We start from the raw sequence: 41,388 nt of genomic DNA, 5'->3' as shown, positions 1-41,388 counted from the left end.
AGCCCCTGGATGCCTTGCCGGAGCTTGCGGATCGCTTCGATGATGTCCTCGCGCTCGGAGACGATTGCCTCCAGGCGGTCGGACAATACCTTTTGTTCTTCTTCGGCGCGCAGATTGACTGCGCCGAGCCGCTCGCGCTCGATCTTGAGGCGCTCCAGCGTCCTTTCGATCTCGCCGGGATCGGGCATCGGGCCATCGGCTTCGAGACCGGTGTGGCGAATGACCAGATGCGGCGGCGTATTCAGCACTTCCTGGATGCGCGCCTCGACCTCGCGACGGCGCTCGTCGGCGGCAGTCAGGCGTTCTTCGGCACGGGCCCTCGCCTCGCGCGCTTCGGCGAGCCCCTGGATCGCGACAGTCGCAGCCTTGTCGAGCACCGCCTGCTTATTTTCCGCATCCTGAAGTCGGTCGGACACTTCCTTGCGCAGAGCCTCGGCTTGCGTCAGTTGCGACATCAGCGCCCGGCGGCGGGCATCGAGTTCGTCGGGCGCCTCAGCCAGCAGCTCGCGCTCGGCAGCAGCCTCCTCGCGCCGTTCGGCTAGCGCATCGATCTGCTCGGCGGCACTTTCAGCGCGCAGCACCCAGCTCTGGCGCTCGGCAGCGATGGCCGTCAGCCGCCGCGTTCTCGCCTCTGCTTCGCGATTGAGGCCGTCATGCACGGCTCGCGCGTCAGCGACCGCTGACCTATCACGAGCGACCGCGCCGGAAAGCTGCTCAAGCCGCACTTGGAGATCGGCGAGATCAGGCGCCGAGCCAAGCATGTCCTCGGCTTCGACGTAGCCGGCCTGCGCCTCCTCATGCGCATCGGCGACACGAGCGCGCGCTTCGTCCAGGGCCGCGCGGCGGCTGGTCAGCTCGCCGGCAGCCTTTTCGGCCTGGGCAAGCGCGTCGCGCGCCGCACCGACCTGATGCTGCGCGTTGCGCCAAGCCTGGCGCGCCTGCCGTTCGGCTTCGGTGTTTTCGCGCACGGTATTTTCAGCGCGCGCCAAACCTTCTTCAGCAGCTCGAACCAGGAGCGTCGCCTCGACCGCCTCGGCATCGAGTTCGGCCAGGCGATTCTTCTGGGCAAGGCGCTGCGCAGCAGCCGTCGGTGCGTCGGCACTTGCGGTCAGCCCATCCCAGCGCCACAACCCGCCTTCGCGGCTGACCAGACGCTGGCCGGGCGCGAGCAGCGGCTGAAGCCGTGCCGCATCAGCGGCATCGATGACGCCAATCTGGGCCAGGCGGCGCGCCAGCTGGTGCGGCGCACGTACCACCTCAGCGAGGCTACGCACGCCATCGGGCAGCTTCGGGTCGCTTGCGGCTGGCTTGGTAACGCCCCAGTGGACGGGAGCGGCGCGGTCGAGAGCTGCTTCAAGGTCGTCGCCAAGTGCCGCACCTAGGGCCGTCTCGAAGCCGCGCTCGACGCCGATCTGTTCCAGCACGGCCGGAAAAAGATCGCCCGAAGCGGCGTTGATGATCTTGGCCAGCGTGCGCGCCTCGGTCTCGATGCCCGCGAGTTCGGCCTTGGCCTCCTGCAACGGCGCACGAGATGAAGCCTCCGCCTGCCGTGCCTCAATGACAGCGCGCTCGGCCTCGGTGGCGGCGAACTCKGCCTCTTCGAGCGCCTCTTGGGCGGCCTCGGCCTGCATCTGCTTTTCCGCCGGGTCGGCGAGCGCTGAAATGCGCGCGGCGATTTCGCCGGCCTCGCGATCAAGCTCGGTTAGCTGGCGGGCAAAACGGTCGCGGCGATCGGCGGCATCACGCATGGCGCGTTCGGCCTGGGTGCGACCGGCAGCGGCCTCGGCGCGCTCGGCTGTAGCGCGACCAAGCTCGGCCTCGGTCAGCGCCAGCGTCGCCATCGCCTCTTCGAAGGCCGCGCGGGTATGCGTCTCGCGATCAGTGGCGCCGGCATTTTCGTCGTTGAGCGCCTTCTCCTCGGCATCGAGGCGCGACAGGATCGCGGCATTGTCGCCGATCATGCGCTGCTCCCGGACGATGTCGGCGTCGAGCTGCTGCAGGCGCCGGTCGAGTTCGCTCTGGCGTGAGTTGATGCGGCCCGCCTCTTCCTCAAGCTGGGAGCGGGCAATGGAAAGGCGCTGGAAGGTCGCAGCGGCAGCAGCCGCGGCATCTCGCATCTCGGGCAGCTTGTGGGCGCCGATGGCCTGATCCCTGGCGGCCGCCATCTGGGCGGCGGCGCGGTCGCCGACAAGAGCGGTGGCGGTGGCAAGGGCCGACTGGGCCTCGCCTTCCTGAACTTTGGCCAGCGTCCAGCGCAGATGCAGCAGCGTAGCTTCCGCCTTGCGAATATCGGCCGACAGGTTCTTGAAGCGCGAAGCCTGGCGCGCCTGGCGCTTCAGGCTTTCAATCTGGCTTTCGAGCTCCCCAACGACATCGTCGAGGCGTTCGAGGTTCTGCTCGGCGGCGCGCAGGCGAAGCTCGGCCTCGTGGCGGCGCGTATGCAGGCCTGAAATGCCGGCCGCCTCCTCAAGCAGCGCGCGKCGCGCCTGGGGTTTTGCCTGGATCAGCTCACCGATGCGGCCCTGCCCCACCATCGAGGGCGAGCGCGCGCCGGTCGACTGGTCGGCGAACAGCAGTTGCACATCCTTGGCGCGGGCTTCCTTGCCATTGATGCGATAGATGGAGCCGGCCTCGCGCTCGATGCGGCGCGACACCTGCAATTCGTCGGCGTCGTTGAAAGAAGCTGGCGCGGTACGGTCGGTGTTGTCGAGAAACAGCGTCACTTCGGCGGTGTTGCGTGCCGGCCGCGTGCCGGAGCCCGAGAAGATGACATCGTCCATGCCCGAAGCGCGCATGTTCTTGTATGAGCTTTCGCCCATCACCCAGCGCAACGCTTCGACCAGATTGGACTTGCCGCAGCCATTCGGCCCGACGATGCCGGTGAGGCCGCGTTCGATGACGAACTCGCCGGGCTCGACGAATGATTTGAAACCGAGGAGGYGGAGGCGCGAAAACTTCATTCGCGCCGTTCCGCACGGAAGGGTGCACCGAAGCTGCGTTGCCTCGGCGCCATGACCCTATCAGAGCATGCCGTCGATAACCGCCGACATTTCTTCAATCGTCATTGCCCCTTTGTAGACATTCCCGTTGATGAAGAAGGTCGGGGTCGAGTCGACCTTGAAATCCTTCTCGCCGCGGGCGCGCACTGCCCTGATATCGTCCAGAAGCTTCTGGTCAGTCAAGCAGGCCTCGAACGACTCCTGTGTAAAGCCGGCGAGCTTGGAAATCTGCAGCAGCGCATCCTTGGGCGTCTGCGAAGCCGCCCAATTCTGCTGCTGCTTGAACAGCACGTCGACCATCGGGAAGTAGTTATCCTTCGAGCAGCGCGCAAGCATGAAGCCTGCTTCGGCCAGCGGATCGAAGGGGAACTCGCGGTAGATCAGCCGCACCTTGCCAGTGTCGATGTATTTGGTCTTGAGCGCCGGCAACGTCGTCTCGTGGAAATGCGCGCAGTGCGGGCAGGTCATCGAAGCATATTCAACGATGGTGACCGGCGCATCGGCCTTGCCCAGCGACATGTCAGGCAGGCTTCCGGCTTCGAGCAGCTTGGCCATGTCGACCGAGCCCTGCGAGACGGGAGCCTTAACAGCAGGTGCTGCCGGCGCAGCTGGCGTTGCTGCTGGAGTCGCCGGTTCGGCAGGCTTGGCGGGCGTTGCTGCGTTGGCCTGCTCGCCGGAGTCGCTGCAAGCGGAAAGCAACGCTGCTGCCGATACGGCTGCGAGCCCGGTAAGTGCGGTCCTGCGAGAAATGGAACGGAGCATACGAATCACCTGACGATGGTTGGATTTTGCGATGTTCAGATACGTGAAAGCGATAGTTGGCGCGAATTAAGGCATGGCTGTCCCCAAACCAATCGCCATTATCCGCACGTGCGATCACAAATACGCGAGAAAGACGGCAAATTCTACTTTCGGCTGCCCAGGATGCTCGCCCCAAGCTTTTCCAGCGAAGCCTTCAGGCCCTCGTCTTCTATGTACTGGACCGTTCCCGCCAGCTTGCCCTGCTCGGCCTCGGTGAGCTTGCGCAGGCGCGGGCGAGCCTTGGCCGCTGCCGAAGAGACCGGCTTCTGCACGATGCGAATGCGGCCGATGGCGTTGAAGCCGAGATAGGAATTGACCCGGCCGATGATCTCGCCGGTCTCGTGCTGGAGGTGAAGCGCTGCCGGTCCCGAGCAGGCAACGATCAGCACCGCCGGCTCGAACGGGTCGTCCTCATGCATGCGCCGCGGCCATTGGATCTTTTCGGGCCTTGTGTTGTGGGCCAGGCGCGGGCCGACGATCTCCTCCCATGACTGGACGAGGCCTACCGAGATGCCGGTGCGCTTGCGCAGGACCGGATCGAGGATGGCATTTGCCAGATCGCTGACCGGAACGGGATTGCCCGTCCACCTTTTCCCTGCCATGTCGTTCTCCAGAAATGACCCTGTCGACACGCAACGCCGAAGGCAGTCCACCCCATCAATGGCATCCCGAACCGATCCCCGCAAGCACGCCACTGATGTGGACGGCACCATCGCCACCTTGTTGCTCGACTGGTATGACGTTCATCATCGCGAGTTGCCCTGGCGCACGGCCCCAAGCGACCTGAAGCGTGGCATCAAACCCGACCCATACCGTGTCTGGCTCTCCGAAATCATGCTCCAGCAGACCACCGTCGAGGCGGTGAAGCCCTATTTTCGGGCATTTCTGGACAAATGGCCCGATGTCGGTGCTCTCGCCACTGCCGAAACTGAAGACGTCATGAAAGCCTGGGCCGGGCTTGGTTATTACTCCCGCGCCCGCAATCTCAAGGTCTGCGCCGAAACGGTGGCGCTTATGCATGACGGACGCTTCCCCGACAGCGAAGATGGTCTGCGCACCTTGCCCGGCATCGGGCCCTATACGGCCGCAGCAATCGCCTCCATCGCCTTCAACCGGCCTGCGGCGGTTGTCGACGGCAATGTCGAGCGCGTGGTCACGCGGCTGTTTTCAATCGCAACGCCCCTGCCCCAGGCCAAGGTCGAAATCCGTGCCCGTGTCGAACGCATGCTGGCCACCGCGCGACCTGGCGATTTCGCCCAGGCGATGATGGATCTCGGCGCCACCATCTGCGCGCCACGCCGCCCGCGCTGCATACTGTGCCCACTTCGGTCCGATTGCAGCGCGGTCGTCTCAGGCGATCCCGAGTTCTACCCGGTCAAACCGGCCAAGGCGGAACGGCCGCAGCGACGCGGTGCGGCCTTCGTCGCTGTCAGGAGTGACGGTGCAGTGCTTTTGCGCAAGCGTCCGGGCAAGGGTCTGCTCGGCGGCATGACCGAGGTACCGACCACCGATTGGACCTCGCGCGTCGATGGCGCAACTGGCGCTGACAGCGCGCCTTTTGCCGCGAACTGGCAGCGCGCGGGCACCATCACCCACGTCTTCACCCATTTCGCCCTCGATCTCGACGTCTTTCGCGCCGAAGCGGCCTCGGATCAGGCGCCAGACGGCCACTTCTGGTCGGCAGCCGCCGACCTCGCTGGGGAAGCCTTGCCAAGCGTCATGAAAAAAGTCATCGAAGCTGCCATACCGGGTGCTACGAAACGAGGACGCTAGCGAAGCCATGAGCGAAATCCGCCACATCGTCTACGACATCGRCAAGGTTCTGATCCACTACGACCCCGACCTGCCTTTCAGCCGCATCATCCCCGATCCGGTCGAGCGCCGCTGGTTCTTCGACAATGTCTGCACCAGCGAGTGGAACATCGAACAGGATCGCGGCCGTACCTGGGAAGAGGCTGAAGCGCTGCTGATCGCCGATTTTCCCGAGTATGAAAACAGCATCCGCGCCTTCCGCCTGCACTGGCACGACATGGTGCCGCATGCCTATGACGACTCCGTTGCCTTGATGGAAGGGTTGGTCGACGCCGGCCACGACGTCACCATGCTGACGAACTGGGCATCCGACACGTTTCGTGAGGCGCGCGGTCGCTTTCCCTTCCTCGAACGGCCGCGTGGCGTGACGGTTTCCGGCGACATCGGCCTGATCAAGCCCGACCGCCGCATCTACGACCGCCACGTAGCGTCCTTCGATCTCGACCCGAAGGCTTCGCTGTTCATCGACGACAGCCAGAAGAATGTTGATGGCGCCATCAATGCCGGCTGGCAGGCAGTGCTGTTCACAAATGCGAAGACGCTCGAGGCGGACCTCGAGCGTCTCGGGATCGGACGGTGACTGGAAACCCGCCGATCTGCAAAATCCGGAGCGCCTAGGCTCCCGGAATTCGAGCTTTTACTGCAGGATCTGGAAAGCTTCTGCAGGGCCAGAACTGGCTGGCCATGGTGCCTGCGCAGCCGCGCCGGATGCCCTTCGAGGCCCGGCGCGACGCTTGATCGATCAGGCCCCAGCCTTTTCCATGCCGACGCGCACGATGCGGCGCAATTCGTCGATCTGGGTCAGGCCGCCGGCACGCTCATAGTGCCAGAAGGTCCAGCCGTTGCAGGCGTCCAACCCTTGAACCGCAGCACCGACGCGATGGATCGAGCCGGCGGTGTCGCCGATCGACAGCGTACCGTCGGCCCGAACATTCGCCGCCCAGCGCCTCTTGGCGTCGTAGAGCGTGGTGCCCGGCGTCAGCAGTCCCATGTCGAGGAGGCTGCCGAACGCGACACGCGGTTCCGCGCGCTTGCCGGTCAAGACGGTTAGCGTCGGGCCATCGAGCGTCCGCACCGAGGCGATGCGCTCCTGGGCCGCGTCGATGTAAGCCTGTTCGCGCTCGATGCCGACGAAGTGGCGGCCGAGGCGTTTTGCGACTGCACCGGTCGTGCCGGAACCGAAGAACGGGTCAAGCACGACGTCACCCGGCTGGGTCGAAGCCATCATGATGCGAGCCAGCAGCGCCTCCGGCTTCTGCGTCGGATGCAGCTTGTTGCCGTCGTCGTCTTTCAGCCGCTCGCCGCCGGTGCAGATCGGAAACAGCCAGTCCGAGCGCATCTGAATGTCGTCATTCGAGGCCTTCAGCGCGTCGTAGTTAAAGGTGTAATTCTTGCCCTTCTGGTCACGCGAGGCCCAGATCATCGTCTCATGGGCGTTCTGGAAGCGGCGGCCGCGGAAATTCGGCATCGGGTTGGTCTTGCGCCACACGATGTCATTGAGCATCCAGAAGCCGAGATCCTGCATGATCGCGCCGACGCGGAAGATGTTGTGGTACGAGCCGATGACCCAGATGGTGCCGTTCGGCTTGAGCACGCGGCGGGCAGCCAAAAGCCAGGCGCGGGTGAAGGCGTCGTAGGCGGCGAAGCTTTCGAACTGGTCCCAATGATCGTCGACCGCGTCGACCTTCGACTGATCCGGGCGATGCAGGTCGCCGTCGAGTTGAAGGTTGTAGGGCGGGTCAGCAAAGATGACGTCGACCGAGGCCGTCGGAAGCTTGTCGAGTGCGGCGATGCAGTCGCCCTTGATAATGGTATCGAGCCATTCAGAGCGCTGTGGCGTGCGGGAAAGTTGGCTAAGAGGACGCACTGCTGACATTCTGACACCCGGCTGACGCGTTACTGTTTACTCGCTGTTATGGTTACCGATCAGCGTAAATAATTGGTGAAGCCGCCGCCCGAATTTGCGGATCGGGCCAGAATGGTGTAATCGCCGCGCCTTGAACTTTTCCGCCCGCGCCCCGGCGCCGACCCCATTTTCCGGACCGTCATGACCCAGCCAGACCTAGTGATATTCGATTGCGACGGCGTGCTCGTCGATTCCGAAATCATCGCCGCCCGCATCGAGGCAGAGCTTCTGACCTCAGCCGGCTTCGAGATCACCGCTGAGGAGATCGCCGAGAGCTATGCCGGCCTGACCTTCAAGGACATCCTGCTCAGGATCGAGGAGAAGTCGGCGATCCCGTTCCAGGCTTCCCTGATCAGCCAGGCCGAGGATCTGGTCGACCGCCGTCTCAAGAACGAAGTCCGCGCCATCGACGGCGTGCACGAAGCAGTGGCTTCTGTTACAGCCCCGCGCTGCATCTGCTCCAATTCGACGAGCGAGCGCATCGAGATGATGCTTGAGCGCACCCGCATCCTGCCGCTGTTCAAGGGCCGCATCTTTTCGGCACTGGAAACGCCGAGCAAGAAGCCGAAGCCTTCGCCCGACGTCTTCCTGCATGCGGCAAAAACCTACGGCGTCGATCCGGCCAAGACTTTCGTCATCGAGGATTCGGTGCACGGCATATCAGGCGCGGTTTCAGCCGGCATGCGCGTCATTGGCTTCACCGGCGGCGGACACAGCTATCCAGGTCATGCCGACATGCTGACGGAGGCTGGTGCTGAAACGGTGATTCGCCGCTGGGCCGACCTTGGCGGCGTGCTTGAGGCTCTCAGCATGTGGTCGGAAAACGCCTGACCGTTTTCCGACTAACCAGGCCTGTGCCAGATCCGATCGACAAAATCGGCGATCAGGGGCGCGATCTCCGGCAAATTCTCTTCAAGCGCGAAGTGCCCGGTGTCGAACAGATGCAGCTCCGCTTCGGGTACGTCGCGGAGATAGGCATGGGCACCCGGCTCGGGGAAGAAGGGGTCGTGCCGGCCCCATAGAATCAGCGTCGATGGCTGATGTTGCCGGAGCCAGGCCTGCCATTCGCCATAGCGTGCGACGTTGCTGTGGTAGTCCAAGGCCAGATCGATCTGCGGCCGCTTGCGGCCGGGCAGGTCGAGGAAATGCTGGTCAAGCGTCCAGCCATCGGGTGCCAGCAATTCGGGCCTGCCAACGCCAATCTCATACTGGAAGCGCGTGCCCGCAAGGGTAAGCAAGTCCCGGATCGTCTGCTCGGTATTCGGCTGGTCAGGCCGCAACGCAATGAAGTCGCGCGCGCCGTCCGACAAACCCTCCTCATAGGCATTGCCATTCTGGACAATCAGGCCGGCGAACCATTCGGGATGCCGTGTCGCCAGGCGAAAGCCAACCGGTGCGCCAAAATCGAACAGATAGGCCACGAAGCGGTTCAGCCCCAATCCTTTGACAAACCCTTCCATCGTGTCGGCGAGCTGGTCGAAGCTGTAGACGAATGTTCCGCCCGCGCTTGCCGGCTGCGGCATGTCGCTATGGCCAAACCCCGGATAATCCGGCGCGATCACCCGGTAACTGTTGCCGATGGCATCGATCAGCCGGCGAAACTGATGCGAAGCCGAGGGAAAGCCGTGGAGCAGCAAGATCACGGGCGCATTCGCGCCGCCATCGGCCGGTATCGACTCGCGATAGAATATCCTGACACCACCGACGTTAAGATGGCGATGGATCACGCGGGGAAATGCCAGGGCTGTCATTTCACATGCCTTTCGTCTAGAATTATGCATTAGCAACATCCGCCAAGTCGACTAATGTGTCAATGATGATTTTAGGAGTTAGCATGAGTGCAGATTTCACAGCGCTGACCGGCGAACTGCTTGGGCTGGATCTGGTCAACACGCGCGCCCGCAGCGGTGCGGACAGCATCGACCACCTGGCGACGCCGGACGGCTTGCGGGCGTGGATCGCGCTGGAAGCGGAGCGGCTGCAGGGCTTTGGCGGAGAAGCGCTGGTGGCGGTCTCGCAAGCCGATCTTGCCCTCATCCACGCAGTACGCGAATGCGCAACCAAGGCGATCGACCATGTCCGCCACGGCAAGGCGCCGCCAGACTCAAGCCTGCACGGGCTCAACCAGGCGCTGAGGGCAGCGCCGTTGCATCTTGAGCTTCAGTGGAACGGATCGTCGATGGCAGTACGGCCCAAGCGCAGCGGTTCGGTTATCGCCGATCTCGCTGCCTGCCTGGCGGAAGCAGTGGCGCAAGTGCTTGCCGATCCTGCAGTCGCCAGCATCCGCAAATGCGAAGCCGAGGACTGCACGATGCTGTTTTTGCCGGCAAGCAGCCGCCGGCGCTGGTGCGCGGCGGCGCGTTGCGGCAATCGCATCCGCGTCGCGCGCTACTACCAGCGCCACAAGGACAGCTGACCCGTTTGGTTCAGCGTTACTGCTTGGCGGACTTCTTGGCCGGGGCGTCGTCAAAGCCCGCGAAGATCTGAATGTCGCGCGCGGTCGGGATCGGAATCACGACATTCGGTACCGTGAAGACGAACTGGGTGGCCGTCGACGGGTCTGTGACCTGCACGACGTTCTTGTGAAGCTGCGAGTAAAGCACCTCGGTGCCGCGGGTCACAGCAATGCGGATCGGCATGTTGACCGTGCCCGCGCCACCGGCCGGACCGACCACCACCTTGCCGGCAACCCCCACCTTGATGGTCATCTGACCATCGGCGCGCGTGCAACTGCGGGTGACGTCGGTGATCGCTGATTGATTTACCAGCTTGGCCGGGTCGTCCTGGCCACCCTTGGCGTAGCTGTTGAAGAAGGCCGTGCCGTCACGCAATGTGACACCAGGGCAATAAGCGAGCAACTCGCTGGCCAGAATCTTGCCCTCATCGGCGGCAACCTGCTTGGGATCCTTCGGGGCGGGGCTAAAAAGGCCGCCGCTGCCGCCAGATTGGCAACCTGCGACGGCAAACATAAAGCCGGCGGTCGCCAAAGCCGTCAGAAAACGGCCGTCGATCAAACGAAACACCATGAACTGCACTTCCCTCTCGCAAAGCAGTCGTTCTATATCAACCGCGCGGCAAAAATGCGACTGATAGAGCGCAGTTTTCCCGTCCTGCCGCAGGCAGCAGGTCGCATCGCCTTGGAACGGATAGCTATGCACTATGTGAGCACCCGCGGGGAAGCTCCCGCGCTCGGATTTTCTGACGCTGTACTTGCCGGCCTTGCCCGCGATGGCGGYCTTTACCTTCCAGCCGTATGGCCGCATTTCAGCGCAGCCGAGATTCGCGCCATGCGCGGCCTGAGCTACGCCGATCTGGCGATCAGGCTTTTGATCCCGTTTCTCGGCGGCGAAATCAAGCATGACGTCTTCGAGCGTCTGGTGCGCGAGGCCTATGGCACCTTCCGCCATGACGCGGTGTGCCCGCTGGTGCAGACCGGCGCCAACAGCTTCGTGCTCGAACTGTTCCATGGCCCCACCCTCGCCTTCAAGGACGTCGCCATGCAGTTGCTGGCGCGGCTGATGGACCATGTGCTTGCCGAACGCGGCCAGCACGCGACCATTGTCGGCGCGACCTCGGGCGATACCGGCGGCGCTGCGATCGACGCCTTTGCCGGACGTGAACGCACCGACATCTTCATCCTGTTCCCGCACGGACGCGTCTCGCCGGTGCAGCAGCGTCAGATGACGACGTCGACGGCGGCAAATGTCCACGCGCTGTCGATCGAGGGAAACTTCGACGATTGCCAGGGTCTGGTCAAAGACATGTTCAACGACCACGGCTTCCGCGACCGGGTGCAGCTGTCTGGCGTGAACTCGATCAACTGGGCCCGCATCATGGCCCAGATCGTCTATTATTTCTCCTCAGCCATTTCGCTCGGCGCACCCGACAGGCCGGTCTCCTTCACTGTGCCGACCGGCAATTTCGGCGACATCTTCGCTGGTTATGCTGCAAAGAAAATGGGCCTGCCGATCGACCAGCTGGTCATCGCCACCAACGACAACGACATCCTCGCCCGCACGTTGAAGAGCGGCGAATATCGCCAGACCGGGGTCGTGGCCACCACCTCGCCGTCGATGGACATCCAGGTGTCATCGAACTTCGAACGCCTGCTGTTTGAGGCCTCCGACCGCGACGCGGCGCTCGTGCGCCGCTACATGGCGGGCCTCAAGCAGTCGGGCGCCTTCACCATCGAGGCGAAGTCGCTCGCCGGCATCCGCGCTGAATTCCAGGCCGGCCGCGCCGACATGGACGAAACCGCAGCGACGATCCGCTCGACGCTCGACAAGAGCGGCTATCTGCTCGACCCGCACACCGCAACCGCCGTGCATGTCGCAGCCAGCCAGCCCAAAAGCGACATGCCGATGGTGGTGCTCGCCACTGCTCATCCGGCCAAATTCCCGGCTGCCGTGAAGGCTGCCTGCGGCATCGAGCCCAACCTGCCAAAATGGCTGTCGGGGTTGATGGAACGTAAGGAAAAGTTCACGGTACTTCCATCAGAGATAAAAATGGTGGAAGATTACATTAGCCGCCGCACACGAGCGGCGGGTTAGGGAGTATGCGTAATATGGGTGTTGAGGTAAGCCGTCTGTCGAACGGCCTGACAGTAGCCACTGAAACACTTCCAAGCGTAGAGACTGTAGCTCTCGGCACATGGGTCAAGTCCGGCGCGCGTAATGAGCGCGACGACGAGCACGGCATGGCCCACCTGCTTGAGCACATGGCGTTCAAGGGCACCAAGAACCGCACCGCCTTTGAGATCGCATCGCAGATCGAGAATGTCGGCGGCGAGATCAACGCCGCAACGTCAGTAGAAACGACGTCCTTTTATGCCCGCGTCCTGGCCGACGACGTGCCACTGGCAGTCGACATCCTGTCCGACATCCTCCAGGATTCCGAGTTCGATCCGAACGAGCTTGAGCGCGAACAGCACGTGATCCTGCAGGAAATCGGCGCCGCCCACGACACGCCCGACGACATCGTCTTTGACCGCTTCACCGAAACCGCCTTCCGTCACCAGACAATCGGCCGCTCGATCCTGGGCACGCCCGAGACGGTGAAATCCTTCACCTCGGCGCAGCTTCACGATTTCATGCAGCGTCAGTACGGCGCCGAGCGCATGGTCATAGTCGCTGCCGGCGACGTCAAGCATGACGATTTCGTCCGCCACGTCGAAAAGCGACTCGGCAATTTTCGCCCCAAGGCCGAAAGCGCCATTCCGCAATATGCGCAATATGTCGGCGGCGACTTCCGCGAAGACCGCGACCTCATGGACGCGCAGATCGTGCTCGGCTTCGAAGGCCGCGCCTATCATGTCCGCGACTTCTACGCCTCGCAGGTTCTCTCGATGATTCTCGGCGGCGGTATGTCGTCGCGGCTGTTCCAGGAAGTGCGCGAGAAGCGCGGCCTGTGCTACTCGGTTTATGCATTCCACTGGGGCTTTTCCGACACCGGCATTTTTGGCATCCATGCCGCGACCGGCCAGAGTGACATCGCCGAACTGATCCCGGTGATCATCAACGAACTGCAGCGGACCGGCGAAAGCATCCTGCTCGAAGAGCTTGATCGCGCCCGCGCGCAGTATCGCGCCGGCCTCATCATGTCGGCCGAAAGCTGCTCCAGCCGCGCCTCGCAGATCGCACGCCAGCTTCTTCTGTTCGGCCGCCCGATCGCCAAGGAAGAGCTGATGGAACGCCTGGCGGCCCTTACCGTCGAGCGCCTGACCGACTTGTCGTCGCGCCTGTTTTCGACCCGCCCGACGATTGCGGCGGTCGGACCTGTCGGCACGCTGGCGCCCTACGAATCAATCCTGGACACGCTGCCGGGCGTACAGGCGACCACCCGCAAGCTCGCCGTCTGAGCAGACTTTGCGCATATGTTTTCGCTCTCGCTTTTTCGCCGCGAAACTCCGGCACTAAAAGGCGAACGCGTCAGCCTGCGCATGCCGACTTGGCGCGATTATCACGAATGGATGGCCCTGCGCGCCGAAAGCCGCGCGTTCCTCGAACCGTGGGAGCCGCGCTGGGCACCGGACGAGCTTGATCGCTCGGCCTGGCGTGTCCGGATTTCGCGCTACCAGGACGAATATATCCAGGGCACGGCGGCGGCCTTTTTCATCTACGAAAATTCGACCATGAAACTCGTCGGCGGCATCACGCTTGGCAACATCCGCTACGGCGTCGCCCAGACCGGCCACATCGGCTACTGGATCGGCGAACGTTATGCTGGTCAGGGCTTCATGGTCGACGCTCTCAGGCTTGTGGTGCGACATGCCTTCGATACGCTTCGGTTGCACCGGATCGAGGCTGCCTGTATCCCCGACAATGCACGTTCCGTACGCGTGCTTGAAAAAGCCGGATTCCGGCGCGAAGGACTTTTGCGATCCTATCTCAGGATCAACAGCGAATGGCATGACCACTATCTCTACGCCCTGATTGCGGACGATCCGCAAGCTGTCACCATGAAGGCTTGAACTTGTCGAAGCATTTCCTGCTGGCGCCCTTGTTTGCGCTCATTGTTTCCATGATCGCCAGCGTCTGCGCGGTGTCGCAGGCATGGGCCGTGGAGCCGATCAAGATCTCTCGTGACGACGTCGCGCTCAACCTTTCGGGTGCCGTCGAGATCTACCGCAACCAGGGTGAAAACTTTCAGGTTTCGACAGCACCGGGCGTCGACGGCATCGTTCGCCGCATCGAGGTGGAGGCCAACGACAAGCGCTCAACCGGTGACTGGGCGGTGTTTGCGCTTGCCAACACCACCGACCAGGTGATCGACCGGCTGATCGTTGCGCCGCATTTCCGTCTCGTCGGCTCCGGCCTGATCTGGCCCGACCTCGGCTCCAGCCGCATTGCCGCCATCACGCCCAGCGAAGGCTTCGCGCTCGACCGCCAGGCAAGCCCCGACGCCGACGTGTTCCTGGTCACGCTCAATCCGAACTCGGTAGTGACCTTCATCGCCGAGCTCTCCTCGCCCAAGCTGCCGCAGGTCTATCTGTGGGAACCTGAAGCCTACAAGGACACGGTCAATTCCTACACGCTGTTTCGCGGCATCGTCATCGGCATTGCCGGCCTTCTGGCACTGTTCCTGACCATCCTGTTCGTGGTCAAGGGGACCTCGATGTTCCCGGCCACCGCAGCGCTCGCCTGGGCGGTGCTTGCCTACATCTGCGTCGATTTCGGCTTCCTCAACAAGGTCATAGAGGTCTCGCCCGGCAACGAGCAGATATGGCGAGCGGGCACGGAGGTGGCGCTCGCCGGTACCTTCGTCGTCTTCCTGTTTGCCTATCTCAACCTCAACCGATGGCACGGCCATTTCAGCTATGGCGCCTTCGTCTGGGTCATCGGCCTGCTTTTGATCGCCGGTGTCGCCATTATCGATCCAGCGGTTGCCGCCGGCATCGCACGCATTTCCTTCGCTGCCACCGCCATCACCGGACTCGGGCTCATAGTTTACCTCAGCATCCGTGGTTATGACCGCGCCATTATGCTGGTGCCCAGTTGGGCGATGGTGCTGATCTGGCTCAGCGGCTCGTGGATGGCGATCACTGGCGTTTTGGACAACGACATCGTCCAGCCAGCACTCGGCGGCGGCCTGATCCTCATCATCCTGCTTATCGGCTTTACCGTCATGCAGCATGCTTTCGCCGGCGGCGGCGCCCATCAGGGCCTATTCAGCGACATGGAACGCCAGGCGCTGGCGATCTCCGGCTCAGGCGACATCGTCTGGGACTGGGACGTGCTGCGCGACCGCGTCGTGACCCGCCCCGATGTCTCGCTACAGCTAGGGCTCGCGCCCAACAGCCTGGGCGGTGCGGCGCGCAACTGGCTGCCGGTGCTGCATTCCGACGACCGCGACACCTTCCGCACCACGCTCGACGTGGTGCTGGAGCATCGCCGCGGCCGCGTTGCGCAAAGTTTTCGCCTGCGCGGCGCCGACGGTCACTATCACTGGTTCTCGCTCAAGGCGCGGCCGGTGATCGGTTCGGACGGCGAAGTGATCCGCTGCGTCGGCACGCTGGTCGACGTCACTGAGCAGAAGAAATCCGAAGAACGCCTGCTGCACGATGCCGTGCACGACAATTTGACCGGCCTGCCCAACCGCGAACTGTTCATGAACCGGCTGGAGGCAATCATCTCGATTGCCCGCACCGAAGAGAAGGTACGTCCGTCGGTCTTCGTCATCGACATAGACCGCTTCAAGCTGGTCAATGACGGGCTTGGCATTTCGGCCGGCGACACCATCCTTTTGACCATCGCGCGCCGCCTGCACCGGTTGCTCAAGCCCAAGGACTCGCTGTCGCGCTTCGCCGGCGACCAGTTCGCACTGATGCTCCTGTCCGAACAGGACCCTTCGCGCATCGCCGTAGTCGCCGACGCGATCAAGCAGGCGATCAAGGCGCCGATCACTTTCGCCAAGCGCGAGATCGTGCTCACCGCGTCTGTAGGCCTCATCACCTGGACCACGGCCCAGGCCTCGGCCGAAGACATGGTCAAGGATGCCGAACTCGCCATGCATCAGGCCAAGCGTTTCGGCGGCGACCGCATCGAGCCGTTCCGCCCGGCTTTCCGCACCGTTGGCACCGACCGGCTGCAGCTTGAATCGGACCTCCGCCGCGCCATCGAGCGCAAGGAATTCACGCTTGCCTACCAGCCGATCGTACGGCTCGAGGATGGCAGCGTCGCCGGCTTCGAGGCCCTGCTACGCTGGGATCACCCGCGCCGCGGCATGATCCCGCCGGGCGACTTCATTCCAGTCGCCGAAGGTTGCGGCTTGATTGTCCAGCTTGGCTTGTTTGCCATGCAGCGCGCCGCCGACGACCTCGCCGATTGGCAAAAGCAGATCAGCGACGCGCCGCTTTCGGTGTCGGTCAATCTGTCGAGCCGCCAGCTCATCCGCCGCGACCTCGTCAGCGACGTCCGCTCGGTCATCGCCAGGGCCAATCTCAAGCCGCGCTGCTTCCGCCTCGAACTCACCGAATCGCTCGTCATGGACAATCCCGAGCAGACCAATCACGTCCTGACCAAGCTCAAGCAGCTCGGCATCGGCCTGTCGCTCGACGATTTCGGTACCGGTTATTCGTCGCTGTCCTACCTGACGCGCTTCCCCTTCGACACGATCAAGATCGACAAGAGCTTTGTCGACGACACCTCGCCCAAGCGTGCGGTGCTGATCAAATCGATGGTCAACATGGCGCATGAACTGGGGATGTCGGTGGTCGCCGAAGGCATCTCCGATGAGAGCGATGCGCTCGAACTGCGCCAGATGGGCTGCGAATATGTGCAGAGCTTCATGTTCGGCGCGCCTATTCCCGGCGACCAGGCCCTGAAGATGCTGAAAGAGCAGTACCCGCTTGCTCAGGCGTGACCGGCTGCACTGCTGAGCCGCGCAAGGTCGATGCCGAGCGTGGCGAGGATGCGGTCGTATTTGCGGTCGATGTCGGTGTCGAACAAAAGCTCCGGCGTCGCCGGACAGGTCAGCCAGCCGTTCTCGGCGATCTCGCTTTCAAGCTGGCCGGCACCCCAGCCGGAGTAGCCAAGCGCCATCAGCGCATGGCGCGGCCCGCGCCCTGCGGAAATCGCTCGCAAGATGTCGACCGTTGCGGTCAGGCAGATCTCTTCCGAGACCGGCAGCGAGGACTCGACCTTGTAGTCGTCGGTATGCAGCACGAAGCCGCGGCTGCGATCGACAGGCCCGCCATTGCGCACGATGAAATCCTTGGCCTTCATCGGCAGCCGGATCGCCTCGTGCTCGTCGAGTATGCCGAGTTGAACCAGCAGGTCGGGAAACAGAAGTGGCTGGACCTGGTTGATGATCAGGCCCATCGCGCCCTCGTCGCTGTGGGCACAAATGTAGATGACGGCACGCGAGAACCTGTCGTCCTTCATCCCCGGCATGGCGATGAGGAACTGGTCGTCGAGAAAACCGTGCTGTGAAGCACCCTTTTTCTGGCGTAAGAGGTCCATAGCAAGAACCTAACGCGTTTCCCGGCTTCTTGAAAGATGGCGATAGGGTCGCGGCGTTCATCTTTTCAAAGGCAACGTCACGCAAATATGATGCGATGTGTTGGCGCTCCCTGTTGCGGACGCTGCGGGAGCCTATCAAATCAGCGCCATGAAAATTGCATTAGGTTCCACTATCTGCCTGGGCTCGGCCTTGCTTGCCGCTGCCCCTGCCCACGCGTCGTCGTCGGCCTGGTTCGAGGCCGAAGGCGGGCGTTTCCGCCTCGTCACGTCGGGCGCTCCCGACGCCTCGGGCAAGCTCCAGGGCGTGCTCGACATCGAGCTCAAGCGCGGCTGGAAGACATATTGGCGCGACCCCGGCAATTCCGGAGTGCCGCCGCTGATCGACGTGACGGCAAGCCGCAACGTCTCGGCGGCGGAGTTTTCCTATCCCGCCCCGCAACGGCATGACGACGGCTATTCCAAATGGGCCGGCTATGACTATTCGGTGCGCCTGCCGGTCAGCTTTACTATTCCCGCAACCAGCGAGCCTTCAATGATCGCCGCCGATGTTTTCCTTGGCGTTTGCGAAACCATCTGCGTGCCGGTGCAGGCGCGCCTTGAAGTCGTTCCGGCTGCCGATCCCGACAACGCCGACGATGCCGCACTGGTGAAGGCCGCCCTTGCAGCCCTGCCGGCGGTCGCACAGCCCGAATTCGGTGTGATCGTGAAATCCAGCGAGGGCGAACACATCTCGCTCCTYGCGTCCTCCCCGGGCGCGCCAGAGGCCGTCGACGTCTTCATTGCCGGCACGGACGGCTATCAGTTCGGCACGCCCGTGCGGCATCTGGAGACAGGAAAGCCGGTCTTCACGATCAAGGTGCTCGAACGCCCGGCCACGAAACCTTCCGGCAAGGGCATTCCTTATACGCTGACGAGTGCTGCCGGCGCGGTCGAAGGATTCTTGCCCTACCCCTGAGCAAGATGCGCCCAACTTCCTACATCTGGCCGGCCATTGGATAAAACGCGCATCTGCGCTAGTTGGGATGCGCGTTCATCCTGGATCTTTCAACCACCACGCATGCGAGGAAATTCATGACCATTTCGATTGGCGACAAGCTGCCTGAGGCCACGTTCAAGACGATGACCGCCGACGGGGCCAAGAACCTCACCACAAACGAAATCTTCGCCGGCAAGAAGGTCGTGCTGTTTGCGGTTCCTGGCGCTTTCACGCCGACCTGCAGCAACAACCACCTGCCCGGCTATGTCGAGAACCATGACGCCATCATCGCGCGCGGCGTCGACACCATCGCTGTCGTTGCGGTCAACGACGTCCATGTCATGGGCGCCTGGGCGCGTTTCAGCGGCGGTGAAGGCAAGGTGCTGTTCCTCGCCGACGGCAGCGGCGATTTCGCCCGTGCGACAGGTCTCGACCTCGACCTGTCGGCAGCCGGCATGGGCTTGCGTTCGAAGCGGTTCTCGATGGTCGTCGAAGACGGCAAGGTCACGCAGCTCAACGTCGAAGGCTCGGCCGGACAGGCGATCGACTCCGGTGCTGCCAAGATCCTTGAGCAGCTCTGAAACTGCCCTTGCGCGTCGTCAGCCCTTGGCGGCGCGCAATCCGGCAGGTGGTCCGCTGCGTCCGGTCTTGAAGGGCGCCATGCCCTCGCGCGCCAGTTCGTCAGCGCGCTCGTTTTCGGCATGGCCGGCATGGCCCTTGATCCAATGCCACGTCACCTTGTGACGCTTGTTGGCCTCGTCAAGCGCCTGCCACAGCTCGCCATTCTTCACCGGCTTCTTGTCGGCCGTCTTCCAGCCATTCTTCTTCCAGCCGTGGATCCACTTGGAGATCCCGTCCATGACGTATTTGCTGTCGGTGTGCAGATCGACGGTGCACGGCTCCTTCAGCGCGTTCAGCGCCGAAATCGCCGCGAGCAGCTCCATGCGGTTGTTGGTCGTCTCGGCCTCGCCGCCGCACAGTTCCTTGGTCTTGCCGTTGTAGCGCATGATCGCGCCCCAGCCGCCGGGGCCCGGATTGCCCGAACAGGCTCCGTCGGTGAAGATCTCGATGTGCTTTGTCATTTCAGGCCGTATTCTTGTGCGGACTTGATCGTCCGGTGGAAGCGAAGGCGGCGGATATATTCCGACGGGTCACGCTTCATGACCAGCCCGCCATCCGGGACCGTCAGCCAGTCGTAGAGCCGCGTCAGCATGAAGCGCAGGGCCGAGCCGCGCGCCAGGATGGGCAGTGCCGCCTTCTCGTCACCGCTCAGCGGGCGGACGCTCTGGTAGCCTTCCAGGAGTGCCGTGCCCTTGGTCAGGTTGAAGGAAAAGTCCTTCTCGAAGCACCAGGCATTGAGGCAGGTGGCCAGATCGTAAGCGTAGATGTCGTTGCAGGCGAAATAGAAGTCGATCAGGCCCGACAGCTTGTCGCCGAGGAAAAAGACGTTGTCGGGAAACAGGTCGGCATGGATGACGCCCGAAGGCAGGTCCTTTGGCCAGCTTTTCTCGAATTCGGCGAAGTCGGCGTCGACTTCCCTGGCAAGGCCCGGCTCGACCTCGTCGGCGCGCGGGTGGGCTGCGTCCCACAGCTTGCGCCAGCCATCGATGGCGAGCGAATTCGGACGCGTCATCGCAAAATCCTGGCCGGCGATGTGCAGCTCGGCCAACGCCCTGCCGACCTCGCGACAATGCACGGCCTTGGGCCGGCGTAGCCACATGCCCTCAAGGAAGGTGATGATCACGGCCGGGCGACCGGCAAGCGTGCCGATGACATTGCCGTCCTTGCCGTCGACCGGCAGCGGGCAGGACAAGCCCTTATGGGCAAGGTGCTGCATCAGCCCAAGGAAGAACGGCAGGTCCGATTTTTCGACCCGCTTCTCATATAGCGTCAGGATGTACGACCCGGTCGTCGTGTGTAGCAGGAAATTGGTGTTCTCGGTGCCCTCGGCAATGCCCTTGTAGGACAAAAGCTCGCCGACCGGATAGTTGCGCAGGAACGCTCCGAGCTCGCCCTCGCCGACGTCGGTATAGACTGCCATCAGCCGTTACCGTTGACGAAGGCCATGTCGGCTGGCGTCAGCTCGACGTCGCGCAATACCCGCATCACCGGAAAGTCCTCCGTCTCGGTCGCCGTTATCGCGAGTTCCACATTCACCTCGAAGCGCTCACGGAAAGCGTTGATGATCTCGTCGACGATGATCTCCGGTGCCGAAGCACCGGCCGACAGTCCCAGCGTAGCGATGCCGCCTATGTCGTTCCACGGTATCTCCGACGCGCGCTGAACCAGCAGCGACATCTTGGCACCTGCCCGCTCGGCGACTTCGACGAGACGGCGCGAATTGGACGAGTTGGGCGCGCCGACAACCAGGTAAAGGTCGGATCCTGGGGCCGTCTCCTTCACCGCGTCCTGGCGGTTGGTGGTGGCATAGCAGATCGATTCGGCGGCAGGCGCCTGCAGCGCCGGGAACTTTTCCTGCAGCGCCTTCAAGATGCCTGCGGTGTCTTCGACAGACAGCGTGGTCTGGGTGACGAAGCCGAGCTGTTCGGGATCCACTGGGGCAAAATTCTGAACGTCGGCTTCGGTCTCGATCAGCGTGACCGCGCCATCGTTGAGTTGCCCCATGGTGCCGATCACTTCGGGGTGGCCGGCATGGCCGATCAACAGCACATGGCGGCCCTTGCGCTGATGGCGCATCGCCTGCTTGTGCACCTTGGAGACCAACGGGCAGGTTGCGTCGAGATAGAAAAGATTGCGCGCAACCGCATCGGCCGGCACCGATTTCGGCACGCCATGGGCGGAAAACACCACCGGCGCATCCTGGTGTTCGACGGGGATTTCGCTCAGCTCTTCGATGAAGACCGCGCCGAGGTTCTGCAGCCCCTCGACAACATAGCGGTTATGCACGATCTCATGGCGGACAAAGACCGGCGCGCCGTATTTCTTCAGCGCCAAAACAACGATCTGGATCGCACGGTCGACGCCTGCGCAAAAGCCGCGCGGCTGGCAGAGCCTGATTGTCAGGGGCGGTTTGGTAAGCGTCTGGGGCATTTAATCCGGTTCTTCATTCAGTGCCGAAATGATGTCTGCAACCCCTTGCTGTCAAGGGAGACCCGCTGTCATTTGCCTTCGGGCCGGCGCATCAGCCAAAAGCCCATGACACCCAAAAGTGCAGCCGCAAGCCCATACCATGTCACGGCATATTGCAGGTGGTTGTTGGGCATATCGACCATGGTGACGCCGCCGACCGGCAGGCCACCTGGGTTGGCCGTATCGTCGGCATCGACGAAGAATGGCAGCACGACAGCACCTGACGGCAGACCTGCGGTCGCAGCCATCACGTCGCGATCCTTCCAGTAAAAGATGTTCTTCACCGGGTCGTTGTCAGGCACCAGGGAACCGGGCTTGCCATCGAGCGGGTTGCGCGCGAGGCCTACGATGTTGACCGGCCCCGTCACCTGGCCGACCGGCCGCTTGGCCGCATTCTTGAAATCGTAGGGAACGAAGCCGCGATTCACCAGGACGAAGCGGCCATCTTCCAGCTTGAGCGGGGTGTAGACGTAAAAGCCCGACTGGCCTTCCCAGGTGGCGAAGAAATGCCGCTCGCCTTCGTGAGCAAAGGTTCCCGAGAGCGTCACCGGCCAATAGTCGACATCGCTGGTGGCGCGGAACTTCACTTCCATCTCGGACAATGGCAGCGGTTGGGACTGCGTGCGTTCGGCGATCTGGGCGATCAGCTCCTCTTTCCAATAGAGGCGCTGGACCTGCCAGCTGCCGAGCGCGATCAAGAGCGCGAAAGCAATGGTGCCGAGCACGAGCATCAGAACAAGCCCGGAGCGGCGCGCCGGGGCAGACATGGTTTTCTGGTCGCTCATTCGCCCTTGTCCAAACGCCCTTCGGCGGCCTTGTTACGGTATTGCAGGGTAATCAGTACGCCCTTGATCAGCCGCAGTGAGCCGAGGCTGAGGATCAAGGTCAGCGGTATCCAGAGCAGCAGGTGAAGCCACAGCGGCGGCGCCAGCGTCACCTCCATCCACAAAGCGAGACCGACGACCACGAAGCCGATGATCAGGATGACGAACACCGCCGGTCCGTCGCCAGCGTCGGCGAAGGAATAGTCGAGCCGACAGACGCCGCATTCCTTGCCGACGGTGAGGAAGCTCGAAAACAGCTTGCCCTCGCCGCAGCGCGGACAGCGTCCCTTGAGCCCGGCCGCGATCGGATCGACCGGCGGCCAGATCGCCTTGTCGTCACTCATGGATTTATCTCAATGGGAGTGCCGTCTTCGACCATCTGCCAGATCTCCGCCATTTCCTCGTCGGTAACGGCGATACAGCCATTCGTCCAGTCGAACATCTGCACCAGCCAGGACCACCAGCCATACCCGTTCGGTTGGCCGTGGATCATAATCATTCCGCCGGGATCGACACCTGCTCTCTTTGCCGCAGCCACGTCGTCGGCATTGGGATAGGAGACGTGGATCGATCGGTAATAGCCGCTGCCGGGGTTCCGCCAATCAAGCACATAGCGGCCTTCTGGCGTGCGCTCGTCGCCTTCCTGGCCTTTGTGGCCAACCGGACTGGCACCGAGCGCGACAGCATAGCTGCGAACCACCTTGTCGCCTGATACCAACTCCAGCCGGCGCTCGGACTTGGCCACCCGCACCAGGTCGATGACGTCGGCTGAGGCAAACGCCGTTGAGGCGACAAGGGCAATCAAAGGGAGGGCGAAGCGGCAAATCAGCATGCTTGGTGGTTGCCGCAGAAAAGCGCCAAAAAAGAGAAGGCGGCCGCGTTGCCGCGACCGCCTTGCATCAAGAACCGGATCGATCAGTGGCCGGCAGCGATGGTGGCGCCCGCCGAACCCCAAACATAGATCGCGGTGAACAGGAACAGCCAGACCACGTCGACGAAGTGCCAGTACCAGGCAGCCGCCTCGAAGCCGAAATGCTGCTTCGGCGTAAAGCCGCCACCCATGGCGCGGAACAGGCACACCAGCAGGAAGATCGTGCCGACGATGACGTGGAAGCCATGGAAGCCAGTCGCCATGAAGAAGGTCGCGCCGTAGATCGAGTCGCGGAAAGCGAACGGAGCGTGGATGTACTCGTAGGCCTGCACGAAGGAGAACAGGATGCCGAGGCCGACCGTCAGCGCGAGGCCGTTGACCAGGCCCTTGCGATCATTGTTCAGCAGCGCGTGGTGCGCCCAGGTCACCGCCGTGCCCGAAAGCAGCAGGATGATGGTGTTGTAGAGCGGCAGGTGCCAGGGATCGAGAACCTCGATGCCCTTCGGCGGCCAGACGCCGCCGGTGAACTCGGCGCGCATCACCTGGTGAACTTCGCCAGGGAACAGTGCAGCGTCGAAGAAGGCCCAGAACCAGGCAACGAAGAACATCACCTCGGAGGCGATGAACATGATCATGCCATAGCGCAGGTGCAGCGACACGACGCGCGTGTGATGCCCCTCATTGCCTTCCTTGATCGTGTCCGACCACCAGCCGAACATGGTGTAGAGCACGATCAGCAGGCCGATCGCGAAGATCCAATAGTTGGCGTTCGCGGCGTTGTAGCCGAAGATCGGGAAGACGCTGCCTTTCAGGTGCTGCATCCAGGCGACGCCGCCGAAAGCCATGACGAGCGCGCCCAGCGAGCCGAGGAACGGCCACGGGCTAGGATCGATGATGTGATAGTCGTGTTGTGGTTTCGCGTGCGCGTCTGCCATATCAGCCCCCGGCTTTTCCGTCGGAATTAACATTTTTCGCTTCGCCGTCAACCTTTGGCGCGGCTGCTACGGGCTTTTCCCCCTCAATCGGGAAAAAGGTATAAGACAAGGTTATCGTCCTGAGGTCCTTGAGATCGGGCTCGTTGACGATCGCCGGATCGACAAAAAAGACGACCGGCATATCAAGCGTTTCGCCCGGCTTCAGCGTGGTGTCGCTGAAGCAGAAGCACTCAACCTTGTTGAAATAAGCGCCTGCCAGTTCTGGCGTGACGTTGAACGTCGCGCGGCCTTGGGTCGGCTTGTCGAAGACGTTCTTTGCCGTGTAATGCGCCTGGGTCGTTTCGCCGATCTTGATCTTGACGTCGCGCGCGACCGGCTGGAACTGCCAGGGCAATCCACCCGAAATATTGGCGTCGAATCGGATGGTGACCTCACGATCGAGGATCTTGTCGGAATACTGCTCCACGCGCTGGGTCGTGCCGCCATAACCGGTGACCTGGCAGAACATCGCGTAGAGCGGCACAGCGGCATAGGCCATGCCAACCATACCACCGACAAAAGCGATGCACATGCCGGCAACCTTGCGGTTGGAGCTCTGCTTCTTGGCCTCGGCCTCGGTCTCGTTTGTCATGCCATTGCTCATAGCGAGCGGTCCAGGATGGCCGGGCCGAACTTCGCTATCGTGGCGAGATAAAAGATGATGACAAGTGCCGCGAGCGCCAGGCCGATGGCGATGTTGCGGCTGCGCCGCGCTTTCTTCTGCTTGTCAGTGAGCGTGACGAAATTGTTGTCGGACATATCATGCGCCTCCAAGCGCAAAGACACGCTCGATGACGCTGTCAGCCAGATAGGCCGCAAAGATCACGAACAGGTAAAGCAGCGAGTAGCCAAACAGCGCCTTTGCGGGCTTCATCACCCGGTCGCTGTCGGGCATGCGAAGCACCTTCCAGGCATACCAGACAAAGCCGATGCCGAGCGCCAGCGCAACCACGCCGTAGCCGATGGTGGTATAGCCGAGCAGCCAGGGCGCCACGCCAATGGGCGCAAGCAGCAGCGAATAGGCAAATATCTGCCGGCGCGTCGACGCTTCGCCGGCGACGTTCGGCATCATCGGGATGCCGGCGCGCTCATAATCCTGCGACTTGAACAGCGCGAGCGCCCAGAAATGCGGCGGCGTCCACAAGAAGGTGATCAGGAAGAGCACGAAGCTCTCGAAGCTGACCGACCCGGTAATGGCGGCCCAGCCGATCATCGGCGGCAGCGCACCGGCTGCGCCACCAATGACGATGTTCTGTGGCGTCCAGCGCTTGAGCCACATCGTGTAGATGACGGCGTAAAAGAAGATGGTGAAGGCGAGCAGTGCCGCCGACAGCCAGTTGATGAGGACGCCGAGCGTCATCACCGAAAGGACCGACAGCACCAGACCGAAGGTCAGCGCCTCATGCGGCGTCACCTTGCCTGAAGGCACCGGCCGGTTGGCGGTGCGCGTCATGACGGCGTCGATGTCGGCGTCGTACCACATGTTGAGGGCACCCGAAGCGCCGGCACCTATGGCGATCGCTAGGATCGCAACGACGGCGAGTAACGGGTTGATGGTCTCGGGCGCGGCAACCATGCCGACAAAGGCAGTAAAGACCACCAGTGACATCACACGCGGCTTCAGCAGGGCGAAGAAATCGCCAGCCGTCGCCTCCGACATGCGGATGGTTTGGTCTTCAAACCGGTTGTGGACAAGGGCCATGCGTACTTACGTCCAGTCGTTCCGTTTGGCCGAAACCGCCGGTCTGGCCGGCGGCCTCGTAGTTCAGTCAGCGACTTACTTGATCTTCGGAAGCTGTTCCCACTGATGGAAGGGCGGCGGCGAAGGCAGCTGCCATTCGAGCGTGGTCGCACCCTCGCCCCAGGGATTGGCACCAGCGACGCGCTTCTTGGAGAAGGCTTCGAAGACGCCGAACAGGAAGATCAGCACGCCGACGGCGGAGATATAGGAGCCGTAGGACGACACCATGTTCCAGCCGGCGAACGCATCGGGATAGTCGATGTAGCGGCGCGGCATACCGGCAAGGCCAAGGAAATGCTGCGGGAAGAAGACCAGGTTCACGCCCACGAACGTCACCCAGAAGTGGGTGTTGGCGATCGCCGACGAGTACATGTAGCCAGTCATCTTCGGGAACCAGTAGTACCAGGCCGCGAAGATCGCGAACACGGCACCCAGCGACAGCACGTAGTGGAAGTGCGCGACGACGTAGTAGGTGTCGTGCAGCGAACGGTCGAGACCGGCGTTGGCCAGCTGCACGCCGGTGACGCCACCGACGGTGAACAGGAAGATGAAGCCGATCGCCCAGATCATCGGGGTCTTCATCGAGATCGAACCGCCCCACATGGTGGCGATCCACGAGAAGATCTTCACGCCCGTCGGAACCGCGATGACCATCGTGGCGAAGACGAAGTAGCGCTGCGTGTCGAGCGACAGGCCGGTGGTGTACATGTGGTGAGCCCACACGACGAAGCCGACGGCACCAATGGCGACCATGGCGTAGGCCATGCCGAGGTAACCGAAGATCGGCTTCTTGGAGAAGGTCGACACGATGTGGCTGACGATGCCGAAGCCCGGCAGGATCAGAATGTACACTTCCGGGTGACCGAAGAACCAGAACAGGTGCTGGAACAGGATCGGATCGCCGCCGCCTTCAGGCGCGAAGAAGGTCGTGCCGAAGTTGCGGTCGGTCAGAAGCATGGTGATGCCACCTGCCAGAACCGGCAGCGAAAGCAGCAGCAGGAAGGCGGTGATCAGCACCGACCAGGCAAACAGCGGCATCTTGTGCAGCGTCATGCCCGGAGCGCGCATGTTGAAGATCGTGGTGATGAAGTTGATCGCACCCAGGATCGACGACGCACCAGCGATGTGCAGCGACAGGATCGCGAGATCCATCGCAGGACCAGGCTGACCCGAGGTCGACAGCGGCGGATAGATCGTCCAGCCACCACCCACGCCATGGGCGCCAGGAGCGCTCGGCATGAATGCCGACAGGATCAGCAGGATGAAGGCCGGCGGAAGCAGCCAGAACGAGATGTTGTTCATGCGCGGGAACGCCATGTCAGGCGCGCCGATCATGATCGGAACCATCCAGTTGGCAAAACCGCCGATCAGCGCGGGCATGACCATGAAGAAGATCATGACCAGGCCGTGCGCCGTGGTGAAGGCATTATACATGCTCTTGCCGGCGTCGACCGCGGCATCGCCGTTGACGCCATAGACCATCTCGGCCAGGCCGCTGAAGATCTGAACGCCTGGCTCAGCGAGCTCCCAGCGCATCATCACCGACAAGAAGCCACCCACGATACCCGCGAAAATCGCGAAGATCAGGTACATCGTACCGATATCTTTGTGGTTGGTCGAATACACCCACCGAACCCAGCCCGTCGGCCTGTGGTCGTGATGGTCGTGAGCTGCAGCGCCTGCCATGTTCCGCTCCGTTCCCTGATCTTATCTACCGCGGCTCAGTTGCCGGCGGCCGCAACCTTGGCCGCACCATCCGTCGCAGCCATCAGCGCCTTGTTGGCACCTGGCAGGTCGGACTTCGCAGCAGCAAGCCACGTGTTGTATTGTGCGTCGGAGACGACGCGAATTGCGATCGGCATGTAGGCGTGATCCTTGCCGCAAAGCTCGGAGCACTGGCCGTAATAGAGGCCTTCCTTGTCAGCCTTGAACCAGATCTCGTTGATGCGACCCGGCACCGCGTCCGTCTTGATGCCGAAAGCCGGCATGGCGAAGGCGTGGATGACGTCGCTAGCGGTGACCAGGACGCGAACCATGGTGCTGACGGGAACGACAATCTCGTTGTCGACGGCGAGAAGACGCGGATAGGCCGCCTTGTCTTCCTTGCCGGCAGCGGCGCGATCACCTTCGGCGAGCATCGCCGAGTTGAAGGAAAGCGGCTCGGCGTTCTGGTACTCGTAGTCCCAGTTCCACTGGTTTGCGGTCGCCTTGATCGTCAGCTTTGCCTCTTCCGGCGGCGAGTACTGCGCGGTCAGAAGCTGGAAGGACGGGATCGCCAAAAACAGCAGAATCACAACCGGACCGACGGTCCAGATGACCTCGATCAGCGTGTTGTGGCTGGTACGTGACGGAACTGGGTTGGCGCTCGCCCGGAACCGCCAGATGCAATAGGCCAAGAGCGCGAGCACGAAGAGCGTGATCGGGATGATGAACCAAAGCGTGTAGCGCTCGAACCAGGTGATCTGTTCCATGATACCGGTCGCGGCCGGCTGGAAGGTAGTCTGCCAAGGCGTCGGCTGTGCCGCATAGGCCGCGACGCTGGCAAGGGTAGCAGTCGCCGCGACGGCGCTAGCAAAGATCTTTCTCATCGCCCTCTGTATCTCCCATTTCCATGCGGGCGTAGCCGCAAGGACATCCTGCCGCTCCGGGACGGGAATCCCAGAGACGTTCGGAGGTTCAAACCATACTCTCTTTCCAACCGCAAGGAAGCAGAGGCGTAACCCATGCGGCATTTTTGCGCGCAGGCACAGAGGCTGGCGCCGCGACGCGTTTGGCGCTAGTTGAAGAACGCGCAGGCGGAGCGGCTATTCGCCCGCTTTGTGCTGCCATGCCCTGGAAAGGCGTCGCAATTCGGGCCAAATTGGGCTCGAATGTCTGGAAAACCTTAGATTGCGGGATGGCGATGGCGCTGTCTTGTTATTTACTTGCTGCCTGCACGACCTAAATTGTCGTGATTCGCAATGGAGCCGTGATGAAGTCTGGGCTGTTTAAAACCTTGGCGAAGGTGTTGGTCGCCGCTGCCTGCGTGGTTCCCATGCAGGCCGGCGCGCAGCAAAGCGGCACGGTAAAGTCCACCCATGGCGCCTGGTCGATCATCTGCGACACGCCCGCGGGTGCCACCAACGAACAATGCGTGATGATGCAAAACGTCATCGCCGAAGACCGCCCGGAGATGGGGCTGTCGGTGGTTATCCTGCGCACCGCCGACAACAAGGCCGAGATCCTGCGCGTGCTCGCCCCGCTTGGCGTGCTCCTGCCCAACGGCCTCGGCCTCAATGTCGACCAGAAGGACATCGGCCGCGCTTATTTCGTGCGCTGCTTCCAGGACGGCTGCTATGCCGAGGTGATCCTCGACAAGACACTGCTCGACACGCTGAAAACAGGCAAATCGGCCACCTTCATCGTCTTCCAGACCCCCGAAGAAGGCATCGGCATCCCAGTCGACCTTAACGGCTTTGGCGAAGGTTTCGCCGCGCTGCCGTAAGCGTTTGGCGCCGGAGACATTGTCCGGAGCCCTCGCGTCGCCTACATCGGGGTGAACACATTCACCTTGCATATGAGGCGACGCGCCATGACCAGCCTTCTCAGCCAGTTCGACATATCAGAAGACCGCGTACGCCAGATCGTCGCCGAGACGATCGAGGGCGCCGACGACGGCGAATTGTTCCTCGAATATAGCGAGGGCGAAGCGCTGATGTTCGACAATGGCCGGCTGAAGACGGCCAGCTTCAACACCGACCAGGGTTTTGGCCTGCGCTCCGTTGCCGGCGAGGCAACCGGCTATGCGCATTCGAGCGACCTCTCGGAGTCGGCGTTGCTGCGTGCCGCCGACGCGGTCTCCGCAGTCAAAGGCGGCTATTCCGGCACGCTTGCCGCAGCCCCCGCACGCACCAACTCTCATCTCTATGGCGAGGAAAACCCGATTTCCTCGCCCTCTTTCGAGGCCAAGTCCAAGCTGTTGCAGGAAATTGACTCGTGGCTGCGCGACAAGGATCCGCGCGTCCGCCAGGTCACGGCATCGCTTGCCGCTTCGTGGCAGCATGTCGAGATCCTGCGCGGCGACGGCCAGGTGGTGCGCGACATCCGCCCGCTGGTGCGCATGAGCATTTCTGTTGTCGTCGGCGACGGCGACCGCCAGGAAAGCGGCTCATACGGCGCGGGCGGACGCAAGAGCTTCGACGAGTTCCTGACCGAGGAAAGCTGGAAGGATGCGGCCGGCCAAGCACTTCGCCAGGCGCTGGTCAATCTGGAGGCCATCCCCGCCCCTGCCGGCACCTTCGACATCGTCTTGTCGAGCGGCTGGCCGGGCGTGATGCTGCATGAGGCCGTCGGCCACGGCCTCGAAGGCGACTTCAACCGCAAAAAGACCTCGGCCTTTGCCGGCCTGCTGGGCCAGCAGGTCGCGGCCAAGGGCGTCACCGTCGTCGATGACGGCACGATCGCCGAACGCCGTGGCTCGCTCACCGTCGATGACGAGGGCACGCCGAGCGGCCGCAACGTGCTGATCGAGGACGGCAAGCTTGTCGGCTACATGCAGGACCGCCAGAACGCGCGGCTGATGGGCATGAAGGCGACCGGCAACGGCCGCCGCGAATCCTATGCGCACCAGCCGATGCCGCGCATGACCAACACCTACATGACCTCAGGCGACATGACGCCGGAAGAGATCATCGCTTCGGTCAAGAACGGCATCTATGCCGTATCCTTCGGTGGCGGTCAGGTCGACATCACCTCGGGCAAGTTCGTATTCGGCTGCACCGAAGCCTACATGATCGAGGACGGCAAGGTGACCCAGCCGATCAAGGGCGCGATGCTGATCGGCAACGGCCCGGACGCGATGCACCGGGTCTCGATGGTCGGCAACGACATGAAGCTCGACACCGGCATCGGCATGTGCGGCAAGGCCGGCCAGGGCGTGCCTGTCGGCGTCGGCCAGCCGCATCTCAGGATGAACCAGATGACGGTCGGCGGCACGCGGGTTTAAGGTCGGCAAGGCGCGCTGGGCGCGCCTTCACCGCCTCTTTTTCGGCTTTTCCAGCAGGGCTACGGCCTCGACATGATGCGACCAGAGGAACTGGTCGATCGGCGTCACAGCCTTTAGCGTATAACCGCCGTCGATGAGAATGCGCAGGTCCCGTGCGAGCGTCGCCGGATTGCAGGAGACGGCGGCCACCATCGGCACGTCCGAGCGGGCAATCTGCTTGCACTGATCCTCGGCACCGGCGCGCGGCGGATCGAAGACGATGCCGTCAAAAGCGTTCAGCTCCTTGAAGGTCAGCGGACGCCGGTCGAGGTCGCGGCGCTCGACTGTGACGCGCTTCAAGCCATTGGCGAAGCGGAAGCCGCGATCGAGCGCTGCCAATGCCGGCGCGTCGCCCTCCACCGCGTGAACCTCGGAGTTAGCCGCGAGCCTGAGCGCGAAGGTGCCGCAGCCCGAATAGAGGTCGGCGACCTTCTTGGCCTTGCGCATATGGCCGGTCACGAGTGCCGCCATCGCACCCTCGGCCTCGCCCACTGCCTGGACGAATGCGCCCGGCGGCGGCGTCACTGTCGCTGCACCAAAGGTCAGCATCGGCTTGACCGGCTCGACGATGATCTCACCGTCGATGGAGAGCCTTGCGATCTTGGACTTGATGACAAAATCGGTCGCGGCACGGCGGATCGCTTCGGTCGGCTTACCGCAATCGGCAGCCGCCACGTCGAAACCGGATTCAGTCGCGGTGATCAGGAACCTGAAGGGCTTCGACGTATTGGCGATGATGCCGGCCAGGTGACGCAGGACAGCACTCGCCTCGACGATTTCCGGCAGAAGGACGGGGCATTCCTCGATGTCGACGAGGGTATGGGAAAACGCCTGGTTGTAGCCGAGATGCAGTCCGGTTTCGGTGTTGCGTGCTGTAAAGGCCGCGCGGCGCCGGCTATGCGGCGGACAGGCAATCAGATCGCCAACCGGGACCTCGATACCCCTCGCCTTCAGCGCCTGGACCACAAGGCCGCGCTTCCAGTCGCGATAGGCGCTGTCTTCAAGATGCTGGATCGCGCAGCCGCCGCATTCGGTGAAATGGCGACAAGCGGGCTCGATTCGTTGAGGTGACGGCTCGATGATCGCGAGCAGCTGCGCGCGGTCCTTCTCGCGCGCTGCGGTCACCGTCTCCCCAGGCAGCGCGAACGGGATGAAGATGTGCCCGCCATTGGCATCGACGACGCCGTCGCCATGCGCGCCCAGCCGCGCAATCTCGAAACGAGTCGTCATTGGTCTTTCACTCCACCGAGCAGATATTCGCGGTTGCCGTCACCGCCTTCGAGCGGCGAGGCGCAGATACCGAGCGCGCGCCAGCCCGGAATGGCGTCGAGCCACAGTCGCAATTCTTCAGCCATGCGCGGCCCATCTTCAGTATTCTTGAGCAGCCCGCCCTTGCCGATCGCCTCGCGCCCGGCTTCGAACTGCGGCTTGACCAGAAAGACGCCCTTGGCGCCTGTAGCTGCCAGATCGAGCGCATTGGGCAAGGCCAGGCGCAACGAAATGAAACTGACATCCGAAACCAGGAAATCAGGCTGCCGACCGCCAAGATCATCTGATGTCAGATTGCGGGCGTTGAGCCCTTCCAGGCACGTCACGCGCGGATCGCCCCGCAGCATCGGGTGCATCTGGCCATGACCGACGTCGATCGCCACGACCTGGGTTGCGCCGCGTTCCAACAGCACTTGGGTGAAACCACCGGTCGATGCGCCAACATCAAGCGCCTGGCTGCCTGCAGGATCGAAACCGAAATGGTCGAGCGCGGCAATCAGCTTGAGCGCCGCCCGGGAGACATAGGCCTGGGCCGGATCATTAACGTCGATGACCACGTCGGCGGCTACGGTCTGTCCGGGCTTCTTGGCCAATTGGCCATCAACTGCTACAGCACCGCGTGCCACCGCATCGCGGGCGCGCGAGCGGCTCGCAAACAAACCGCGGCCGACGAGCAATTCGTCGAGCCGCAGGCTGGTCCCGGAGCGCTGCGCGTCCGATTGGACGCGCAAAGGGGCTCCAACGTCTTGTATCTGCGCATCGTGCTTTCCGGAAATCGATTTCGATTTCCGGGCCGATGCGCGGGCTTGCCTTGAGATTTCCATGGCTTTCAATGGCGAATGCGCGCCTGCAAGGCAAGCGCTCACTCGAAATGCTCAGGCGCGGACGGCGTGGGCCGACTTGCCGAGCGCTGCGAAGACGGCTCGCACGATGCCGCCTGAATCAAGGCCGGCATCGACATACATCTTGTCGGGATTGGCGTGGTCGACGAAGCTGTCGGGCAGCGTCAGCGCACGCACCTTGAGGCCGTTGTCGAGCAGACCGTTGCGGGCGAGGAAATCGAGCACCTGGCTGGTGAAGCCGCCGACCGAGCCTTCCTCGACCATGACCAGCACCTCATGCGAGCGCGCCAGGCGGCGGATCAGATCCTCGTCCAGCGGCTTGGCGAAGCGCGCGTCGGCGACAGTTGTCGACAGGCCGGCAGCACCGAGTTCCTCGGCGGCGAGCAGGCATTCCTTGAGGCGCGTACCGAACGACAGCAGTGCGACCTTGGTGCCTTCCTTGACCACCCTGCCCTTGCCGATCTCCAGCACCGAGCCGCGCTCGGGCATGTCGACACCGACGCCGTTGCCCCGGGGATAACGGAACGAGATCGGGCCTTCGTCATATTCGGCGGCCGTGCGCACCATGTGGCGCAACTCCGCCTCATCGGCGGCTGCCATGACGACGAAGTCAGGCAGCGAGGCGAGATAGGTCGTATCGAAGGCGCCGCAATGGGTCGGCCCATCCGCGCCGACAAACCCGGCTCGGTCGATCGGGAAACGAACCGGCAGCTTCTGGATGGCGACGTCGTGCACGACCTGGTCGTAGGCGCGCTGCAGGAAGGTCGAGTAGATCGCAACAAACGGCTTGTAGCCTTCCGTGGCCAGGCCTGCGGCAAACGTCACCGCATGCTGCTCGGCGATGCCAACATCGAATGTGCGTGACGGAAACGCTTCGCCGAAAAGATCAAGGCCGGTGCCCGAAGGCATGGCGGCAGTGACGGCGACGATCTTGTCGTCGGCGCGCGCTTCCTGGAGCAGGCTTTCGGCAAACACCTTGGTGTAAGCAGGCGCGTTGGCAGGCGCCTTGGCCTGGGCCCCGGTGATGACGTCGAACTTGTTGACACCATGGTACTTGTCGGAGGCAGCTTCAGCGGGCGCGTAGCCCTTGCCCTTCTGGGTCACGACATGGATCAGCACCGGGCCGGTGCCATTGTCACGGACGTTCTTCAGCACCGGAATCAGATGCTCGAGATTGTGGCCATCGATCGGGCCGATGTGGAAAAAGCCCATCTCCTCAAACAGCGTGCCACCGGTGACAAAGCCGCGCGCATGCTCAACGGCACGGGTGATCGCACGGTCGACGCGGCGGCCGAGATATGAGGTCAGCTTCTTGCCGAGCTCGCGCACACCGGCATAGGTGCGGCCAGATGCGAGACGCGCCAGATACGCGCTCATCGCGCCCGCCGGCGGTGCGATCGACATGTCATTGTCGTTGAGGATGACGATCAGGCGCGCGTCGAGCGCACCGGCATTGTTCATCGCTTCATAGGCCATGCCGGCCGACATGGCGCCGTCGCCGATAACGGAAATGACGTTGTTGCGGCCACCGCTGAGGTCGCGCGCGACCGCCATGCCGAGGCCTGCGGAAATCGAGGTTGACGAGTGCGCAGCACCGAAAGGATCGTATTCGCTCTCGGAGCGCTTGGTGAAACCGGAGAGACCGTTCTCCTGGCGCAGCGTGCGGATGCGGTCGCGTCGGCCGGTCAGGATCTTGTGCGGATAGGCCTGGTGGCCGACGTCCCAGATGATGCGGTCGTCAGGCGTGTCGAAGACATAATGCAACGCAACCGTCAGCTCGACCACGCCGAGGCCAGCACCCAGATGGCCACCCGTCTGCGACACCGCGTCGATCAACTCGGCCCGCAACTCGCTGGCCAGTTGCGGCAGCTGGCTCTCATCGAGCGCGCGCAGGTCGGACGGCAGGCGGACCTTGTCCAGAAGGGGCGTTTCAGGTTTTGCGTTCATCACTCAGCACTAACATCAATTAACCTTTGGCAGATACGTCCACGGGCTGCGAAAGTAAATGCGTGGAGGTGACGCGGCTCAGCTTTCAGGCAGCGGAATGAATTCTTCCTCGTCGCCAGGAACGATATCGAAGCGCCCGGTCTTCCATTCGTTCTTGGCCTGCTCGATGCGTTCTTTCGACGAGGAGACGAAATTCCACCAGATGTAGCGCTTGGAACCCAGCGACGCGCCGCCGAACAGCATGAAATGCGCACCGGTCTCAGAGCCAACGACGATCTCGTCGCCGGGCCGAAACACCAAAAGCCGCTCGGGCGGAAAACGGTCGCCCAAAATGTCGAGCTCGCCGTTGAGCGTGTAGATGGCGCGCTCCTCGGCATCGGCAGGGATTTTGATCCTTGCACCGGGCGCGAGCGAAATGTCGGCATAAAGCGTGTCGGACGCCGCCCGCACAGGCGAGCGCAGCCCCTTGAAGTCCCCGATGATGAGGCGACCGGTGGCGCCGTCGGCAGCAAATATCGGCAGGTCGGCGTAGCCAGTATTTTCAAACAGCGGCGCTACCTCTTCCTTGCCGTCAGGCAGGGCCAGCCACGTCTGCAGGCCAGACACCGACATCGGCGCGCCGCGCAGTTCCTCGGGCGTGCGCTCGGAATGCACGATGCCCCTGCCCGCCGTCATCAGGTTCACGTCGCCCGGCGCGATGACCATCTCGGTGCCGAGCGAATCGCGGTGCCTGATCTTGCCGTCAAACAGGTAGGTGACGGTCGCAAGCCCGATATGCGGATGCGGCCTCACATCGAGCGCGTGGCCGGCACGCAGGATCGCCGGGCCCATGCGGTCGAAGAAGATGAACGGCCCGACCAGTCGGCGCTTGGCCGTCGGCAAAGCGCGGCGGACCTGGAAGCCGTCGATGTCCTTGGCGTTGGGGATGACCATCAGTTCGATGGCGTCGCAGGAAAAAGCATCGCCTGGCGTTGGGTCGGGTGCGGGAAAAAAGCTCATGGCCATATCCTAGAGCGCTAGGAGCGCGAATGTCACCAAGCGTAGCACAACACTCAGGCAAACCTCAGAGCCGAGCGTGCCTTCGCCTTGGCGGCTTCTTCCTCGCGATTGCGCGGATGTTGGTGCGTTTCCATCGAGTGCAGCAAGTCGTGCGCTGCATCAGTGATCCTGTCGACCGCGCGGTTGAACGCTTCTTCGTTCTTCTTTGCGGGTTTTGTAGAACCGCTCAGCTTGCGGACAAACTGCAGTGCGGCGTCGCGGATCTCGTCATGCGTTGCCGGCGGATCGAAATTGAACAATGTCTTGATGTTGCGGCACATCGCCTGCTCCCGGGCTTTCCACCAATTGGGCACCTCATAACTGGGCGCAATGTGCCACGAGGTCAAGCTGAGCGCCTGCCGGTGYGAACACGTGTCACCCAAATATCAGGGCGCCCGCGCCAAGGAGAAGCGCGCTGTAGGTTCCCACCATGCCGGGCGCGCTCAACGGCGTCCTTCCCGTCATCATCCCCGCAATGTGCAGGCAACGGCCAACAACCAGCAACCCGGCGATGGCCCACAGCATCGCCACCGGGGTCTGACGATATTCGGCCAGCGCGAGCAGGATCAGGGCAAGCGGCACATATTCGATGAAGTTGCCCTGGGCACGGATGCGCCGCATCAAGGTGGTGTCCTCACTCAGGCCGATCTTAACCCCGACCTTCTTGCGCCGCAGGCTTACCGCAATGCTCATGACGACCAGAGCTACAGCCGCGAGCGCGGCGGTCGTCGACGTTATCGGCAGCATGGCTTTCCCTCCCAACCGGACTTTGCCCGGTCAGCTAATCATTTTTCACTTGCATTTTGCAAGTTAAAATCCATCCTGTGGTGATGACCCAGTTCCGTTCCGCATGCCCCATCGCCTCGGCGCTCGACATCGTCGGCGACAAGTGGTCCCTTGTGATAATTCGATCGATGGTGATGGGCGCGACCAGCTATTCGGATTTCCTGTCAACGCCGGAAAAGATCTCGACCAATATCCTGGCGGAAAGGTTGCGCCGTCTGGAAGACGCCGGCCTCATCGTGCAGGCACAATCACGCCAAGGCGCAACCCGGGGCGCCTATGCGCTGACGGCGAAAGGGGCGGCACTTATTCCCGCCCTGCAAGAGCTTGCCCGCTGGGGTGAAACGCAGCTACCGGACCGCTGGGCAGCACCGGAACGTTTCTATGCGGCACGGCCCGACGATTTTACGGGCCATGGCGGGGGATCAACGGACTGAACGGGATGTCGCTCACTCCGCGTCGAGCGGTTCGGTGCCAACCGGCTTGCCGTCGCGCGACAGGCGAATCTTTTCGACCTTGTCTTCGGCTGCCTTCAACAGGCGGTCGCAATGCGCCTTCAGCGCCTCGCCGCGCTCATAGATCTTGATCGACTGGTCGAGCGGCACGTCGCCGCGCTCAAGATCGTCGACGATCTTTTCCAGTGCGGCCAACKCCTGTTCGAAGCTCATCGCCTTGATTTCGTCATTGGGCTCAGCGGCCATGGTTCATCCTTTCATCAGGCGTGTGACGTGGGCGGCCACCGAAAAGGCCAGCCCGTGAAGATCGTAGCCACCTTCCAGCAGGCTGATAAGGCGATTGCCGGAATGGCTTGCAGCACTATCCATCATTTGGCCGGTCGCCCAGTCAAAATCGGCCTCGGTCAGATTGATCTCGGCCAGCGGGTCGCGGTGATGCGCGTCGAAGCCGGCTGAGATGATGATCAGGTCGGGCGCGAAACGCTCGAGAGCGGGCAAAACGCGCGTGCGGATCGCCTCGCGAAAATGATCGCTGCCGGTGTTCGGCGCGAGCGGCGCGTTGACGATGTTGCCCGCCCCGGTCTCGTTTTTGGCGCCGGTGCCGGGAAACAGCGGCATCTGGTGCGTCGAGCAATAAAGCACTGATGGATCGTCCCAGAAGATGTCCTGGGTGCCGTTGCCGTGATGCACGTCCCAATCGACGATCGCTACCCGCTCGGCACCGTGCTTGCGCTGGGCGTAGCGCGCGGCAATCGCCGCATTGTTGAACAGGCAAAAACCCATCGCCGTGGTCTTTTCGGCGTGATGGCCCGGTGGGCGCRAGGCGACAAAGACGTTGTCGATCTTGCCGGAGAAGACATCATCGACGGCGGCRTTTGCAGCACCGATCGCCGTGAGAGCCGCCTGCCAGCTTTTCGGGCTCAGCGTGGTATCGCCGTCGATCGTAGCCAACCCTTCCGTGGGCACCCGCCGGCGGATGTCTTCGACAAATTTCTCGGGATGAACGGAAAGAATCGTCTGCTCGTCTCCCATGGGTGCTTCGGCACGATCGAGCATTTCGAAGGGCTCGTCGTCGAGCGCGCGCTCGATGGCACGCAGCCTGTCGGGACGCTCGGGATGCCCTGGCGTCGTCAGGTGCTCCAGATAGATGGGATGGGAATAGAGCCGGGTGGTCATCACCCCACCTTATCAGCAATGGCCGGCCAAACCATGCAGTACCTGTCAAACCCCTGGGGAAATCGGCTACGTGATGCCGGTGCCGACCGAGGAGAAGTGAAGTTCAATTGGGGGCTGGCCGTTGAGCAGGAGCCCCTCCATGAGCGCTCGGAAAGCCTTCACCGCTTTCTCAGACGTCGCGCCGGGGTCCTCGGAGGTGGCGATCCACTGCGCTGCGTACAGCGAAGCGCCACTGATCAGCCGCGCCATCGCTTCCGGGTCGATATCACGTATGACGCCCTCCTCCTTGAGCGCAGCGAGGTTCTTCGTGATCGCCAGGATACAGGCGTTGGCATTGGGCCATTGCGCCGGATCACCGAGGACTGCCGGGCCGTCGCGCAACACGATGCGCTGAATTTCCGGTTCCAGCGCCATTTCGACATAGGCGATGTTCTCGTCGACGAAGCCCTGCCAGCGGGTCCTGGCCCTGGCGGAGATGGCGCTGAGGCGTAGCGACATTTCATGGTCGATCTGGGCCACGACGGCCTCGAACAGGCCCTTCTTGTCTCCAAAGTGATGGTAGAGCGCGCCACGCGTGAGCCCCGCCTCGGCGGTGAAATCGTCCATCGATGCGTTCGCGTAGCCCATCGTCGCGAATGCCCGCCGCGCGGCAGCAATCAACTTGGCACGTGTTTCAGCAATCATCTCGCTGCGGGGTTTGTGCGCCATCTTCATCGCTCATTCCTTGCCGCGCCGCCTTCACACACGCCGCGTATTTTTCTTCACATACGAAGCGTATGGTAATTGACATACGCGACGTATGCAATTATTTCCTTCACATACGCCGCGTATGTAAGTGGCAGACCCTCAAATTGCCAGGAGTGCTCCGATGCACAATCCTTATGGTGAGATTTTCAGAACCCCGGGAGCCAAAGGCTTCGCAGCGGCCGCCTTCATCGCCCGGTTGCCGATTGCCATGGCCCCCATCGGCATAGTCGCGATGCTGTCTCAGGCGGGTGGTGAATATTGGCTGGCCGGCGCCGTCGCGGCCACGTTCGCCTTGACCAATGCCTTTGCCGCCCCGCAGATTTCTCGCCGGATCGACCGTCTCGGCCAGACTGCCGTGGCCGTACCCACCACGATCATCTCCGTCATCGCCTTTGTCACATTGCTCATTGCAACACGTTATGACTGGCCGGCCTGGACGCTGTTCGTCTCGGCCTTCCTGGCGGCGGCCATGCCAAGCGTGCCAGCGATGGTTCGGGCGCGCTGGACCGAAATCTTCCGCAATCGGCCGGAACTCAACACGGCCTTCGCCTTTGAATCGGTCGCCGACGAAATGGTCTAAATCGCCGGCGCCTCGCTTTCCGTCGGCCTGAGCGTTGCCTTGTTCCCGGAAGCCGGCATGCTGGCCAGCACGCTGTTCCTGGCCCTCGGCATGGCAGCCTTCATCCTGCAACGGTCCAGCGAACCCAGGGGCAGGGACCCGGAACGTGCAAGCGGCGGCTCGGCGATCATGTTGCGACCCGTTCAGATCATCACGCTGGCGCTTGTCTTCATCGGTACGATCTTCGCCGCCGCTGAGGTCGCCGCCGTTGCGATCACCAAGGAACTTGGCCAGCCGACCGCCGCCAGCCTCGTCATTGGCGTCTACGCAGCCGGTTCCCTCGTCGTTGGCCTGATTGTTGGCGCATTGAACCCCAAGGCACCGAAACAGCGCCTGCTCGCCATCTCGATCGCCATCGTGGCACTGACCACCTTGCCGTTGCTGGTCGCCGACACGGTGCCGCTGCTCGCACTCGCCATTTTCTTCAGCGGCGTGGCGATCTCGCCGACCTTCATCATGGCCTTCGGCCTGATCGAACGGCGAGTGCCGGAAGACATGCTGACCGAGGGTATCACCTGGGTGATGGCCGGCATGGGCATCGGCATGGCGCTGGGTGCGTTCGTAACTGGTTGGGTGGTCGACAATTTCGGTGCGCAGAACGGCTTCTGGGTATCCGTGGCCGCAGGCACGATTTCCCTTGTGATCGTTCTTCTGGGCCAGAATACGCTTGCGGGCGAACACGAGGTCGAGTTACCGCAGCCCACACCACAAGCCGCGGAATGAGGCCCACTGGATTCCAGGCCTCCCGACAGCACCAATGAGCCGCCGCATCTGGCGGCTACGCCGCCTTCGAAATCTCAGTTATCTCCGTCCCCCGGGTGACTTCCATGCGTAATCCCTATAGCGAAATCTTCAAGGCCCCCGGCGCCAAGGCATTCTCGGCTGCCGGCTTCGTCGCGCGCGTGCCGATGTCCATGGTCACGCTTGGCATTGTGACCATGCTGTCCGAAGCCCGTGGCGAGTACTGGTTGGCCGGCGCCGTCGCCGCCGCTTTTGCCCTTTCCAGTGCCGTCATCGCACCGCAGGTCGCCAGGCTGATCGATCGCTATGGCCAGGTCCGCATCCTGCTGCCGAGTGCTGCCATGGCAGTGATTGCCCTCTCCGGGCTGATGCTCGCGACGCGCTACGACGCGCCCACCTGGGTGCTCTTCGCCTTCGCGATACTCGCAGGCGTAGCGCCGATCATGGGCGCCATGGTGCGCGCGCGCTGGACCGAGATCTATCGCGACACGCCACATCTGCACACGGCCTTCGCATTCGAATCGATCATGGACGAAGTGATATTCATGACCGGCCCGATCGTTGCCATCGGCCTCAGCGTCGGCTTTTTCCCAGAGGCCGGTCCTCTCGTCGCGACCGTGATGCTCGCCGTGGGCAGCCTGCTCTTTGCCGCCCAGCGCTCAACCGAACCGCAGGTGCACGCACAGGACCACGGAGACGGCCAATCCGTGATCTGGCTTGGTCCCGTCCAAATTCTGGTGCTGACCCTGATCGCCATCGGCGCCATCTTCGGCACCGCCGAAGTTACTGCACTGC

The 41,388-nt window shown here is 62.7% G+C and carries 42 protein-coding genes and 1 pseudogene; 15 read left to right on the top strand and 28 right to left on the bottom strand.

The annotated features are described in order from the left end of the window. The 3 genes from AC1DUU_RS00890 to AC1DUU_RS00880 all read right to left on the bottom strand — a co-directional run. A partial coding sequence (locus AC1DUU_RS00890; RefSeq protein WP_476781517.1) for an AAA family ATPase occupies positions 1-2,960 on the bottom strand: 2,960 nt, incomplete at its 3' end. 60 nt (positions 2,961-3,020) lie between these two features. Beyond that, positions 3,021-3,761 carry a DsbA family protein gene (locus AC1DUU_RS00885; RefSeq protein ID WP_476781516.1) on the bottom strand — a complete coding sequence of 247 codons (741 nt, stop codon included), beginning with the start codon at positions 3,759-3,761 and terminating at the stop codon, positions 3,021-3,023. A 143-nt stretch (positions 3,762-3,904) separates the two neighbouring features. Next, positions 3,905-4,402, bottom strand: coding sequence for a DUF721 domain-containing protein (locus AC1DUU_RS00880; RefSeq protein WP_476781515.1), 498 nt, complete (start codon positions 4,400-4,402; stop codon positions 3,905-3,907). 58 nt (positions 4,403-4,460) lie between these two features. Between AC1DUU_RS00880 and mutY the strand changes: the two genes are divergently transcribed. Beyond that, on the top strand, positions 4,461-5,573 hold the full coding sequence (mutY, locus tag AC1DUU_RS00875) for an A/G-specific adenine glycosylase (RefSeq protein WP_476781514.1): 1,113 nt from the start codon (positions 4,461-4,463) through the stop codon (positions 5,571-5,573). Between the two features lie 7 nt (positions 5,574-5,580). Then, complete coding sequence (locus AC1DUU_RS00870) at positions 5,581-6,192, top strand: HAD family hydrolase (RefSeq protein WP_476781513.1); 612 nt, start codon at positions 5,581-5,583, stop codon at positions 6,190-6,192. A gap of 162 nt (positions 6,193-6,354) precedes the next feature. Here the strand turns inward: AC1DUU_RS00870 and AC1DUU_RS00865 are convergent, their stop codons facing one another. After that, positions 6,355-7,488, bottom strand: a complete 1,134-nt coding sequence (locus AC1DUU_RS00865) for a DNA methyltransferase (RefSeq protein ID WP_476781512.1) — start codon at positions 7,486-7,488, stop codon at positions 6,355-6,357. Positions 7,489-7,659: 171 nt separating this feature from the next. On the opposite strand from AC1DUU_RS00865, the gene AC1DUU_RS00860 reads away from it, so the two are divergent. Continuing rightward, a complete protein-coding gene (locus AC1DUU_RS00860) occupies positions 7,660-8,349 on the top strand; it encodes an HAD family hydrolase (RefSeq protein ID WP_476781511.1) in 690 nt (229 codons plus the stop codon). Between the two features lie 11 nt (positions 8,350-8,360). Here AC1DUU_RS00860 and AC1DUU_RS00855 read toward each other — a convergent pair whose 3' ends face one another. Continuing rightward, positions 8,361-9,269 carry an alpha/beta fold hydrolase gene (locus AC1DUU_RS00855; protein ID WP_476781510.1) on the bottom strand — a complete coding sequence of 303 codons (909 nt, stop codon included), beginning with the start codon at positions 9,267-9,269 and terminating at the stop codon, positions 8,361-8,363. Positions 9,270-9,352: 83 nt separating this feature from the next. Here AC1DUU_RS00855 and AC1DUU_RS00850 point away from each other — a divergent pair, with 83 nt between their 5' ends. After that, on the top strand, positions 9,353-9,934 hold the full coding sequence (locus AC1DUU_RS00850) for a CGNR zinc finger domain-containing protein (protein WP_476781509.1): 582 nt from the start codon (positions 9,353-9,355) through the stop codon (positions 9,932-9,934). A 16-nt stretch (positions 9,935-9,950) separates the two neighbouring features. Here the strand turns inward: AC1DUU_RS00850 and AC1DUU_RS00845 are convergent, their stop codons facing one another. After that, positions 9,951-10,676, bottom strand: coding sequence for a hypothetical protein (locus AC1DUU_RS00845; RefSeq protein WP_476781508.1), 726 nt, complete (start codon positions 10,674-10,676; stop codon positions 9,951-9,953). Between AC1DUU_RS00845 and thrC the strand changes: the two genes are divergently transcribed. Genes thrC through AC1DUU_RS00825 form a run of 4 tightly spaced genes read left to right on the top strand, consistent with a single transcriptional unit; the run spans position 10,671 to position 16,878 of the window. Beyond that, entirely contained in the window at positions 10,671-12,068 is a 1,398-nt protein-coding gene (thrC, locus tag AC1DUU_RS00840; RefSeq protein WP_476781507.1) for a threonine synthase, read from the top strand. The two genes, AC1DUU_RS00845 and thrC, sit on opposite strands and share 6 nt — an antisense overlap. 14 nt (positions 12,069-12,082) lie before the next feature. Beyond that, positions 12,083-13,375, top strand: coding sequence for a M16 family metallopeptidase (locus AC1DUU_RS00835; RefSeq protein WP_476781506.1), 1,293 nt, complete (start codon positions 12,083-12,085; stop codon positions 13,373-13,375). 15 nt (positions 13,376-13,390) lie between these two features. Further along, positions 13,391-13,987 (top strand): GNAT family N-acetyltransferase, encoded by a 597-nt coding sequence (locus AC1DUU_RS00830; protein ID WP_476781505.1) that lies wholly within the window; start codon positions 13,391-13,393, stop codon positions 13,985-13,987. A gap of 50 nt (positions 13,988-14,037) precedes the next feature. Continuing rightward, positions 14,038-16,878, top strand: coding sequence for an EAL domain-containing protein (locus tag AC1DUU_RS00825; protein ID WP_476781519.1), 2,841 nt, complete (start codon positions 14,038-14,040; stop codon positions 16,876-16,878). On the opposite strand, the gene AC1DUU_RS00820 is transcribed toward AC1DUU_RS00825, so the two are convergent. After that, a complete protein-coding gene (locus tag AC1DUU_RS00820; RefSeq protein WP_476781504.1) occupies positions 16,869-17,477 on the bottom strand; it encodes a YqgE/AlgH family protein in 609 nt (202 codons plus the stop codon). The genes AC1DUU_RS00825 and AC1DUU_RS00820 overlap by 10 nt on opposite strands. Before the next feature lie 148 nt (positions 17,478-17,625). Between AC1DUU_RS00820 and AC1DUU_RS00815 the strand changes: the two genes are divergently transcribed. Further along, the gene (locus AC1DUU_RS00815; protein ID WP_476781503.1) at positions 17,626-18,432 is read left to right on the top strand and encodes a protein-disulfide reductase DsbD domain-containing protein; all 807 of its coding nucleotides are present in this window, start codon (positions 17,626-17,628) and stop codon (positions 18,430-18,432) included. A gap of 116 nt (positions 18,433-18,548) precedes the next feature. After that, on the top strand, positions 18,549-19,034 hold the full coding sequence (locus AC1DUU_RS00810; RefSeq protein WP_476781502.1) for a redoxin family protein: 486 nt from the start codon (positions 18,549-18,551) through the stop codon (positions 19,032-19,034). Positions 19,035-19,052: 18 nt separating this feature from the next. Here the strand turns inward: AC1DUU_RS00810 and rnhA are convergent, their stop codons facing one another. The 12 genes from rnhA to coxB all read right to left on the bottom strand — a co-directional run bounded on the left by rnhA (position 19,053) and on the right by coxB (position 28,541). Then, positions 19,053-19,535 (bottom strand): ribonuclease HI, encoded by a 483-nt coding sequence (rnhA, locus tag AC1DUU_RS00805; RefSeq protein WP_476781501.1) that lies wholly within the window; start codon positions 19,533-19,535, stop codon positions 19,053-19,055. Next, positions 19,532-20,494: a homoserine kinase gene (locus AC1DUU_RS00800; RefSeq protein WP_476781500.1), complete on the bottom strand. Its 963-nt coding sequence runs from the start codon at positions 20,492-20,494 to the stop codon at positions 19,532-19,534. The genes rnhA and AC1DUU_RS00800 overlap by 4 nt, the downstream gene beginning before the upstream one ends. Beyond that, the gene (ispH, locus tag AC1DUU_RS00795; protein WP_476781499.1) at positions 20,494-21,504 is read right to left on the bottom strand and encodes a 4-hydroxy-3-methylbut-2-enyl diphosphate reductase; all 1,011 of its coding nucleotides are present in this window, start codon (positions 21,502-21,504) and stop codon (positions 20,494-20,496) included. The genes AC1DUU_RS00800 and ispH overlap by 1 nt, the downstream gene beginning before the upstream one ends. A 68-nt stretch (positions 21,505-21,572) precedes the next feature. Further along, positions 21,573-22,328 carry an SURF1 family protein gene (locus AC1DUU_RS00790; RefSeq protein WP_476781498.1) on the bottom strand — a complete coding sequence of 252 codons (756 nt, stop codon included), beginning with the start codon at positions 22,326-22,328 and terminating at the stop codon, positions 21,573-21,575. Beyond that, the gene (locus tag AC1DUU_RS00785; RefSeq protein ID WP_476781497.1) at positions 22,325-22,711 is read right to left on the bottom strand and encodes a DUF983 domain-containing protein; all 387 of its coding nucleotides are present in this window, start codon (positions 22,709-22,711) and stop codon (positions 22,325-22,327) included. The genes AC1DUU_RS00790 and AC1DUU_RS00785 overlap by 4 nt, the downstream gene beginning before the upstream one ends. After that, entirely contained in the window at positions 22,708-23,199 is a 492-nt protein-coding gene (locus AC1DUU_RS00780; protein WP_476781496.1) for a L,D-transpeptidase family protein, read from the bottom strand. Before AC1DUU_RS00780 ends, AC1DUU_RS00785 begins: the two co-directional genes overlap by 4 nt. 83 nt (positions 23,200-23,282) lie before the next feature. Beyond that, positions 23,283-24,173 carry a cytochrome c oxidase subunit 3 gene (locus AC1DUU_RS00775; RefSeq protein ID WP_476781495.1) on the bottom strand — a complete coding sequence of 297 codons (891 nt, stop codon included), beginning with the start codon at positions 24,171-24,173 and terminating at the stop codon, positions 23,283-23,285. A gap of 1 nt (position 24,174) precedes the next feature. Beyond that, on the bottom strand, positions 24,175-24,804 hold the full coding sequence (locus AC1DUU_RS00770) for a cytochrome c oxidase assembly protein (RefSeq protein ID WP_476781494.1): 630 nt from the start codon (positions 24,802-24,804) through the stop codon (positions 24,175-24,177). A gap of 8 nt (positions 24,805-24,812) precedes the next feature. Next, positions 24,813-24,971: a hypothetical protein gene (locus AC1DUU_RS00765; protein WP_476781493.1), complete on the bottom strand. Its 159-nt coding sequence runs from the start codon at positions 24,969-24,971 to the stop codon at positions 24,813-24,815. Position 24,972: 1 nt separating this feature from the next. Next, the gene (locus AC1DUU_RS00760; RefSeq protein WP_476781492.1) at positions 24,973-25,914 is read right to left on the bottom strand and encodes a heme o synthase; all 942 of its coding nucleotides are present in this window, start codon (positions 25,912-25,914) and stop codon (positions 24,973-24,975) included. Positions 25,915-25,989: 75 nt separating this feature from the next. Continuing rightward, the gene (gene ctaD / locus AC1DUU_RS00755) at positions 25,990-27,639 is read right to left on the bottom strand and encodes a cytochrome c oxidase subunit I (protein WP_476781491.1); all 1,650 of its coding nucleotides are present in this window, start codon (positions 27,637-27,639) and stop codon (positions 25,990-25,992) included. A gap of 35 nt (positions 27,640-27,674) precedes the next feature. Further along, complete coding sequence (gene coxB / locus AC1DUU_RS00750) at positions 27,675-28,541, bottom strand: cytochrome c oxidase subunit II (protein WP_476781490.1); 867 nt, start codon at positions 28,539-28,541, stop codon at positions 27,675-27,677. A 383-nt stretch (positions 28,542-28,924) separates the two neighbouring features. On the opposite strand from coxB, the gene AC1DUU_RS00745 reads away from it, so the two are divergent. After that, complete coding sequence (locus tag AC1DUU_RS00745; RefSeq protein WP_476781489.1) at positions 28,925-29,437, top strand: invasion associated locus B family protein; 513 nt, start codon at positions 28,925-28,927, stop codon at positions 29,435-29,437. Between the two features lie 87 nt (positions 29,438-29,524). After that, the gene (gene tldD, locus AC1DUU_RS00740) at positions 29,525-30,937 is read left to right on the top strand and encodes a metalloprotease TldD (RefSeq protein ID WP_476781488.1); all 1,413 of its coding nucleotides are present in this window, start codon (positions 29,525-29,527) and stop codon (positions 30,935-30,937) included. A 27-nt stretch (positions 30,938-30,964) separates the two neighbouring features. On the opposite strand, the gene AC1DUU_RS00735 is transcribed toward tldD, so the two are convergent. The 6 genes from AC1DUU_RS00735 to AC1DUU_RS00710 all read right to left on the bottom strand — a co-directional run bounded on the left by AC1DUU_RS00735 (position 30,965) and on the right by AC1DUU_RS00710 (position 36,819). Then, positions 30,965-32,206: a class I SAM-dependent RNA methyltransferase gene (locus AC1DUU_RS00735; protein ID WP_476781487.1), complete on the bottom strand. Its 1,242-nt coding sequence runs from the start codon at positions 32,204-32,206 to the stop codon at positions 30,965-30,967. Then, on the bottom strand, positions 32,203-32,976 hold the full coding sequence (locus AC1DUU_RS00730) for a TlyA family RNA methyltransferase (RefSeq protein WP_476781486.1): 774 nt from the start codon (positions 32,974-32,976) through the stop codon (positions 32,203-32,205). Before AC1DUU_RS00730 ends, AC1DUU_RS00735 begins: the two co-directional genes overlap by 4 nt. A 144-nt stretch (positions 32,977-33,120) precedes the next feature. Further along, positions 33,121-35,034 (bottom strand): 1-deoxy-D-xylulose-5-phosphate synthase, encoded by a 1,914-nt coding sequence (gene dxs, locus AC1DUU_RS00725; protein ID WP_476781485.1) that lies wholly within the window; start codon positions 35,032-35,034, stop codon positions 33,121-33,123. Between the two features lie 78 nt (positions 35,035-35,112). Further along, the gene (locus AC1DUU_RS00720; protein ID WP_476781484.1) at positions 35,113-36,033 is read right to left on the bottom strand and encodes a pirin family protein; all 921 of its coding nucleotides are present in this window, start codon (positions 36,031-36,033) and stop codon (positions 35,113-35,115) included. 53 nt (positions 36,034-36,086) lie between these two features. Next, on the bottom strand, positions 36,087-36,353 hold the full coding sequence (locus AC1DUU_RS00715) for a DUF2277 domain-containing protein (protein WP_476781483.1): 267 nt from the start codon (positions 36,351-36,353) through the stop codon (positions 36,087-36,089). A gap of 94 nt (positions 36,354-36,447) precedes the next feature. After that, on the bottom strand, positions 36,448-36,819 hold the full coding sequence (locus AC1DUU_RS00710) for an MAPEG family protein (RefSeq protein ID WP_476781482.1): 372 nt from the start codon (positions 36,817-36,819) through the stop codon (positions 36,448-36,450). 83 nt (positions 36,820-36,902) lie between these two features. Here AC1DUU_RS00710 and AC1DUU_RS00705 point away from each other — a divergent pair, with 83 nt between their 5' ends. Then, on the top strand, positions 36,903-37,292 hold the full coding sequence (locus AC1DUU_RS00705) for a winged helix-turn-helix transcriptional regulator (protein ID WP_476781481.1): 390 nt from the start codon (positions 36,903-36,905) through the stop codon (positions 37,290-37,292). A 12-nt stretch (positions 37,293-37,304) separates the two neighbouring features. Here AC1DUU_RS00705 and AC1DUU_RS00700 read toward each other — a convergent pair whose 3' ends face one another. The 3 genes from AC1DUU_RS00700 to AC1DUU_RS00690 form a co-directional block, all read right to left on the bottom strand. Further along, a complete protein-coding gene (locus AC1DUU_RS00700; RefSeq protein ID WP_476781480.1) occupies positions 37,305-37,556 on the bottom strand; it encodes an exodeoxyribonuclease VII small subunit in 252 nt (83 codons plus the stop codon). 3 nt (positions 37,557-37,559) lie between these two features. Further along, the gene (locus AC1DUU_RS00695; protein ID WP_476781479.1) at positions 37,560-38,486 is read right to left on the bottom strand and encodes a histone deacetylase family protein; all 927 of its coding nucleotides are present in this window, start codon (positions 38,484-38,486) and stop codon (positions 37,560-37,562) included. Positions 38,487-38,552: 66 nt separating this feature from the next. Further along, complete coding sequence (locus AC1DUU_RS00690; protein WP_476781518.1) at positions 38,553-39,194, bottom strand: TetR/AcrR family transcriptional regulator; 642 nt, start codon at positions 39,192-39,194, stop codon at positions 38,553-38,555. A gap of 160 nt (positions 39,195-39,354) precedes the next feature. Here AC1DUU_RS00690 and AC1DUU_RS00685 point away from each other — a divergent pair. After that, positions 39,355-40,575: pseudogene (locus AC1DUU_RS00685) on the top strand (MFS transporter). A 104-nt stretch (positions 40,576-40,679) separates the two neighbouring features. Next, a partial coding sequence (locus AC1DUU_RS00680) for an MFS transporter (RefSeq protein WP_476781478.1) occupies positions 40,680-41,388 on the top strand: 709 nt, incomplete at its 3' end.

This window comes from Aminobacter sp. P4_H6_2 (assembly GCF_056400805.1).
The sequence above is the reverse complement of the archived record's forward strand: the minus strand, read 5'-3'. Positions and strand labels throughout refer to the sequence as shown.

What these genes read in the sequence shown, in the direction of transcription:
- AC1DUU_RS00885 (WP_476781516.1), bottom strand. Translation starts at nt 3,761, where the DNA reads ATGCTCCGTTCCATTTCTCGCAGGACCGCACTTACCGGGCTCGCAGCC.
- AC1DUU_RS00880 (WP_476781515.1), bottom strand. Translation starts at nt 4,402, where the DNA reads ATGGCAGGGAAAAGGTGGACGGGCAATCCCGTTCCGGTCAGCGATCTG.
- mutY (WP_476781514.1), top strand. Translation starts at nt 4,461, where the DNA reads ATGGCATCCCGAACCGATCCCCGCAAGCACGCCACTGATGTGGACGGC.
- AC1DUU_RS00865 (WP_476781512.1), bottom strand. Translation starts at nt 7,488, where the DNA reads ATGTCAGCAGTGCGTCCTCTTAGCCAACTTTCCCGCACGCCACAGCGC.
- AC1DUU_RS00860 (WP_476781511.1), top strand. Translation starts at nt 7,660, where the DNA reads ATGACCCAGCCAGACCTAGTGATATTCGATTGCGACGGCGTGCTCGTC.
- AC1DUU_RS00855 (WP_476781510.1), bottom strand. Translation starts at nt 9,269, where the DNA reads ATGACAGCCCTGGCATTTCCCCGCGTGATCCATCGCCATCTTAACGTC.
- AC1DUU_RS00850 (WP_476781509.1), top strand. Translation starts at nt 9,353, where the DNA reads ATGAGTGCAGATTTCACAGCGCTGACCGGCGAACTGCTTGGGCTGGAT.
- AC1DUU_RS00835 (WP_476781506.1), top strand. Translation starts at nt 12,083, where the DNA reads ATGGGTGTTGAGGTAAGCCGTCTGTCGAACGGCCTGACAGTAGCCACT.
- AC1DUU_RS00830 (WP_476781505.1), top strand. Translation starts at nt 13,391, where the DNA reads ATGTTTTCGCTCTCGCTTTTTCGCCGCGAAACTCCGGCACTAAAAGGC.
- AC1DUU_RS00825 (WP_476781519.1), top strand. Translation starts at nt 14,038, where the DNA reads ATGATCGCCAGCGTCTGCGCGGTGTCGCAGGCATGGGCCGTGGAGCCG.
- AC1DUU_RS00820 (WP_476781504.1), bottom strand. Translation starts at nt 17,477, where the DNA reads ATGGACCTCTTACGCCAGAAAAAGGGTGCTTCACAGCACGGTTTTCTC.
- AC1DUU_RS00810 (WP_476781502.1), top strand. Translation starts at nt 18,549, where the DNA reads ATGACCATTTCGATTGGCGACAAGCTGCCTGAGGCCACGTTCAAGACG.
- rnhA (WP_476781501.1), bottom strand. Translation starts at nt 19,535, where the DNA reads ATGACAAAGCACATCGAGATCTTCACCGACGGAGCCTGTTCGGGCAAT.
- AC1DUU_RS00800 (WP_476781500.1), bottom strand. Translation starts at nt 20,494, where the DNA reads ATGGCAGTCTATACCGACGTCGGCGAGGGCGAGCTCGGAGCGTTCCTG.
- ispH (WP_476781499.1), bottom strand. Translation starts at nt 21,504, where the DNA reads ATGCCCCAGACGCTTACCAAACCGCCCCTGACAATCAGGCTCTGCCAG.
- AC1DUU_RS00790 (WP_476781498.1), bottom strand. Translation starts at nt 22,328, where the DNA reads ATGAGCGACCAGAAAACCATGTCTGCCCCGGCGCGCCGCTCCGGGCTT.
- AC1DUU_RS00785 (WP_476781497.1), bottom strand. Translation starts at nt 22,711, where the DNA reads ATGAGTGACGACAAGGCGATCTGGCCGCCGGTCGATCCGATCGCGGCC.
- AC1DUU_RS00780 (WP_476781496.1), bottom strand. Translation starts at nt 23,199, where the DNA reads ATGCTGATTTGCCGCTTCGCCCTCCCTTTGATTGCCCTTGTCGCCTCA.
- AC1DUU_RS00775 (WP_476781495.1), bottom strand. Translation starts at nt 24,173, where the DNA reads ATGGCAGACGCGCACGCGAAACCACAACACGACTATCACATCATCGAT.
- AC1DUU_RS00770 (WP_476781494.1), bottom strand. Translation starts at nt 24,804, where the DNA reads ATGACAAACGAGACCGAGGCCGAGGCCAAGAAGCAGAGCTCCAACCGC.
- AC1DUU_RS00765 (WP_476781493.1), bottom strand. Translation starts at nt 24,971, where the DNA reads ATGTCCGACAACAATTTCGTCACGCTCACTGACAAGCAGAAGAAAGCG.
- AC1DUU_RS00760 (WP_476781492.1), bottom strand. Translation starts at nt 25,914, where the DNA reads ATGGCCCTTGTCCACAACCGGTTTGAAGACCAAACCATCCGCATGTCG.
- ctaD (WP_476781491.1), bottom strand. Translation starts at nt 27,639, where the DNA reads ATGGCAGGCGCTGCAGCTCACGACCATCACGACCACAGGCCGACGGGC.
- coxB (WP_476781490.1), bottom strand. Translation starts at nt 28,541, where the DNA reads ATGAGAAAGATCTTTGCTAGCGCCGTCGCGGCGACTGCTACCCTTGCC.
- AC1DUU_RS00745 (WP_476781489.1), top strand. Translation starts at nt 28,925, where the DNA reads ATGAAGTCTGGGCTGTTTAAAACCTTGGCGAAGGTGTTGGTCGCCGCT.
- tldD (WP_476781488.1), top strand. Translation starts at nt 29,525, where the DNA reads ATGACCAGCCTTCTCAGCCAGTTCGACATATCAGAAGACCGCGTACGC.
- AC1DUU_RS00735 (WP_476781487.1), bottom strand. Translation starts at nt 32,206, where the DNA reads ATGACGACTCGTTTCGAGATTGCGCGGCTGGGCGCGCATGGCGACGGC.
- dxs (WP_476781485.1), bottom strand. Translation starts at nt 35,034, where the DNA reads ATGAACGCAAAACCTGAAACGCCCCTTCTGGACAAGGTCCGCCTGCCG.
- AC1DUU_RS00720 (WP_476781484.1), bottom strand. Translation starts at nt 36,033, where the DNA reads ATGAGCTTTTTTCCCGCACCCGACCCAACGCCAGGCGATGCTTTTTCC.
- AC1DUU_RS00715 (WP_476781483.1), bottom strand. Translation starts at nt 36,353, where the DNA reads ATGTGCCGCAACATCAAGACATTGTTCAATTTCGATCCGCCGGCAACG.
- AC1DUU_RS00710 (WP_476781482.1), bottom strand. Translation starts at nt 36,819, where the DNA reads ATGCTGCCGATAACGTCGACGACCGCCGCGCTCGCGGCTGTAGCTCTG.
- AC1DUU_RS00705 (WP_476781481.1), top strand. Translation starts at nt 36,903, where the DNA reads ATGACCCAGTTCCGTTCCGCATGCCCCATCGCCTCGGCGCTCGACATC.
- AC1DUU_RS00690 (WP_476781518.1), bottom strand. Translation starts at nt 39,194, where the DNA reads ATGGCGCACAAACCCCGCAGCGAGATGATTGCTGAAACACGTGCCAAG.